Genomic DNA, 57,671 nt, shown 5'->3' on the forward strand with positions numbered 1-57,671 from the left:
GTCAGATAGGTTGGATTTGATAGAAAAAAGACAAAAAGGCAGAGTTTAAGGCATCACCAATTGACCTGAATGACAGGCCTAATGCAAAAGAAAAAGAAATAAGCCACCCATAGTTAATCAATAACATAGCACCATTATTTGCAGATTACTCCTATGCTATCCCCTGATAGGTATCATAAATGATAAAACTCATCGAGATGGCAGATAAAGAAGCATCAAATAGGCTTAAACAGATGAAAAGATGACAGAAAGACGGAGTTTAAGGCATCACAAATTGACCTGAATAACAGGCCTAGTACAAAAGTGGGAAGCGGCTAAAGGCTAGCTGAACTGAAGGTGTAGGCAACTGTTTGCAAAGTGCCTTCGTCGTTTTTCTAAGTGGGTGTAATAGTCATCAAGCTCTTGTATTGAGCCGACAGGACCTCGGAAGAGTTTGCCAAAATCAGTCGTTAATTTGAGCCAGGTTTCTGCTGGAACATTAATTCGTTGCAAGATATTCTCTGCACTTTTTGAGATAGTACCTCGTTTATCTTCTCGGATAACCCGTCCAGTTTCATCCACCAACTCAAGGTAATCTTTAAAGCTGAACGCTATGCCTTTTGGTTGTTGTGCTCGCTCATTACCAATAAACGCCAACAGAGGCTTAGGCTGCTCACCTTTGATTACCGCTTTTATCCGTTGTTGGATACTGGTGTAGTCACTATGCTCTGGGGTACTGGCCTTCTTGGCTCTAACAGGGTTTAACTCTACATACGCCATACAGGCTAATACTGCGACTTCATCTAAAAGCGCCTGAGATTTAAACCTGCCCTCCCAAAATCGACCTGTGCAGTTATCTTCTTGATTGGCTTGTCTAGCGATGGGTTCGTTAAGGCAACGCATAAACCAGGAAATATCACATAAGCGACTGCGGTAAATGGCTATTGTGTGCTTTAACCTTGCAACTTCATGGGGGTCAATCAGCTGACCATTGGCAAACTTATGGGTTAATTCATCGCCTTTAAACAACTTATGCCATTGCTCGATGACATCGCGGTCACTCCAGCGGTTTACCGTTTCAATATCAATATGCAACACCACATGCAGATGATTAGACATCACCGCATAAGCCGCCACATCAATAGCAAAGACTTCGGTAAGTTCAAGAATTAATGATTCAACCCACCCTCGTCTGTGGTCATAGTTGTTACCTGTGTATTTATCGTCACCACATAAGAAAGCGCGGCGAACAACACGGCTACAACAATGATAATAGGGAGTGTCTTCCAAACTAATTTGAGTGCTGCGAGGGCGTGGCATAAAAACCTCCTTGTTCAATGCTAAATCAAAGCATAGTTAGAGGTTTGCTTCTGCGCAATTAATGATGGGTGTCTATGTTTTAATATGTTTTACCTACAACCCTGGGCTTGTTCAACACTCGGGATAAGGACGCGGCTACGCGCGGCCTATCCTTATTTGTTAGCCTTATTTGGCACGGTGAAATACCGCGCCGTTAATAGCTGCCCTTTGACCACAGCTAATTACTTTACAGTGATTGCTTTCGTCGATAAGCACCACTGATTTATCAATAACAATTAAAGAAAGAGAGCAGAATACGTTTTTTTCATTCCCCGACTCAACGAGAGAATATCTATAGGTTTCATTATCTCTAGACGTAGCAACACCCGTCATATGACATTGGTGATAATTTCCACCCATAGTTCGAAACCAAAATTTTAATTCTTTTTGTGTTCTTTCTCCAAGAATCAACTCACCACCGTTTGAATCTGTGTACTTGATTGTTTTTCCCGAAAACTCAGGTATTGGAATTTCATCTGCTTGGGCAGCGTTTATAAAAAAAACCATGAAAATAAGACTAAAACTTTTTGATATCACGAAATTTCCCTATAAGGCTAACGCCCAGCACAGCGGTGAGTTAAAATGGCGCTTGTTTTGCGGCCTTTTGCAAAACAAGTGACAGTTTGACGAGTCCGTTGCTGCTGCTTGTTAAAAGTCATTTTCGCAAGGCCATCAAATTATTGGGTTGATATACATTACAAAATGTTTCAATTCCCATCTTAATTAGCAATGATGTTAAATAAACAGCAATGGCATAGATTCCTATTTTAAGCCCTGATAGTGCACCCACGATTGCTGTAGTTAGATACTTTTTGTCTAAAACTGCTTGAAGTCCATTAGTGAACCAGATCTTGTAAACATCACTATTTTTATCACATAACGATTGCCAAATTACAGTTTGAAAAGCCGCCAAAACACCTTTACCCAATTTTTTCTTTTGTTTAAATGTTGCAGGTGAAGGAAGCATTAGCTTTTCTTCGTAGGTTAGTAAGTTCTTCGACTCAGCATTTACCCGTTCTATAAAATCCAATGCGCCTTCTGGAACATTAGAGCCAAGTAACTCTAGAATCTCGTCTTCATGCTTTGTTTGAATCAATTTGGCTGCATCTTCTTGTATCTTATCTACATTCAGGTCTTCACAAACATTAGTTGCTATTGATGAGAGTAAGGCTTCTTCATCAAATCTTTTTGCTAAGCTAATTTTAAAGTCCGATCTTCGAGATTCTGACTTAATGTTTTTCTCACATTTCAACGCTTCAACCATAAATGGTCTTGCCTTCTCTAAATCACTCTTCCTTAAGTGGCATATTGCCAATAATGAAGTTGCTTCTAGATATAATCTGGTACTGGTAGAAGCTTTTTGACGTACGCCAATAAATCCACGGATTGCATAGTCAATTTTGCCTACTTCCATAGCGGTTTCATACAACCAATTCTTTGATTGCATTAACCTTGTTTCATGGCCAGTAGGACGAAGAAGTCCTTGAATCTGCGCAGTTACATTCTTGCACTCTTCAAAGTCTCTACGAACAGAGGCAAGCCTCAATTTTGGTTCGAGAACTCTTAATTGATTTTTCTGTTCTTCTGTCAAATTTGGAGGTGTGCTCATACTTTCCTTAGACTTTTAACGCCGCAATTACCGGCGGGAACGGAGTTGATTTGTTTGTGGTAGCGTAGCGTTAAACCACAAACGGAGCAACGCAGTGGGAGTCCGGTAGATTGCCTTGTTAGAGTGAAAAAGCACGCTTAACCACGCTTTCATATTCTGTGGCGCTAAACTTGAATGGGCCTATTTCTTTGATCGGATCAGGATCTTCGTACCCATTTTCGTATGCAAAATCATTCCATATATACTCGTCGTCAACCTTGGTGATTTTACACCCGTATGCTCCACAACCTATATCAGCGCACTCTGGACAAACATAAATTAGACTTCTGCCTGATTCAGTTTCAGGAGGCTCTTGCAGTAAAAGCTGTTTTAGACTGTGCTTATTTAGGTTATCCCAATCTCTTGCAAAACAACCGAGGAAATCACCGTGACCACCAGCTTTACTTACTAGCTCAGCTAAAAGCGATTTTCCATCTATCATGAAGTCAGAAGAATAGCTTTCATGCACAACTATTCCGTTATCTTCACTACCTTCCCTGTGTTTAATTTGAAAATCTAGCACTATCCCTCTCTTGCACTCTAACGCCGTTTTAAGCGGCTTGTAATTGTTTGCTAAAATGTGAAGCGAAGCGGAACCGAGCAAACTGTTACGAGTCCGACTTGAAAACCCTTGTTAGATTTCGTTTTAACCTATATGTAAATCTTATCGCAATATAGACAATACTCATATTCCGTAAAGTTAAACTCAAAGTCATTTTTAAAAATTGCATAATTTTGAGGAGTTATGTCAAAACTATGATTTCCAGTATGTTCATCAGAAAGACCTAAACCTTGCTTTATTTTTTCCCGAGTCATAGTTTTAAGGAGTGTTTCTTCTTCAACTAAGCTATCTCCATCTTCGTCGGTACGACAAGTTTGGATATAAAAGTCACAACGTTTCATATCGTAAAGTGGTTCAAGTAGCTCAACAAACAATCCCGTTTCACTAATTTTTTAATCGTGCTCTCATTTAAATTAATACAACAAATATACATGTAGTAGTCCCAACCAAACCTAAGACTAAATTGTTCATTAATCTCTAATCTGCACCACAGAAAACCTCGTAAAATCATCTTGATTACAATTTTAAGATCATCTATTTCGAGTTTCTTGTCTTCAAAGAGATCAATAACCTTAAACTCTTCGCTAACTAACCACTGATTATCCTTATCCGAAAGGTTATCTTGTACAAACCTAGACTCAAGGTCTACTACTCGAAGGTGCTTAATGTGTTTGGACTGGAGGCATTCTATAACAGCATTTATATATTTTTCTTCAACTTCAAAGTATTCCGATGCTTTAAACTCAACACCGTTAAATGATTTTCCGACTTCTGATGGACACGTCCATTCATCAACTTTGTAATGACCATCGGAATTTCTATTTTTAGGATCGTATTTTGTAATTCTGAAATTCAACATTGCAAAGTTTACCGATGGTGGATTTGATGAAAGAAATCTAACATTTTATTAGTGCGCATGCGCATTTACCTCGTTGGACCAGTGAAAACGCGCACAGTTAACTATCTGTATACAATGAACTTATCAGCATTTTGCTAAATATACCATCTGGAAAAACGCGCATGCGCGTTTTCCAAACCTATTATCTACTTAACAAATAGTATAAGTGATTAATTCTAATGCTATTTATTTTAATAAAAATGAGAAAACGCGCACAAATTCAGGATGAAAATCGTTCAAAATCCTGATGATTTGAATATGACTGTATAGTTATCCAGTTTTTGGTTGGGGAGTAGTGAATTACATCTCGCTGGTGTAGCGATGAAAATTGCCAAGCCAGAATGTCCGTTAGGTACTGATCCACCGACAACGTGTTAACTCATTTTGGGGCAAAAGCACGTTAGCTTTTTACTCGCCCCTCACACCAAATGAAGTTAAATCGAAGAGAGTTAATAACCTAGTGTAAGCGCGGTTTTGGCCTTCGAAATCATGGATGATTTCGCAGAGCCCACATGGAAGTGCTCGTGGCGTGCCAAAAGAGCGCTTGCACATAAAGCCTGCGGCAGGCAATTAACAGTCATCAAGGTGCGTTTTCAAAGCCAATCAATAAGTGAAAATTCAGCCAAACGCTACTTAAGCTAAATGAAAAAATGCCAAACCTTCGTTCCAAGGCCAACCCACTTTGGGGCAAAAGCACGTTAGCTTTTAATGCGTTATTAGTCCCAAATGAAGTTAAATCGAAGAGAGTCAATAACCCAGTGATCACGACATTGGTGCTTCAATGCACTGCACCCGCCGGACAGGCGATTAATACCAGTAAAGGTGTGACCTTTAATCCCACCTCAGTATCAATTCGGCCAGGCATAAAGAAAATGCCCAGCCTTCATTGCAAAGCTATTTGTGTCCCCATGGCGTCGGTGGCAACGCCACAGGTTTAGTCAAATCAAACTCTACTTTAAAGTCGCGATTTTCTCGGGTGAGTCGATACAGATAGCTGGTGTCAGAAACCCCTATATGCCACACATTGGTGATCGACTGGCTAAGGCCATTTTGGTTGAAGTTATCAATAGAAAATTGGTCAACCGGAAAGGATTGTAACTGGGCTGTGCCATTATCTATGGTGTCACCACCATACATAGTCACCTTGTCTTCAGTGCCATCTTGATGACGATGATCATGCTTTAATCTAAGCCCTGAATCGGTTTTAGTGATCACCCAGGTACGCGAATGATCATCTCCCACATGAAATGGCACTTTTAACTCTTTGTCACTGCACTCGCGCACATGCATGACTAACTTCTTGCCGCTAAACGCTGAATCGGCGCTATTACCAGCGGTCACAACCCCTTCATAGGCCTTGCCGCAATGCGCTGCAATCTTGTCAAAAAATGCATTTTGCTCAGTGTTGGTCGCCATCACTGGCATCGCACACATGGTCGATAGTACAACCAACAGAGGTAACTGTTTTTTCATTTTATTTTGCTCTCCATTAAGGTAATCAAAAACAGTACCACAAGCAGATAAATTAAAACTGAATAAAAAAAGCCCCCGAAGCCGAAGCAACGAGGGAAAGTTTTACAGGATCACTATGTTAAAAAGATCATGGTTGAGAAAAATGAATCAGTCAGCCGTTAAGCCTTTTCTACCCTCACAGGTATGCCGTGGCGACAATTTGCCCCTGTCCAATAGTCATTGAGCATACTCGCGGGTCCATGGCGAGTAGGGTCTGCAGGGATCATCTGGTTAATTGCTACACCACCTGCGCGTTCAGATAGGGCCGCTAGCATCTTGCCATTAATCAAGCGATCGTCGCCTCCAAAGCCTGCGGTATGACCAAAACCATGCGATACACACACCGCGCCTTTAGCCACCCCTGTATCGGTTTGTAGGGTACCGACACATGGCTTGCCATTGGCCGTCACAATACGCACCGATGTGCCATCCACCAAGCCTTGCTCTTTCGCTGTATCGCTATGCATATAAACAAAGTTAGTGGGACTGATTTCTGCTATTCGCTTATAGGCTACCGCATAGTTAGAGCGCACCGTCGCCTTGTAACTAGAGAACAGTAGTGGGTACTCAGACTTAGGCCAATGGCTTTCCCACGTATCACCGTTCCAGAACTTATGCGCTTGCAGCGTTGGCGTACCAGGATAGTTTTCACCCGAGTATGCATGGCGTAATTGCGCCACCTCTTGATGATAAAGCTGCAGACATTTAGGCTCGGCGCCTTTAACAAATTCGCCGTCGTAACGGGCATCATCAACATAATATCCCCCACGAGACAGTAAGGCCTCAACTTGGCTCGCTTCGGTTGCGGTTAAGCGTGGTTGCAATGGCTTCATTGCATAATCGAGTCCCGCCCACAGTCTATCTTCGTCGGTCACCTTTGGTAGGTGCTCACACTGGGACGCCACATTGGCAAGGTATCTGGCATGCCAATCTTCAAAGGTGAGTAAATCTGCCTTATTCCCGTCGTTGCGACTCAGTGCCCCTTTACCAAAACCTGGTAGGTTGAGTTGTAATGCCAAATCAATGAGCAACTGCTCCATACAGATATGCAGCCCCGCTTCATTCTTTTCTGTTCTTGGCGTCACCAGTGGCGACGCGGCAACTACCCCTTGTTTATGAGACCCCCACATACGATCGGCCGCATACTCCTCTAGCATTGAACGGTCTGGGATCAGATAGTCGGCATATCGGTTTGTCTCATTCATGTGGCAATCAATCCCCACAATCAAAGGTAACCGTTTAGGGTCTGCAATACTTGCCACCACCTCTTGACTAATTGAGGCCGCACTATACAAAAAGTTGTTACGCCAGTTAAATAACACCTTGGCGCGATAAGGGTCGGCATTGGCATGACTGGTCCACTGCTCTGCCGCATTCATGGCTGGAAGCAGTTCATGCCATGGCGTGCTCGCTGGATAGGGATTTTTACCTTGTTCCACTTTGCGGCGATACTCTGTCGATGCCTCATAGGCACCATCGCGACACGCGTTAACAATACCGTCTAACGACACACCGCCCTCAACATTGGCTAAGTCGTAATTACCCTCCATGCCGCCAATAGGACCATTGCCATAGATGGCACCGCCTTTGGCATCGTGAGAACCAACCAATGTATTGAGTACGGCCCAAATCCAACCCATCACAAAACCATCTGATGAGTTAGTACCACCATTACCCGCAACGCAAGCCTTACGGCCGTAGTGGGCTAAGTCTTTAGCTACCTGACGCATATCCGCCACGCTAATACCACTTTGGCTAGCATAGCTTTCCATGCTGTTGCGCTGGGCTTCTGCTCGCAGTAAGTACAAAGAAGAGACTAACTTCACGCGATTGCCATGGCGGTCACGCACTCGCTGGCTGACAAACAGCTCAGCTTTATCACCTGACTCTGCCGACATTAACGCTTTGCTGCCTGATTTAACAATAAGCGCTTCATCGCCTCCCAACGCAAAATCTTTTGCCTGAGCAAACTGTCGATAGCGAGGATGTTTCTCATCCATTATCACTAAATGGCCAGCATTGGTGTAATTGAGTTCACCCGCCGCTTTAGCGGCCACGACACTTGGGTTTTCAAGGTGAGCGCGATTAAACCATTGCTCCTCGAGCATGGTGCGAATGACCCCAAACGAGAAAGCAGCATCTTGCCCAGGTTTTACCGCTAACCAAGTGGCATTGGTGTCTGCCGCCACCGTAGTTCGCAGCAGTGGATCAACACAGACATATTTAAATTTTCGCTCAACACGGCTGTCAGCTAATCCTCGGCCAACGCGGTTTAAACTCACGCCAGATGACCCAGGACTGGTACCCATGAACAGGCCGTATTCCACATTTTCCCAATCGACATCATTGAGCCACTCTTCAAACCCAGCAGCCATCCCCAAACTGTAGCCCGTGGCCTGAGCGGCACCACAATATGCATGCTTGGTGCCAAGGTTAACTGTGCCCCACGCCTGCTGCATAAAGCGCGCATAGAAACTACCGCGTAGGGTATCTTCGGCGCAGAAGGTGGCAAACAATTGATTTGCCTTACTGCCAAACTCAGGATGGCCCGGTTTTACCAACTGATCTAACTGACGCAATGCTCGCAGCCCATCAACATGGCCTTCACCAAATAGGTCGCCACCGTTAATGATCTCTGCCAGTGCTTGCTCATAGCTAATGGTCACCCACTGCCCTTCGCCCCGTTTACTTGCGCGCTTGAGCACCTGTGTCACGCGGCGCTCATCATCGACAGAATCGACACAGCTAGCTCCTTTAGCACAGGTGGTAGCCCGGTTTTGCAAACCCGCCTCGCCAGCCAGTGCCATAAAGCTTTGTTTTACCCCCATGCTTAGAGGCAGGGGTGAGCCCGAATTGTTTTCGCAGTAGGGATTGCCACCAACTTTTAGTACCTTGTCGGTTTTTTCATCGATACGAGCGCGAAGGCCACAGATGTTATAGCAGCTAAAACAGCGTGAATAGGCGGTACGAATGCCAGGGGTTTTCTGCCACACCCCTTGTTCATCTAATCCCCCTTCCGTAGCAACAGGGTGACCAAAACGACTGACCCCCAAGTCAGGCTTTGCTTCATCTGCAGGCGAGCGGGTACATGCCGTCCCGGTCAATGTGGCCGCAGAAACGAGGCCGGCTTGGGTTAAAAATTTACGTCTGTCCATCATTAACTCCTAGCGCTGCCAATCAAGGTAATTGAGATTTAAAATGGCTTGGTCATCCACTGATATGGGCAAACCTATATAGAAAATGTTGGGTAAGGTTTCAGCATCAGCAAGCATGGCGTAGACCTTGTTGTCTCGGACTAACCGTGAAATCTCACTTTCAGGGTCGTTGAGATCACCAAAGGTACGCGCCTTACCAATACAGGTCTCGACACAGGCTGGCAGTAAACCTTGGGTCACACGATGAATACAGAAATTACATTTCTCTGGCGGGCTGTCTAAGGTTTCATCTTTTCGACGCGCACCGTACGGGCATGCATCAACACAAAGCTGGCAATGTATACACTCGTCATGGTCAATCACCACTATGCCATCTTCTTTTCGTTTATAGGTCGCCCCAACCGGACACACCTTAGTGCACACAGGGTTGTCGCAATGGTTGCATTGATTAGGCACAGATAAGGTGGCGATACCCAGTCCGCTGTCGACACTGGCTTGATTGACTCGTGTTCTGCATCTGCCGCTATCCGTTTGATTTTCAACAGAACAAGAGACGGTACAAGATAAGCACCCGGTACACCGCCTGACGTCAAACACCATGGCATATCGTTTTCCCAGTGTTTTCGCTTGCAACATACTAGTAGGCACTAATGAAAGTAACGCACCACCAGCAGCCATTTTTAATATTGATCGCCGATCCAACATAACTAAGCCCTTAACTATGTTTTCCTAAAACAGAAAACACGATATTGGAATTTTATTTTGTTATTTAAAATACACACCTAATGGTTTAATTTGCAACAGAGAATATATTTATAAATTTAAAACAATATTGAGATCACGAATAAATAAAAAAACAAATTTATATGAAATTATTTTTAAGCAAGTCATTTAGATATTTTTAATTAAAGTGCAATGTCTCATATTAAAAATAAAAAAATAATTATTGAAATAAAAAGCAAAAAGAAAGGATCGACACAAACAAAAACTAAAACAGGTAGTTACAGAAAAAACAAGAAGATAGCAGTACGCTTAACACCATCCTAAAACTAGTTATATCGTACCAGTTAGTCACAATTCAATATCATTTAAGTAAATATTAAGATCCGAATTTTGCAAAATGCGAATATTAAAACATGAGAGCTAAAGCATACTTTAAATAATAACCATATTAAAAATGTGACTTCTAACACTGAACATGTGTAGATATATGTAGATTATACGCTCTCAGAATATTTACGCAGTTCACAACCATGAATAAAATTGACCAACTTAATTACAATCAATTAAAAGTATTTATTGCCGTCTATGAACATGGGCAAAGCCACCAGGCTGCAAATGAACTGGGTATCACCCCTTCAGGCGTTAGCCGCACACTAAAAATCCTTAGAGATACATTTAAGGATTCACTATTTATTCGTCGCTGCTCAGGGTTTGTCGCAACAGAAAAAACCCACCAGCTTATACCTATGGCCCGTTCACTTGTCGCGCATTATCAGCAACTAGAGATGCAGCATTCAGTCTTCACCCCCGCTGAATCGGGTGGCCAATATGTTATCCACGCCTACGATGAGTTTGTTTACGCCGTGCTTCAGGTCATTCGCAACGAGATCCTTGTCGAAGCCCCTAATATGAAATTTGACGTTAGGGTACTCACACATGATTGCGCCACCGATCTGGCCAATGGTGATGTGGACTTTGTGGTCGTTTACGAAGGGTTTAACGGCAAAAACCTAAATGCCGAAATGTTTTCAGCCACAGATAGCCTCTACATTCTCGCTCGTACTGGCCACCCGCTATTTCATCAAGAGTTAACATTGGCAAACTTAGCCAAGTACCAATGTTTAGAGCTGGACAATTATGATGATCTCAGCTGTCCACTACTGGTCAACCTTTGCCGAGAAGAGGGGCTGTGCATGGAGGTCGACGGCTATACCGACAGCGTTGCCAGTGCGATGCGCCTTCTACATGGTTCAGATGCCATTACCTTAGTCTGCAATGAGTTTACCCGCCAATTCGTCGACATGATGCCACAAGTTCAATGGGTAAAACTGCCCGATGCGCTCGCAGACCGCTGCCGTATTCGTCGGCGAGAAAATCGAGAAATAGGCAACTACTTACTCTATGGCAACGTCAATCAATCGGCGGCATTCAACTGGGTCAAATCAAAACTCATTTGCGGTTTAGAGCAAGCTTGGCGCAGCGCTGCTGAGCGCTGACAAAAGATTTGGCGATGAGATTTAGCGGTTACCAGAGGCACCCTTGCATACCCCTTTAGTCACCGAATCTCATCGCCTTTTTAAGATCGAAAAACGATAAAAAAATCGGTATGTAACGAGTCTTAGACTCACACATTTGAGCAATGTCTGTAAAAAAGCGTGTAACAGCGCATCAAGATGGGGAACACTTATGAAAATGAACAGACGCACCTTCTTGCAAGGTGTCGGAGCCAGCTCCGTCGTCGGCTCGCTGTCAGGTTTAATGCCTGGCATCGCCTCTGCTGACGAACGAGGTGGCGCGCCCGACAAATTGTTGAAACGCCAAGGAGAGATTAAGTACCACACCTGCCAACGTAACTGCGCTGACCGCTGTCTGCTCAAGTTCACCGTGCAAAATGGCCGTATGACCTATGTCGAGGGTGCTTCAGAGATGAAGAAGATGGGCACCTCTCCTTGCGTCAAAGGCCACGCCTATGTGCAATATACCTATGCGGCTGACCGTATTCTCCACCCTATGGAGCGCGCGGGTAAAAAAGGCGAAGGCAAATGGCGCCGTATCTCTTGGGATGAAGCGTATGCCAAGATTGCGAGCCGATTACAACAGATCATCAAAGACCATGGTGCCGATTCAATTCTGCCTTATAGCTACTCTGGCCATGAAGGGGTTATCGGTAAATACGGCGGACCAAGCCGTTTCTTTAATGCCGTAGGTGCACGTAAACTTGACCGAAAAGTGTGTGTGTTCGCCGCCTATGAGGGGCTGAAGTCGGTCACGGGTACTTACCAAGGACCCGATCCCTACGACAACATTTACACTAACTGCTACATCTCTTGGGGGCAAAATGAAACCGCTACCAACGTGCATGGCATTAAGTTCATTAACCAAGCGCGCGACAAAGGTGCCAAACTGTTAGTGGTTAACCCCATTCGCACACCTATCGCTTCGCAAGCGGACATCTGGCTGCAGCCTCGACCTAGTACAGATACCCATTTGGCCTCGGGCATCATGAAGTATCTGATTGAGCACGACTTAGCCGATCTCAATTTCATCAAGGCGAACACTTTAGGCTATCAGCAACTGCTGACACGCCTCAATGAGATGAGCTATGAAGAGATTGAACGCGTCACAGGTGTGCCAACAGTTAAGATGTTTGAGTTTGCCAAAGCCTATGGCGAGTCAGAGCTTTCAGTATTGCGCTTAGGTTACGGTATGCAACGTAACTACAATGGCGCACGTATGTCACGGGCCATCGCCATGATGCACGCTGTTGCTGGCCAATATGGAAAAATTGGTAATGGCTTTATTTACGACAACACCCAAGCCGATGACAGCTTAAATTACAGTAAAGGTCGTGCCGACCATATTCACCCTAACCCAGATACTGTGGGTCATGTGAACATGACCGAAATTGCTAAAGCGCTCGATCCTGAAAACCCAGTAGCCTACGGCAAGCCGATCAAACCGATTAAAGCCGTGATTAACTACAATGGTAACTTTGTCTCGGTTGCTCCCGACTCAAACGCCTGCCGCCGTGGTGCCATGCGTGATGATCTGTTCTTAGTAGTCCATGACTTCTTAATGACAGATACCGCTGAATTGGCCGACATTATCGTGCCTTCGACGACTCAGTTTGAGTTCCCTGACATGGGTACCGACTACAACTGCTACCACATGCAAACCTCTGAAAAAGTTATTGATCCCTTAGGTGAATCTAAAGATAACTGGATCTTCTTTAAAGAGTTAGGTGCCCATATGGGTCTCGACCGATTCCCTGAGATGCGCGTCGATTACGAGCAGATCCTACGTGACTTCCTTGACACCGAAGAGCCTGCATTTAGACAAAACAACATCACTTACGAGCAGATCATTCGCGATAAATTTGTCACCGTATATGACCAACGCCCCTATTTTGGCGACGGCAAATATAAGACAGATAGCGGCAAGATTGAGTTCTACTCAGAGATGATGAAAGAGGCGGGCTTCCACCCGGTTATCGATTTCGGTCTCCCTGAAGATGAGATGATCCCAGCGGAAAAAACACTGCCTTTCCGTTTATTGTCACCTGCCATTCCGCAACGTGCCAATAGCTCTTTCTATAACGTTAAATATATCCGTAATTTCCCAGCTTACTTCGCCAAGATTAACAGCGAAGATGCTGCAGAGTTAGGGATTAAGAATAACGATAGAGTTAGGCTTAATAACCAACGAGGCGAAGCTTTCTTTATTGCCCAGGTTTCGACTCAAGTGGTACGTGGCACAGTCATGGCCCCTAAAAATAACTGGCGCCGCATGGACCCACAAGGTAAAGCGAGTTGTACCAATAACCTGACCACCGACACCTTAACCGATATGGGCGGCTGCTCTGCATACCACTCTACTCGTGTCGCCATCGCCAAAGCCTAAGGAGTAACTGATGTCATTAAATAAGAAAGTGGGCTTTGTATTCAGACAAGAGAACTGTGTCGGCTGTGGTGCGTGTACTGTCGCCTGCCAGATCCATAATGAATTGCCCGAAAACCACCGTTTTCGCAAAGTTGACCGCTATGAAGTTAAGCGCGATGACGGCGCTATCGATGTGTGGCTGTCTCATGCGTGCATGCACTGTGAAAACCCTGCTTGCCTAATGGTTTGCCCTGCAAAAGCCTATCATGTTCGTGATGACGGCATTGTGGTACTGGATCGTGAAAAGTGCACCGGATGCGGCCTTTGTGCCAGTGCCTGTCCCTATGCTGCCGTCAGTATTCGTGAAGACGATGGCAAAGCCGACAAGTGCAACATGTGTGTCGAGCTGCTCGATCGCGGTATGAAACCAGCGTGTGTTAGTGGCTGCCCTGTGGAGTGTCTTGATGTGGGCGACCTGCAAGAGGTGCTTAAACGTCCATCGGCCAGCAAAGAGGGCATTGGGTATGGCGACTGCATCACCAAGCCTAACTTAGTGATCATTAAGGAACGCGCATAATGACAACCCAATATGGCCCTACGGCAACGGCTTATCATGCCTTTAAATCAATGATGTTTGCCCCTTCTGATCTCAACGCTCTGGCAGGGTTAATTGCCTATCTGCAGCAAGCGCGGCCAGAAAGCCCATTACTGAGTGAGGCGATGAAGTTTAGCAGTGACTCATCGGAATTAGAGTTCGACTTTAACCGCATGTGTATCGGGCCATATAAGTTACTAGTCGCCCCTTACGAGTCAGTGTATCTCAGTGGTAATCATCAAATTTTTACCGAAGAGACGGTAAAGGTTGCACAGTTTTACCAGCAAATTGGTCTCATTATCGATGACAGTTTTAATGAGCCTGCCGATTTCATTGGTAATGAACTTGAATTCCTTTACTGCCTACACGCCATGGCGTCAGAGCAACATGCACTCGATAAACATGAGTATGTGGCTGCCCTGCACGAGCTTGCCAATGAGTTTCTTGAGATGCACCTAGGTCGTTGGATAACCCCATTTTGCGAGGGAATTATCCAACATGCCACTCAAGCATTCTGGCGCGAGTTCGCCAAAGAGTTACTGCACTTTATCAATGAACAACATCAAACCGTTAAGCATTAACGGGTATACCGATGAGTCGTCTAACCATGGTGTCATTGTCAACCGTGGTTAGACCCCATACGCGGCCACTATGTGTCGCAAGGAGTTATTAATGAGTAAAGCAATAAGATGGTTCAGCCTTATTGTACTCAGCCTATTTGCATCCAGTTATGCATTGGCTGACGAGGTCGCTACGCTGCAGCCGCAGCAGTGGCAAACAATTGAAGAACATGCGATTGCCGGTGACATTCCTGAGATCCGTGGCATGCCAACACAACCCGAACTGCTGATGCCCGCATCAGTACCTGAGCAGGCCGATGAGTCAATTCTGGCTTATTTGGGCGCCACCGATAGCATCGCGTTTTTACTCTTTGCGAGCCTATTTGGTGTGACTATTGTCTTCATCGCTTTTGTGATGATTAACGGCGTGTCAAAGCTGGATAATGGGTTTTCAGGCAAGTTAATTAAACGTTGGTCAGGCTTAAGTGTCAGTGTGCACTGGCTAGGAGCCATCCCCTGCATTTTGCTTATGTTAACCGGTTTGGTCTTAGGCGGCGGTCGTCTCTACTTTGAGCCAGGTATGAACGCAGGCGCTTGGTCGGCCTTGGCGGGATTATCGAGTGGCTTGCATGAGCTTATGGCGTGGCCATTTATCCTAGGTTATCTGCTGATGATCATTATGTGGGCACCTAAGCAGTTCCCAGCAAGCTATGATCTTAAATGGTTTGCAGTCTTGGGTGGTTATATCAACATGGGCAAAAAACAGCACCCTGATGCAGGCTTTGCCAATGCGGGCGAAAAGCTGTGGTTCTGGGTGTTTGCCATATTTGGCGGTGTAATGGTTGTCTCAGGGCTAACCATGATGTTCCCCGCTACATTTGAGGTCACTAAAAATACCGCCAACTTGATGCTGCTATTGCACATAGGCTCAACCATCATCATCAGTGCATTCTCTGTGGTACATATCTTTATGGCAACAGTGATGTCAGAGGGCGGCATGTCTAACATGACCTCTGGCTATTGCGATGAAAACTGGGCCAAACAACATCATAACCTTTGGTTTAACGACCTGAAAAAAGCAGGAAAAGTGTAAAACCAAACCTAGGCTGAGTGCGCTGGCGCTCAGCCTCTTCATCTTAAATTACGCGTATGTGAAAGCCATTTGCCGACTCTTTTAAATAGAGATTGGGGGCTATTGGCATGCCAAAAATCGTAAAAGTAAGGTCTACACCAATGAAAACACGTCATATTTCACGTAAAACTGCCTTGATTATTGCCATGGGATTATGCGCCTCACAGGCCTATGCGGCCGAGGCCGATGCGTTGTCAACACAAGTGGAAGCGCTCAATCAACGCATTGCACAATTAGAGCAAAACACGGCACCGTCACAGTTTAAAAACAGCCAAGTCAGCCTATACGGCTCAATTCGCCCAGCCTTAAGCTACCTTGATGAAGGTGATGAACAAACCTGGGACGTTAGGGATGCACTGTCTCGTATCGGCATTAAAGCCAGCACAGAATTTGCCGATGGCTGGCAGGCCATTGCGCAAGGTGAATGGAGTGTCGATATTGCCAATTCAGGTAACTTTGGCAAAGCCCGTCAAGCTTATGCAGCGATTGCTTCACCTTATGGCCAAGTCGGTATAGGTAAACAGCGGCCAGCACAATACACCTTAGTGGCCGAGTACGTGGATATCTTTAACCACGGCAATAGCCCATATGCCTATGATCACGAAAGCCCATTTTTTGTCGATAACTTTGTCACCTACCAATTGGTCAGCAATGGCTTAACCTTTATGGCAGGTGCGCAAGTTGATGGTAACAAAGGCGACAGTAATGCCGATATGATTAACCTAGGTTTGGGCTACGACACCGGCGCCCTGCATTTAGGTTTAGGCTATGTCACCCAAGATACCCTAATTGATGGCAACGTCGGTGGCGATAACCAAACATTGGGCGGTGTAGCGGCCTACACCTTTAGCAACGGCCTCTATGTCGCTGTTAGCTACCAAGACAAGCAATATAACTTCGACCAATCACTCACCAATGCCGACCGCAGTGGCAGTACCTTAGATACGGCTTTGGCCTATCCACTCAACGATGAGTACAAAATCAAACTAGGGTATTTTCAGTTTAAAGACGGCATCAAAGGTAATGACTCTGCAGACTACGATGGCTTTAACACCACGCTAGAGTGGAATCCGCTCAGCAATGTGCGTGTGCACCTTGAGTATCTAGATAAAAGCTTGGAGAACGGCAACGATGACCAAGCGGTAACTATCGGCTTTAGATATGACTTCAACCTGACTTGGCAAGGCTAATTTAGCCCCAAATCGCTAAGCCCTTCCAAAGAGGCTGCATCCCAGCCTCTTGATTTCACACCACGTTGTGGAGAGTTCAAATTGATAGGATTTAGAAAATCGCTCATCGCGTCGATGGTGACTTTGGTCACCCTCTGTTTGCTGGTTTCCAACTGGTTGTCTTATATGGAGATAAAGCAAAACACCATTGACAGCACCAACGAGAAGCTCACCGGTGTGGTGAAATATGAGTCCAGTAATATTGAAAACTGGTTCAAAGAGAAAGCCGATGCCATCGACGCTCTGGCTTTGCACTATCAAGCAGGCACGTATCGGGACAATTATGTCAATGCGGCCAGAATGGCTACCGACGTAGGCGGTGTCGCTCGCATCTACTTTGGCTTTGATGACGGCAGTGCCTACTCAACGGAGACCAATGCCAAGTGGATAAATGGTAAAGCAATACCTGAAAAATACGACCCACGCGTTCGCCCATGGTATCGACAAGGTAAATCTTCTCACAACCTTGATATTACCGACATCTATGTCGATGATGGCACTGGGCACGATGTTATCTCCATCTTAAAGAACCTCGGCAATGGCGTTGTGCTTGGCGATATTGAACTCACCTACCTGAGTGAAACGGTCAAAGCCGTTGACTACCCTGGCGCCGTCACATTAATCACAGACCAAACAGGTAAAGTGCTGGCATCAGAATCAAGTAAGCTAGTGACTGGCACACGATTTTCTGACTTTGGCTTGGCACAAGTAGAACAAAAACTATTGTCCAATGATGAGGTGATGCAGGAATACACCATAGATGGCCAAGATAAATTAGCCTTTTCTAAAGCGATTAATCTCGTCAACGGCAAAAAATGGTATCTGTTTGTTGGGCTCGACAAATCGGTGGCCTATGCCGCTGTAGACAAAGCACTTTATGGTGCTCTATTCTCATCGGGAATAATGCTCGCCTTAGCGATTGCTACCTTGTTGGGCGTGCTCTTTATCCTCTACCGACCGATTCTGTCACTAAAACAGATGGTGAGTGAACTTTCACACGGCAATGGTGATCTCACTCGACGCTTAGAGATTAAAACGGATGATGATTTAGGCCAGATATCTAAGGGGATTAATCTCTTTATTGAGCAGCTGCAACGTATGATGCTAGAAGTGTTGCAATCATCCACTCATATCGCCAATAGTGTTGGGCGTCTTAAAGCTGAAACCGACGCTAACAATGCAATACTGACAGCCCACGCCACCGAAACCGAGCAGATTGTTGCCGCCATTGAGGAGATGAGTGCGACGGCAAACGATGTTGCGCGCAACGGTGCAGAAACCGCCTCGTTCACTCAAATCACCAAGCAGCAAACATTAGCGTCAAAATCGGTTGTGGCCGACGCCACAGATACCGTTGCCAAATTGGTGAGAGAAGTGGAAAACACCTCTGCCAGCATTGCGCAAATAGATAGAGACACGGTCAATATTACTCAAGTGCTAAAAGTCATTGGCGAGATAGCCGATCAAACTAACCTATTGGCACTCAATGCTGCCATCGAGGCTGCCCGAGCAGGTGAACAAGGTCGTGGCTTTGCCGTGGTGGCCGACGAGGTAAGAGCATTAGCGGCACGCACCCAATCCAGTACCGCTGAAATCGAGGTGACGCTCAATACACTCACAGAAACCTCAAAAACCGCCATCTCGTCGATGGATATGACTAAAAACACCTGCCTTAAAACTGCCGACACCACCAAAAAAGTGGCGAGCGATCTTGATACCATTGGCGGCTCTGTCGATCATATTAATGATCTCAATGCGCAGATAGCCACCGCTGCAGAGGAGCAAAGCTCGGTATCCAATGAGATCACTCGCAATATGTCTGCCATATGTGAGATGGCTAATGAGCTATCGGTCAACGGTGAGAGTACCGCTAATGAAACATTAAATTTGGCAGCAGCCAACCAGCAACTTACGCTTATCGTTAATCAGTTTAAATTAACCTAAGCACTGAATAGCCGTAAGATAATTGCAGCGACCTCAGAAAACAGTGTGCACTAAATGACAATTAATCGCATATAATCTGGCTACCTAAAGCCATTATGATCACCAACTGCGTCTATTATGAGTAAATATACTGCACCGACATTTTCTCTTTCGCTGCTGCATCCCAAGTATTGGGGAGTGCTGCTGCTCGTCGGCACGAGCTACCTTTGCAGCCTCCTGCCCTACGTTATCCAAATTCGGATGGGCAAAATGCTTGGGCGTCTTGCGATTGGTTTTATGAAAGGCCGTCGCAAGACCATTGAACGTAACTTAGCGCTATGTTTTCCACAGATGGCTGCTGATGAGCGTGAACGCTTGGTAAAAGAGAATATTGATAACACCGGCTTAGCACTATTTGAAACGGGCATGGCGTGGTTTTGGTCTGATGCTAGGGTTGCAAAACATGTCACCATTAAAGGGACTGAGCACATCGATAAGCTGGCTACCGAGGGACGCGGTGTCTTGTTAGTCGCGGTGCATTCACTCAACCTTGAGTTAGGTGGCCGCGCCTTTGGCTTACATATCCCTGGCATGGGTGTTTACCGCCCTAACAACAACCCCTGTTTTGACTACTTTCAATATCAGGGCCGATCTCGTGGTGGGCATACCTTAATCGATAGAAAAAATATCAAATTCATGCTGGAATCATTAAATAATGGCGAGCGTCTCTGGTATGCACCGGACCATGATTATGGCCGCAGGCGTTCGGCCTTTGCGCCATTGTTTGCGGTTGAGAATGCCTGCACAACCACAGGTACTAGCATTCTGGTCGATGGCTCAGACTGTGCGATTGTGCCGCTCGTGATGGTGCGTAATAACGACAAAGGAGATTACACACTCACCATAAAAGCGCCGCTTATAGACAAGTTTCCCAAGCAGGATCCCGAGGCTGGTGCTCGGTTTATCAACAAAATTGTAGAAACTTCTATCATGGAAGCTCCAGGGCAATATATGTGGCTGCATCGCCGCTTTAAAAATCGCCCTGACGGTGAAGCGTCGCTATATTAAGCACCGCAGAATTAATCAAACCAAGCCGCAGTCTTTTCTGCGGCTTGGTTTTTGACATTGTCATCCACATAGACGCTTACCATAGCTAACGCAGCCGCCAGCGCACCCAAATCATCGGTAAAGCCAACAAAAGGCGTCAGGTCTGGAATCGCATCGATTGGTGCAATAAAGTAAGCCAAAGCGCCAAATATCACGGTTTTCGCCCACTTTGGGGTATCGGGTCGTTGCGCTGCGTAATATAAACATAAAGCGTTATCTATCACCTCACGCCCTGCTTGCTTAGCAAACTGTTTTACCTTATTCCAAAAGCTTTCATCACTGTAGGCATCCGCGCCATTTCCACCCGTTAGATCACTCATAAGCACTCCTAAAAAATAGGGGAATATCACTGATATTCCCCTATTTTGATTCATTTGACTAGCTTATGCTGATCACTATTTTCGCTAGCGTTGATGTTTAGGCGTGGTTCCCCAGGCATTTTTCACAGGGCGTTTACCGCCCTTGCCTGCTGGCCCCGGCTTACCCCCACCTTGCTTATTGGTTGAGGCTTTGCCCGCTGATTTTGGCTTATCAGAAGATGAAGTTTTACCCTTTCTGTCATCAAATTGATTAGCTGAAAAACGGGTCACAGCCTTTTTACCGGCAGGCGTTTTACCCTTTGCGCCTTTGGCTAACAAACCTTGACGCTCTTGACGTGTTTCAGCCGGAACCAAACAATTTAAACCACCACCAATTAAGTGTTCTTTGCCCATCTTAACCAAGGCTTCACGTATGATTGGCCAGCCCGCTGGATCATGATAGCGCAGCAAGGCTTTGTGCAGCTTACGCTGACGCCCGCCTTTGGGCACATCCACCGTTTCACTGGTGTGCTTGACATTTTTAAGTGAATTAAGCTCAGTGTGATAAATGGTCGTGGCGTTAGCCATTGGTGATGGATAGAAGTTTTGCACCTGATCGAGTTTAAACTTCTCACCTTTAAGCCACAGCGCCAAGTTCACCATATCTTCGTCTGTGGTGCCCGGATGCGCCGAGATAAAGTAGGGGATAAGGTACTGTTTTTTACCCGCTTCGGCAGAATACTTATCAAACAGCTCTTTAAATTTGTCGTAGGTGCCCATGCCCGGCTTCATCATCTTGTTGAGCGGCCCCTCTTCGGTGTGCTCTGGGGCAATTTTTAAATAGCCCCCTACATGATGACTCGCCAACTCTTTCACATAACGTGGATCTTCGGTGGCCAAGTCGTAACGCACACCCGAAGCAATCAGTACCTTTTTGATGCCCGGCACATCGCGCGCGGCGCGATACAGATCGATCGTCGCCTGATGATCAGTATCGAGATGGCCACAGATAGCGGGGAAGACACAGGAGAGTCTACGGCAGGTTTTCTCGGCTTTTTCGCTCTTACAGCCTAAGCGATACATGTTTGCTGTGGGTCCACCAAGATCGGAGATAACTCCTGTAAAACCGGGGACTTTGTCTTGAATGTCTTTGATCTCTTTAATAATAGAGTCTTGCGAACGGCTCTGAATAATACGCCCTTCATGCTCAGTAATCGAGCAGAACGAACAGCCACCGAAACAGCCTCGCATAATATTAATCGAGGTCTTAATCATGTCATAGGCAGGGATTTTGTCATTGCCATACACAGGATGCGGCACACGCTTATAGGCTAAGTCGAACACCCCATCCATCTCATCGGTGTTCAGCGGCCAAGCAGGTGGATTAACCCATATTGCGCGCTCGGCATGGGGTTGAAACAACGCACGCGCACAGCCAGGGTTTTGCTCTTGGTGCAATATCCGTGATGCGTGGGCGTAAAGGTATTTGTCACCAGCTACCTTTTCATAACTCGGCAGCAGCACATAGGTTTTTTCCCACGGCTTTGGTCGCGGAGCTTGTACCGAAATGGCTTTTGGCGCGTCATTGTCAAATACCTTAACATCGCTAGGGCCCGACAAATTTTGGCAACCCACATCGTCGGCACCATAAGGATTAGGAATGGGTTCAATTTTATGCAGCTGATCGAGCTTGCGCGAATCCATGCCTTTCCATTCAGGTAATGGTTCCTTGCGGATAACCGTGGTACCACGCACATTATGGATCTCACTGATTGGCTCACCCGACGCAATACGGTGTGACAGCTCCACCAGCGGACGCTCGGCGTTGCCATAGACTAAGATATCGGCCTTGGCGTCAAGAATAACTGAGCGGCGCACTTTATCAGACCAATAATCATAGTGGGCAATACGGCGTAAACTCGCCTCAATACCACCAATAACCACAGGTACCTGCTTAAAGGCTTCTTTACAGCGCTGGGTATACACAGTTACCGCACGATCGGGACGCTTACCACCGATATTACCCGCAGTATAGGCATCATCATGGCGCAAACGACGCTCAGCCGTGTAACGGTTGATCATCGAATCCATGTTGCCAGCGGTAACACCAAAATAGAGGTTTGGCTTGCCTAACTTCATGAAATCGTTTTTGCTCGACCAATCAGGCTGGGAGATGATCCCCACGCGAAACCCTTGGGCTTCAAGCATGCGACCAATCACCGCCATACCAAAACTTGGATGATCCACATAGGCATCGCCTGTGACGATAATAATGTCACAACTGTCCCAGCCCAATTTATCCATCTCTTTTCGAGACATAGGTAAAAATGGCGCTGGTTTTTCAGTGCGATTTAAATATTTGGGATGCGTAAATAACGTGGATTCAACCTGCATGAATATGACTGCCTAACTTCCAAACCAATGTAAATACTATGGCAGATTATAGTCTGCCAAGTAACGGTCGCTGTTATCGACTCAGACATTCACACGTCCAAGTACAGCAACAAAAAGGACGCGGAGTATAACAGTGAAACGCCATTGTAGGCGAACAAAAAAGCAGCAAAACCAGAGAAAATCTAGCTCACGGCAAAATAAACAACATTAACCACAGACAGCGTAAGGATAACCAACCAAGTGGTTAATACCCCCCAGAAACGGCCAAAATGATAACCACCTTTTCCTTGGGTTAACCCCACAGCATGTAACACACGAGCAATAAGCCAGACGATACCAATAATGTGAATATAGAGCGCAGGCAAACCATTCAGCTCTGCCACCAGCAATAATCCCATGGCTATTGGTGCATTCTCTAATAGATTGCCATGCACCCTATCGGCAAGTCGAAGCGGCTCATTACCCGCTACACCTATACCTATACTGAATTTTCGGCGTAATTTTATCACTCTCAGCGTCAGATAAACCGCCATGATTGCGGTTATTGCTATATATAAACCCGATACACTCGCTGACATTCCATTTCCTTATCCATTAAAAGCACACCATACTCTATGCCTTAGTTAAAATTTTTCCAAGCCATTAACCTTTTTGGTACAAGATAGGTTACTATGCGCTCGTTTGGATTCACCTACTTATATCACCATCACGGACTGTAAAATTGGATAACGCTGAGTTCATTGAAAAACGCCGTTTTATCATCAAATTAGGTAAAGCCTTACACAAGTTTGGTACTCCAGCATATCGTCTGGAGGCTCACCTACAAACAATCTCTAATCTGTTAGGGATTGAGGGCTACTTCCTGATTTCGCCCACGGCAATGACCTTTGTTTTACAGCATGACACCGACCAAGAATATAACCATGTTGCGAGGGTAAAACCGGGCGAGCTTGATCTCGGTTCACTGGCCCGTACTGATGAATTAGTCGAAGAGCTTGTATCTGGCAAACGGTCCTTAGCAGAAGCCTTAGATAGGCTAGAAGAGATTGCCAATAAACCAAACCCTTACGGCCCGCTGCTAACCTTACTGGCTTTTGGTAGCTCAGCTGGGGCATTTGCCATGTTAATGGGCACCAGTTGGAACGATGTGTTTTGGTCGGCCATGCTTGGGTTCATGGTATATGGCTTGGTTTATCGCGCCGAACGCTCAAAGCGTATGGCTGAAACATTAGAGCCCCTGGCCGCCATCCTCTGTGCAATAATTACATGTGCAATTTCCCACTTTGATCCTTACATTAATATCCCTGTGGTGATCCTCTCTGGCATTATTATCTTTGTGCCGGGTTTGGCACTGACCTTAGGGTTAGCAGAGCTGGCGGCAAGGGATCTTATTTCTGGTACCGCTCGGATAATGGACGCCTCCATGCTGCTGTTCAAGCTCTATTTTGGGGCAATATTTGGCATGGTGATAGGGAATGCACTGTTCGGTGAAGCGATCAATTTTGAGCCAGCCCCACTACCTCGCTGGGCAATTTGGTCTGCGGTACCGATATTATCCATGGCGCTGGTGATTATCTTTAAGGCACGGCTAAAAGACTCTCCATGGGGAGTGTTAGCCGGTATCGTCGCCTTCTTTTCGGCGATGCTTGCAGGTATCTATCTTGGCGATTCTATCGGGATATTTTTTGGGGCGTTAGCCGTTGGCATCTACTCGAACCTTTATGCTCGCTGGATGAAAGCGCCCGCCTCGATAGCGCTCTTGCAAGGGATCGTTATCTTAGTCCCTGGAAGCAAAACTTACATCGGGTTGAACACCCTGATTTTGGGTGAAACCATGCTTAATCAGTCCCACATTGGTACACAGATTTTTCTGATATTTATGTCGCTCATTGCCGGCTTAATTTTCGCCAACGTCGCCGTCCCACCACGTAGAACACTATAATTATTGGCGCTATGCCGAGGTACAGTCCATTGCTGCCTCGGTATTTTGGCAATTAAAACCATCATTTAAAACTGCTTTATACCTTGACTAATTCACGTCACAGGTGTGTTATTAGAATGTGCTGCAAATGTAAAAATCGGCACATTCCAATAAAAAAATTGATTATGATGGGTTGCCTATGCGAAAGATTTCCCGCTCTGCCATTGCTGTATCTTCTCTACTCATTTGCCAGCCAGCGCTAGCGGAAACCTTGCAACCTACAGAAATCGCCACCAGCAATACGGACAACAAGCACACCCAAAAAACTAAAATCAATAAAATCGTCGTAGTGAGCAACGCCATTTTTGATGAGTCCGATCCCGATGCCTTTTTTATCCACCGCTGGGCCAACTACTTACACATTAACACTCGTGAATCAGCGATTCTTAATAAGCTCAGCTTTAACGATAATGACCAAGTGTCACAGAAAGACTTAGATGAGGCGCAACGAATTTTGCGCTATGAACCCTATATTCGCGATGCCAAAATAAACTTTGCCACTAAAGACCCTGCTGCGGATATTGATGAAGAGGGTGAAACGGTTTTAGTGGAAACCTGGGATAATTGGTCACTATTGCCCACTTTTAGTGCCGGCCGAAGCGGTGGTGAAAGCAAGTTTTCATTCGGCATAAAAGAGGACAACCTGCTCGGTTACGGCATTCGAACCCGACTCAAATATAAGTCCAGCGCCGATAGAACAGGGTACCAATTGGCGTTTCAAGCCCCCATGGACAATTGGGTCAAGCACTCAACTCTGTCGGCAAACTTTTATGATAATAGTGATGGCCAAGCGACCCAGTTAGACTTTACTAAACCTTTTTATACCTTAGACAGTGTCGACATGTACTCCGGCCGCTATGTTGATGACTTACGTGTCGACACCCTGCGCCAGAACGGCAATGACATTAATGAATTTCAGCACCAAATTAACTACGCCAACGCACAATATGGCTGGCGCTTAAACCGCGAAGGTGACTGGCGATCGCGCATCATTGTGGGAGTCACTCAAGATGAGCACACCTTTGACAACATTGAGCTCTATCCAGACAGTGTACTGCCACAAGACAGAGACTACCTCTATCCATGGGCTGCCTATCAATATATTCAAGATGATTTTAAGGTGCTCAATAATGTGCACTTAATCAACTATAACGAAGACTTCAACCTAGGTTGGCAGCACTACGTTAAGTTAGGTATTGAAACCCAAGACCTTAACGACAGCGCCCCCGTAGGCTACCACATTGACTGGCGCAGTTCCCGGGGTTATCAAGATGAGCAGCAGTTGATCTTACTGGCCATGAATGGCGAAGGCGTTTTTGCCACCAGCCAACCAGACTATTTCAAGGTCAATGCTATCGCCGAATACTTTTATCAAATCACTCCTAAGTGGACCGCCTATTCAAAAGTTAGCTTAAGTACATCGCAAAATAACTATTTAGATAAAACCTTTGCCCTTGGCGACAACACTGGCGTTCGCGGCTATCCCAACGATTATCAACACGGCGACAACCAATGGTTAGTAACCGCAGAAATACGTAACTACCCCAACATCAACCTTTATCAATTAGCCGAACTGGGCTGGGCTGTATTTACCGATTATGGTCAAGCCAGCGGTGGGCCTGATGCAAACAATGAGGAGTCCGCCCCCATTGGTAGTGTCGGTATCGGCGCAAGGATCTACTCCTCTCGCTCAAGTTATGGCAATGTGGCACATATCGATTTCTCGGTGCCTTTTACCACAGGCGAAGAGGTCAACAGTTGGGAGTGGCGTTTCCAAGTTAAACGCCATTTCTAACCCTCCACCAGCCAAACTAATCATCTCGGTCTACACTAATAAATAGACCTTTTCCCTGCGGTAGCACCAAGATGAAACACTATCAGATTCTATTAATCTCTCTCTTTTTTTTGGCCCCTACCCTAGCCAACTCAGCCCATGCTGTGCCGCTTAAATTTGTATTTCATGACTTTGCCCCATTTAGCTACCAAGATGAAAATGAAAAACCCGTCGGTATTCTCGTTGAACTTGCTCAGCGCTTCTGTCAAGAGTGGTTAGAACCATGCAGTGTTTCCGTGTTACCTAACCGACGAGCAAAACATCTGTTTGCCGCAGGCGAAGTGCAGGGGATCTTTTTAGGTTGGAATCCTGAGCGCGCCACCAGCATGTGGTTTTCTATCCCCATGGTGGAAACAGAATATGGTTTCTATTCCTTGCATAAACTCTCATTTAGCTCATTAACACAACTATCGGGTAGGACTGTCGGTGTTTACGGCCCCTCTAACACCTATACCTCATTGATGTTACAGCAGCAAAAACTCTCCCAGCTTAACTATGAAAAATTTAAAACAGCTATCTATCCCCAAGGGGATGAATTACCCCTTAAGATGCTCAATAAACGCCGCTTCTCGGCGTATTATGTCAATAAGGAGGTCGGGCGCTATTATGCGGAGAAGCTCGGTCTAAATAACCTTAACTATTTAAGCACTCACAAGCATATCTACTACTGTGTCGCCTTTAACATGGAGCATACCTCTGCTGAAACCGTCAAAACCTTTAACCACGAGTTTCAACGCTTATTAAACCAAGGTAAGTTAGCCGACATCTACCAAAAGTGGCAGATGGAACCCGCCTACTTAGATCCCATTATGTATCCAGAAATGAACATGCCCTATTAATCTAGACGCCAACGCAAGTCATTACGGGGATACCGAATGAAGCGAAACCAGTAACACTAACTGACGACTTTTTGATGTCGAGACTTAATTAAATAACGCAGTGGAACCTGTGATACCAGCATGCCAATTAACATTAGGCTACAGCCAAACAGCGCCCGGTTATCTAAACTCTCTCCCAAGAATAGAATGCCACCCATAACAGCAAACACTGCCTCTAAGGATAAGATAATCGCAGCATGAGCTGGGTGCGCATGCTTCTGCGCCACCACCTGCAAAGTATAAGCAATACCCACAGATACGATGCCAGCATAAGCTAATGATCCCCATGCAGCCGCCACATTTTCCAAAGTCGTGACCTCTATAACCGCCGACACCAATAAGCTCAATACGCCACAGAAAATAAACTGTAGCTGTGCTAACAATAACGGGGAGTGTTTTTTCGCAAAGTGATCAATAGCCAGGATATGCATCGCCCAAAACAGCGCACCAATAAGCTGCAATCCATCACCTAACCCTATGCTCATATTATCTTTAATACTCAGGAAATAGAGACCGATAACGGCGATGGCACATCCCACCCAAGTGTTAAGGCCGGTTTTATGCTTTAGAGCTAAACCTAAAATCGGCACCAGCACAATATAAAGCCCAGTAATAAAACCCGCATTAGCTGCCGTGGTGTGCAGCAATCCTACCTGCTGAAATGAGGCAGCAACAAACAATATGGCCCCCAAACAGAGTGAGCCTATAGCGAGTGAACGCTTACCGCCCACCACCAAACGCTGTTGGCGATAGAACCACACCACTAGCGGTAACAAACTCAATGCACCAATAAAGAATCTCAACCCATTAAACATAAAGGGAGACAAGTGCTCCATGCCGAGCGCTTGGGCGACAAAACCAAATCCCCAAATGGCGGCAGCGAGCAGTAATAGAAAATTTGCAGGCAACAGAAGACCTTTTTAAAACATGAACGAGTTCACCAGACTACTGGTAAGCCCCCCCCCCTTGTCTAAGGGAATAAAACAGGAAAAACAAAAAGCCCGCCTGTCATAAACAAGCGGGCTTTTATTGATAGGTGAGTTGGCCGATAAGCCGGGTCCTGTCGTGGACAGTTATTCATCTAGGCCTGCAATCGCTCACAGGCTCAAGCGACCTACCCGGTCCCAACGCGAGCAGCGCCATACGGGACCCTATTTGGTCTTGCTTCGGGTAGAGTTTACCTTGCAACGGACTATTACTAGCCGCCCGGTGCGCTCTTACCGCACCCTTTCACCCTTACCAACCGAAGTTGGCGGTCTCCTCTCTGCTGCACTTGTCGTCGGTTCACACCGCCCAGGCGTTACCTGGTACCCTGCTCTTTGAAGCCCGGACTTTCCTCCCCGCTCTATTGAGCGCGGCAACTGTCTGGCCAACTCGGCGCGGATTATAGCCTAATGAGGTCTAGCGTACCACCTAATAATAGCCGCGCTGTACCAACGACAACGCGCATACCGAAATAGGGCTATAAACCTAGCTCTAAGCCAAACTTATATAAAGCATTTTTCTTCAAGCCATGTATTTGTGCGGCTATCGCGGCTGCTTTTTTCAACGGCAATTCTTCGCTGAGCAACTTAAGGGTATTGACGGCGACCGTGGGAATATCTTGTGTCTCATCAACGCGGTGTCCATGACACATGAGTACAATTTCACCTTTCTGCTGATTAAGATCCTGTTTAACGGTTGCTAATACCTCTTCAGCCGCGCCTGACAAAAATGTCTCAAAAGTCTTGGTCACTTCTCTGGCCATCACTACCGGCCTATCCGCGCCGAGCGCGGCCACTATCGATTCAAGGCTGTGAACGATGCGATGCGGTGATTCATAGAAGATCAGCGTACGGGGGTCTTCAGCTAGCGCAGTTAACTTATCTAGTCGGCCTTTCTCTTTTGCAGGTAAAAAACCTTCGAATGTGAATCGATCAGACGGCAGACCCGATGCGCTCAAAGCCGTAATGGCTGCACAAGGTCCGGGCAGTGGGATCACATTGTAGCCCGCCTCACGTACTTGAGACACTAGGTGGTAGCCAGGATCTGAAATCAGCGGTGTGCCCGCATCTGAGATCAATGCAACTGCTTCACCATTCGATAGCTTTTGGATAATCCACTGAGCCCTATCTCTTTCATTGTGATCATGCAGTGCGGTTTTTCTGGTCTCAATACCAAAATGGCTCAGCAACTTACCGCTGTGTCGTGTGTCCTCACAAGCGATAAGCGAAACGTTATTTAGTACCTCTATTGCTCGGCTACTGATATCGCCAAGATTACCGATTGGCGTAGGAACAATGTAAAGAGCGACCGACAGGTCCATATCTACCTCTGTAATGATTGTCACAAGACTTTCGTCTGGCGTAAGAGAAGGTTAAACTACAGCCAGCATCTTACCAGAGTGAAGCCCTGTGTTAAAAAGACTGAAAACAACGAAATTTATCTTTATCGCGGTTTTATCAACTGTTTTGTACGGTTGCGCCACATCGCCAACGCCGGTAAAGCAGCCGCAGACTCAAGTTTCTCTGGTGAGCGCGCCTTTAGCACCCTCTCAGTACTTAACCGATGCAGCCCAAGCTAATGACCCTGAACAGCGCGATCGGTTAATGTTGTTAGCCGCTCACGCCTTTATTAATCAAAATGATACGGGTAATGCGGCTAAAACACTCGCTTCAATTAAAAATAACCTAGTGCAAAAGAGCGAGTTATTGGCCGAACATCGCTACTTAACAGCAAGATTATTAGAGCTAACCTCTACCTACGATGATGCCCTGTCTCAACTTAATTATCCCAGCCAATGGCAATTAGCTGACTGGCAATGGGTGGCTTATTATCAATTTAAGGCTCGTCTATACCAGCTCATCAAGCAACCCATTGAACAAACTCGTCAGCTTAGCCTGCTAAGCCGTCACCTTCCGGCAGAACAGGCTTACGAGGTCGGCAATGATATTTGGCGCATATTACAACCTTTGCATGAGCAAACCTTGTTGTCATTTAGCCAAGACCGCAGCAATCCGATTTTCTCAGGTTGGTTGCAACTGGCCTACATTGCTAAGCATTATGCCATAGACCCACAAATTCTGGTGCAGCATTTAGGTAATTGGCAACACGACAACCCTAGCCACCCTGGGGCTGTGAAGTTACCGACCGATCTTGAAAGAGCACTAAATGCTAAGCCATACAAACCAAAAAACATTGCAGTGCTGCTGCCGCTAACAGGCCAAAGAGCAGCGATTGCCAGTACAGTGAAAGAGGGTATTATTTCCAGCTATCTGGCCAATCCAGATGACTCTGTATCGGTCAACTTTTATGACTCTGCCCAAGGCGCTGATATCGCATATAAGCAAGCTGTTGAAGACGGTGCTGACTTTGTTATTGGTCCACTGTTGCAATCAGAGGTGGAGTCATTACTGGCCTTGGAAAAACAACAGCCCAGTGTTGCACCCACAGATGTCACGCCAATTCCACAGCTATTTTTGAATCATGTCGATGGGGTTACACCAAGCAAGGACCGATTCTTCTTTGCGTTGTCGCCTACCGATGAAGCGATTGATGCCGCACAGAAGCTATTTAATGATGGCATTGAGCAGCCGTTAATTCTGGCCAGTGACGACAATATTGGTCGCCGTATGGCGGAAGCGTTCAACGAAAAATGGCTATCACTCACCAAAAAAGCCGCCGAAATCCATTACTATAATCGCGGTGACGAGATGAAAGTTACTGTGCAAAAGTCATTGGGCGTCATTGACAGCAAAGAGCGTATAGCACGCATAAAAGCCTTATTAGGTGATAAAATTGAAGCCGATTTTCGCTCACGCCGGGATATCGATGCCATTTATATGATTGCAAGTAGCCAAGATTTGCCGTTGCTTAAACCGTTTATCGATGTCAATTTTAGCGTTTTTGCTGAGCCAGTGCCGCTTTACACTACCAGTAGAAGCCGAGTAGAAAGTAACTCTCGCAGCGTCGCTCAAGAGCTCAATAACTTAACGATTAGTGATATTCCTTGGTTATTAGAACCTAATCAGGAGACGAGCCAAGTCGCTGCCTTATGGCCCACATGGAATAACAGCCAAAAGCGTCTTTACATCATGGGCTATGATGCACTTGAACTGGTTAGTAAACTGGCACAAATGCGCGCTCTGCCAGGCTATCAATATACGGGGCGCAGTGGCTTATTATCAGTTTCACCTGATGGTACTATTAACCGCCAGTTAAGTTGGGGTCGCTATCAACGTGGAAACTTACGGCCCCTATGAGCCAACCAGCGCATTTAACTCAAGGTGCTAAGGCTGAAGACTCTGCCTTAGCTTACTTGCAGCAGCAGGGGCTCAAATTAGTAGACCGTAACGTGCGCTACCCATTTGGCGAGATAGACCTCATAATGAGAGATGCTCAGAAATGGGTATTTATTGAAGTGAAATTTCGCCAATCCAAGCAATTTGGCGGCGCGATACAAGCCATTAGTCAGGGCAAAATTGAACGGTTACGCCGAGCGGCGAGCCATTATATGCAACGCAATAACATCGATGCTCAATGCCGATTCGATGTGGTTGCAATCGATGCAAATGAAATCAACTGGATCACCAATGCCTTTTAGTGCTCCTAAAGCCTTATTTATTTGAACCAAGGCATATCAGTCACAAATTTTAGTTTTTAAGGAAATTTACATGTTAGAACGTATTAAAGACAGCTTCACTCACTCAATTCAAACCAAAATTGATGCAGCAGAAGCACTGCCAGAATCCATTGAAAAAGCGGCCGAGATGATGGTTCAATGCCTTCTTGGTGGTAATAAAATTTTGGCTTGTGGTAATGGCGGTAGCGCTGGTGATGCACAACACTTTTCTGCAGAACTGCTTAACCGTTATGAAATAGAGCGTCCACCACTACCGGCTATCGCACTGACCACAGATACGTCAACCATTACCGCTATTGGTAACGACTACAGCTATGACGAAATCTTCTCCAAGCAGATTTTGGCTCTGGGACAACCGGGCGATATTTTACTCGCGATCTCCACCAGCGGTAACTCAGGTAACGTGATTAAAGCGATGGAAGCGGCGCTAAGCCGTGATATGACAATTGTAGCTCTGACGGGTAAAGATGGCGGCGCCATGGCTGGCCTCATGGGCGTTAATGATGTTGAAGTTCGCGTACCTTCAAATGTGACAGCACGTATTCAAGAGGTTCACCTGTTGGTGATCCACTGCCTATGCGACAACATTGACCGCACGTTATTCCCGCAGGATGAGCAAGCATGAGAGCTCTGCTCCCAATCCTTGCAATCCTGTTAATGCTACAAGGCTGCGCCGGGGCCGTTATGGTCGGCGCGGTTGGCGGCGCAATGATGGTCAATGACGAGCGCAGTTTCTCGACTCAGCTTGAAGATACCAATGCCGATTTTCAAATCTCTAGCGCATTAGCAGCCCATGACGACTTGAAAAATCAAACCAATATTACTGGTGTCGCCATGAATGGCAATGTACTGATGATTGGTCAAGCCCCCAACTCAATGCTACGCGACAAAGCGATCAATACCATCCAAGCACTCAAACTTGGCGGTAAGATCCACAACCAGATCCGTATTGGTAATCCAACCTCATTTACTACCCGCAGTAACGATACTTGGATAACGACCAAGGTTAAGAGCCGAATGCTTAATGACAATGATCTGGATATCACCCGCATAAAAGTGATCACCGAAAATGGTGAAGTATTTTTATTAGGGATTGTCGACCGAGAACAAGCTGAGTTAGCCACCGAAATCGCCCGCCATACTGCAGGTGTAAGAAAGGTTATTAAAGTCTTTGACACGCCTAGCAGCTAAAAGCCGCTAGGCGCTTTTTAATTTACCGCGAGTTTATGCTTATTGGCTAACTGCATCAGCTTAGGCAGTATCAAAGAAGGTAATATAATCAGCGCCGCACCAAACCAGCTTAATCCATCAAGCCATTCATCAAACCACAACCAGCCAAAAAATACGCAAAATAACAAGCCACTATACTCGGCAATGGCTATCTCTCCTGCAGGCGCACGGCGATAGGCCAAGATACAAAATAGCTGATAGGCCAGTAAAAAACAGTTACTCGCCACAGCAACGGCTAGCATAGTCCAACTCGTTCCAGCGAAGCCCTGAACCGCAGCAAGCACCACCACTAAGGGTAAGCTCAGTAGATTATAGTGAATGACAGTCAGGCACGCAGGTTCACTGGAGGGTAGCTTTCTTAGCATCAGTTGATTGGCTGCAAAAATGAGCGCCGAAATGAGTACGGCAAAGCCGGCAACATTCATTTCACTGGGACGTAAAATGATCAAAATGCCGATAAAACCAAGCAATGTGGCCCCGATTTGAGCAATAGAGATACGTTCCTTTAAATACAACACCCCCATGACAACAATCATTAACGGAGCTGAGTAAAACAGCGCACTAACCGTCGCTAACGGCAGCGACATTAAGCCAATAATCAACATCAACCCACCCAGCGAACCACTATTGGCTCGCAACAGATGCAGCCGAATATGTTGGCTACGCGGGCGGCCCGCATAGAGCCAGAAAGGTAACATGATCACGATGGCCGAAAGCTGCCGTAATAGCAGGAACATCGCCGCATTGGCATCCTCTGGCAACCACTTAATCGATACATCGTAAAGCGCAGTGAATACATTTCCTAACACCAAAAGGCCCAATGCAATGATAAGGTTACGCTGCATAGCTCTATTCTCATTATCTCAATTGCGCGCATGATAAAGCGCATAAAACGCAAATTGAAATGATGATTTCTTATGATAGATGAATTAAATTCATCTATTGACCACACTAATGATGAGGCGTCTACCTGATGCGAAAACTCCCGCCTTTACGAGCTATCCAAGTGTTTGAGGCTGCGGCTCGCCAACGACATTTTTCTCGAGCAGCCGAGGAGCTTTGCATTACTCAAAGCGCTGTTTCACATCAAATCAGGTTACTTGAGGAGCACTTTAATCAACGCCTATTTCAACGTGAAGGCCGCAGGCTAACCCTCACTCCCAAAGGAGAGTTGCTTTATCAAGAGTCTGCTAGAATATTCAATGAGTTAAGCGATCTCAATCAACTAATAGCTGGGAAGAAACATCAAACACTGCGCCTCGCCGTCTACAGCTCTTTCGCGGTGAAATGGCTTATTCCTCGACTTAGCGAATTTCGCCGCCACCAACCTGACATACAGATAAGACTCGATATGATCACTGACGATCCTGTGTTATCTGACAGTGTGGCGGATATGTTTATTACAGGTCAAAACAACCAAACGGGCTACTGGCAACAGCTGCTGCATAGAGAACGTTTGATTCCCGTTTGTAGTCCGAATTTGCTCAACAACACCCAAGCGACCGATCTTAATTGGTTGCTGAAACAAGCGCTATTGGTGGTTGATGAAGGCCCATTAGGATTAGATTGGCAACGTTGGGCAGTCAGCAATGATGTTGCGATCCCTAACGATTCGGAACAACACCTCTTTAGCCATGTGTTATTGGCGATAGAAGCCGCTATCGTGGGCCAAGGTGTTGCATTAGCATCAGACTTTATGGTTGCTAATGATATTGCACAAAAACGTCTTATCGCACTCCCCTTTGCAGGAATTGATACCGGATTTGAATTTAATTTTCTCTGCAAGCAGCGCCGCACTAATGAACCTGCCATCGCGAGCTTTATTAACTGGCTCACCCTTCAGGAATAATGTGTATATAACGACTCACTTTTAGGCAATAAAAAAGCCAGCGTTTAGCTGGCTTCAATAGTTGGACGGCGACTATACAAGCAAGCCTATCTTTTCGTAAACTTTCTTAAGGGTTACTTCTGCACGAGCTTGTGCTTTTTCGGCACCTTCATGCATCACTTGATTCAAGAAAGTTTGATCGGCTCTGAACTCTTGATAACGCGCCTGCAAAGGTTCAAGCATACCGACGACAGCTTCACCTGCGGCCACTTTAAGATGACCGTACATCTTGCCTTCGAAATCTTTCTCAATACTAGCAATGCTTTGACCCGTCACACCTGACATCAAACTCAGCAGGTTAGAGACGCCTGGCTTATTTTCAACGTCAAATCGAACCACGGGTGGCTCATCGCTATCAGTCATCGCTTTCTTGAGCTTTTTCAATACGGCTTTAGGATCTTCAAGCAGACCGATAACATTGTTACGGTTATCATCTGACTTCGACATCTTTTTAAGCGGGTCTTGTAATGACATTACCTTAGCGCCGTGCTCAGGGATAAATGGCTCTGGAATTGTGAATGTGTCGCCATAGGCATTGTTGAAGCGAGTCGCAATATCACGAGTTAGCTCAAGATGCTGCTTTTGATCTTGCCCGACAGGAATTTCATTAGCCTGATACAGCAAAATATCTGCAGCCATTAATACTGGGTAACCAAATAACCCCACATTGATATTATTAGCGTGCTTTTGCGACTTATCCTTAAACTGCGTCATGCGGTTTAATTCACCCATTTGAGTGTAACAGTTCAGCGCCCACCCAAGTTGAGTATGCTGTGGTACTTGAGACTGAATAAAGACAGTGCTCTTTTTAGGGTCAACACCACAGGCCAAATACAATGCTAACGTATCTAAACAGGCTTCACGCAGTTTGGCAGGATCTTGGCGAACCGTGATGGCATGTAGATCAACCACACAGTAAAGGCAATCATGACTATCTTGCATCGCAACCCACTGACGTAACGCGCCCATATAGTTACCAATGGTTAATTCACCTGACGGCTGGGCACCGCTAAGAACGATAGGTTTAGTCATACGTTTTATTGCTCCATTACTTTTTGGCTGTCATTGATATGCGCCAATACTTCACTAAAGGTGTCACAAACGGCTGTTGGACCGCTGAGGCCAATATCTTCACCGTAGTTGTACCCATAGGTCAAGCCGATTGAAGAAATACCCGCTGCTTTCGCCGCTAAAATGTCATTTTTAGAATCGCCAACCATTAAAAGCTCGGTTTTATCCAACTGCCACTGTTGCAGCAGGTGATTCAGCGGCAATGGATCCGGCTTCATTTTATCAAGCGAGTCGCCACCCAGTACTTGCGTAAATAGATGACCAATCCCAAATGCGTCAAGTAACGGAATGGTAAAACGGTAAGGTTTGTTGGTCACAACCGCTAGTTGATAACCCATGCTATGTAACTGCTCTAATACATTAATCACACCATCATAGAGCTTACTATGACGTTGCAGATGCGCTTCATAATGCTTCATAAAGATTGGCATCGCTGCCTCTAGTCGCTGCGCTTCAACCGCTTCGCCTAAAGCAAAACTCAAGGCTCGCTCAATCAACACATGTGCGCCATTGCCCACCCAGCTGCGCACTTGTTCTTCACTACAACCGGTCAAGTTGAGTTCAGCAAGTGTTGCGTTGGTTGCCGCGGCAAGATCGGGTACGCTATCAATCAGCGTACCATCCAGATCAAAAGCGATCGCTTTAAAAGGTTTGCACTGTGCCATTACTTAGCATCTACCTTAGCGAGTTCGGCACGCATCTCGTCCACCACAACCTTGTAATCAGGCTGGTTGAAAATAGCAGAGCCAGCCACAAACATATCTGCGCCAGCAGCTGCGATGTCAGCAATGTTGTCAACCTTCACACCACCATCAACTTCTAGGCGAATATCATAACCACTGGCATCGATACGCTCACGCACCTGACGTAGCTTATCTAATGTCGCTGGGATAAATGATTGACCACCAAAGCCTGGGTTTACCGACATCAATAAAATCACATCGAGCTTGTCCATAACATGGTCAAGATAATGAAGTGGCGTTGCTGGATTAAACACTAAACCCGCCTTACAGCCGCCTTCTTTGATAAGCTGCAGGGTGCGATCGACGTGTTCTGATGCTTCTGGGTGAAACGTAATAATAGAAGCCCCAGCATCAATAAAATCTGGGATGATACGGTCTACAGGTTTCACCATTAGGTGAACATCAATCTCCGCAGTAATGCCGTAGTTACGCAAGGCTTGGCACACCATAGGGCCTATTGTAAGGTTCGGCACATAGTGATTATCCATCACATCGAAGTGAACAACATCTGCACCTGCTTTTAGTACAGCATCAACATCTTCCCCTAAACGGGCAAAATCGGCAGATAAGATAGAGGGAGCAATTAGAAATGGGCGCATGGTGAACTCGCTAATTTGAGTAAGAAATACGCTATTCTACCTTATAGGCTTTGCCACGCTCTAGGGCTTATCGAGCATTAAACGTGCTTTAGCTCAGAAATGAGCTAAATTCATTATCAAATATTAAATTGAGGTCAAATAAATGTTCAAAATATGAACTCATTTGCTATAATGTGGCGACCTATGATGTTTGTAAAATCCACAGGATGTAGAGATGAAAGCGAAAAATAAACTTTCAGCCAGCATTAAATCAGCTTCTATTTTAGCTGTGTCTGCTGTTGTAGTCGGGATGACTGCCGTAGGTGTACAAAACCTTACCGACACTGCGTCGAACTCAGCCTGCGTCTGTGATGGCAATAATAGTTACAACTCTTCACTACCCGCTAGCCACCCAAGCAACCGCTGCGCACAAGAATCTGACAATGTGAGTTGGACAAATTGGTTTGCCGGAAAGAGTCGTTCTAATCAATTTCATTTTGTCGATTTGTTAGAGTTACTTCATGGGCATCAAGATAGCCCATTGAGTGATGCGAAACCAACGAGCCAACAGAATCGCCTCTAGCAATCAGCGCTTCTATCAGCTGCTATTAAGTACACTAGCAGCTTTTTTCGGTGTCCAAACCGAACAAAACCGCAGCAGAGACTTCCAATCTCAATCACCAATCCCATTCATTTTAATGGGGATATTGTTAGCTTTCATCTTAGTTATTGGGCTGATTTTTATCGTAAAGCTAGTATTACATTAATCGTTTTCGCTATGATACCTGTCATCATATAATGCCATTAATTCATCAACCTTCTTACGACCACTGCCATTTTGGCTGATGTTACGCTGCACTTGAATCGTATCAAAGCGCGCGCCATGATAGAGCTCACGCGTCAAGGCAATATCATGATTACTAATTAATACAGGAATGCCGCGTTCAATGGCGGTATGACGAGACTTTCTCGCTAATAAAGCCTGATCATCTAAACTGAATCCCGACCCGACATAGGTCGTAAAACTCGATGTCGTCGACAGTGGTGCATAAGGGGGATCGCAATAGACCACATCGCCCTGCTTGGTCAAATCAAAAGCTTGCTCGTATCCCACACAGCGAAACTCCGCTACCTGTGACTTCTCCGCAAAGGCTTTTATCTCCTCCTCCGGAAAATAGGGTCTTTTATATGAACCAAAGGGGACATTAAACCCTCCTTTCTTGTTGTAACGACATAAGCCGTTAAAACCATGACGGTTCATATAAAGAAAATATACCGAACGAAGAAAAGGATCACTAGTTAGATTGAACTCTGTACGAACTTGATAATAGGTTTCTTTATCGTTTTTGGCATCAGTAAACATCGCTTTTGCCGCGGTGATATATTTCTCAGGCGTGGTTTGCACAATCTTATACAGATTGATGAGGTCCTGATTGATATCACACAACAAATAACGCTTATACTGAGTGTTAAGAAATACCGAGCCTGCGCCAACAAAAGGTTCAACGAGTCTGTCGCCTTGAGGAAGGTGTTGGGTGAGCGCATCAACCAGTTTAAATTTTCCACCAGCCCACTTAAGAAAGGCTCTCTGTTTTTTAATCATCTAAATCGATTGAATGCGAAATGAAAACAAGTTTCCGATTGTACTCTGTTTATCAATGAATTTCACGAGTCGGGAGACTTTGTTGTAACTCATATTGAGATAAATCTGCCCAAGCTCTTAACCAAGGTTGAGCAATCCCCTTAGTGTTCACCAATTGCTTTGCCTGCTGGCGCGCAAGTTCGACTGATGCAAACTCACCATAGAGCACAACCCAACGGCGTTTATAACGAGCCACTTTCACCAACTTAGGGGCATCAATCTGTGCCAATACCTGATTAAGAGATTTGAGCTGCTTTACACTTGCAAGTTGCAGTGTATAGCCAATAGGCTCATGGGATTGTTGACTCAAATCAATCGTATTTCCAGCCTTTGAAATTACCTCTACCTCCGCCTGGATAATCGGTACAGGTTCCGTTGCGGCAAAAACTTCCACCGCATCCGCCTGCACATCAGTTTGAGTAACAGGCTCGGGTGCACTCTCTTCTATAGTCGTGATGTTAGCGCTCTTGGCCACCTTGGTAGCGACATCAATATCGATCTCTATTGGCTCTATGTTATCTGTTACGCTTGCCGAATCTTGATTTTTATTGCCAGCAAGTGCCGCGGTATAAGCATTCTGGCGCTCTGCAAAATAGCGATGTAAAAGCTCCTCTCCATAAGCATAGTTTTCTCGACTCGCTTGGATTTCAGCCACCGTATTCTCTCGCCCCAGAGTGACAAACTCATCCTCTTCAAGCAATGCATAAACAATTGCCAACGCAACCAAGATACCCAATCCGATAGCGATTGGTAGCCGCCAACGGTTTACAGCTTTTGCTTGCGGGGTGTCATTTAGCGCTAGATATAACAGATTAACAACCTCAACAGGCAAGCCCGATTGCAGCTGTAACTGTTGACGTACAATATCCCTTGGTGTGAAAGGTGTTTGCTCACTGCGACTTAACAAAGTGTAATACAGCGCTTCACGTTCTTTTTCTGGCAAGGCTTCGACATTCATCGGCAGGACTAACTCATGCTGACTCTCTGGAAGTTGCGCCAATAACTGTGACAAAAAGGCTTGGTTAGTCGTCAATGTTAAATTTATCTGTTTACCACTCACAACGATCTGACTTAACACCATGCACTCAGCCCACAACGCTAAAGGCATAAGGTGAGCATCATCAAGGACAATATGACAGGCATGAGGCAGAACATCTGCAAACTGAAGCAGAGTTTCGGGCAGCGGGATTTCGTCATCAAAGACAGGCTCTGATAACAATTGTACTAAAATTTTTCGGCGAATCTCATTACTGTCAGCATGCATCGGACAGGTGACTAATGCGGAGCTCACATGCTCCAACTCATCGACCAAGGCGGTGACTAGGGTAGTTTTACCAGCACCATCATCACCAACTAATACGGTTAATTGCTGGCCGTAAAGCGCCACATGCTGCAACCGGTGCAGCAAGGCTTCTTGACTAGGTAGTAATACTGATGTTTGAAAAGTCACTTATTCACCACACAATTTAGGCGCGGCCAATAACCTCTTCAAGAAGGGACTCTGAAACCTCGCTAAAAATACCTGCTTGGCCCAGGGCTTCAGGCAAAACTAAACGGAGTTTTCCTTGCAGTACTTTCTTGTCTCGCCGCATATGTTTCATGAACTGCTCAAAATTCATAGTATCTGGCGCTTCGGTTGGTAGATCGAACGCGTTAAATATCGCTTCAATGCGACAAACGATTGACTCATCAATGAGCGCCATCTTACATGATGTTTTAGCAGCAAGTACTGTGCCAGCGGCGACAGCCTCTCCATGCAACCAATTGCCATAGCCCATCTCAGCTTCGATAGCATGGCCAAAGGTATGGCCGAGATTTAATAGTGCCCGAACACCTTGTTCGGTCTCATCTTGAGTGACCACCTCAGCCTTAATCTCACAGCAACGGGCAATTGCATACTTCAATGCATCCTCATCTAATGACTTTAGCGATTCCACATTATCTTCTAGCCAGGTAAAGAAATCTTTATCCCAAATAATGCCGTACTTAATCACTTCCGCCATACCTGCTGCAAACTCACGAGCAGGGAGAGTACTTAAACATCTTGTGTCGATCACCACCACTTTGGGTTGGTAAAAGGCCCCGATCATATTTTTACCCAACTGATGATTCACTGCGGTTTTACCACCAACAGATGAGTCAACTTGGGACAGCAATGTTGTCGGTACCTGAATAAAATCGATACCACGTTGATAACAAGCTGCGGCAAATCCGGTCATGTCACCAATCACCCCGCCACCTAATGCGACAAGCACAGTATCTCTGCCCAAATTCTGCGAGAGCAGTGAGCTAAAAATGGTGTCCATCTGTGTCAGGGTTTTATACTGTTCACCATCAGGAAGAATAACTGGTGCAGCACATTTAAAAGGTGACAATAGCGCCTGTAGCTTATTCAGATACAGGGGCGCTACTGTGTCATTAGTGACGATAAGAACGTTTTTATTCTGAAGGTATGGTTCGAATAATTCGAGCTTCTCCAGTAGATTCGGGCCAATATAAATAGGGTAACTACGTACACCAAGTTCAACCTGAATCCTTTCCATTCTACCGCCTAATGATTAAAAGCCTAACTGTTCAATAATTTGATTTGCAACGACTTTTGCACTCTGTTCATCGGTTTTAACGATCACATCAGCAATCTCCTCGTAAAGAGGATTACGCGTTGCCGCAAGGTTTTCTAACACCTCACGAGGATCATCAACTTGCAGTAGAGGACGACGCTTATCACGCTGCGTACGAGCCACTTGCTTGTCGATAGTTGTTTCTAAATAAACCACAATTCCACGAGCAGAAAGGTTATTACGAATATCCTTGCTCTGAATTGATCCGCCGCCAGTTGCTAAAACAATACCTTGTTTTTCAGTTAAATCAGCGACAACTTGTGTTTCGCGACGACGAAAGCCTTCTTCGCCTTCAACGTCAAATACCCACGCGATATCCGCACCAGTGCGGCTTTCAATTTCTTGATCGGAATCGTGGAACTCTAAATGGAGCATCTGCGCCAGATGACGACCTATAGTGCTTTTACCAGCCCCCATAGGACCTACTAGGAAAATATTACGTTTTTCAGCCATTGCTTTTACGTCTGAATCTTATATGAAGTTTGCCTACGCCAACCGAAAAATCAGGCCGACCTTAAATGTTACCTTGCTCTAATGAGACTTGACCACGGATTATCTCAGTTAACCCCCCTTAAACGCAAGGGCAGTGAGTAAATTCTGTGAAATTAGACTAAAGCATAAAAAAGCCAGCGATTCCTCGCTGGCTTCAATGCGTCTAAAATTGGTGAATTAGATATCTTCTGAAATAATCTTAGGTGTAACAAAAATTAGCAACTCTTGGCGCTCATTTTTGTCCGTTGTATTTCTGAATAAGTAACCCACAAACGGGATATCACCTAAAACAGGAACCTTGCTGACTCTATTTATCAACTGCTGCTGGTAAATACCACCTAATACAATGGTTTCTCCGTGATCGACCAATACCTGGGTACCGATACGCTGCGTATCAATAGAAACCGCTTGACCTAGAGGCGTATCAACCGTTTTACCTTGTGAGTCCTGGGTGATTTCAAGGTCTAAAATTACTCGATTATCAGGGGTGATCTGAGGCGTTACCCTTAGCGACAATACCGCCTTTTTAAACTGCACCGTTGCCGCACCACTTGATGCCGACTCAACATAAGGGATCTCTACACCCTGCTCAATATAGGCAGCTTTTTGGTTAGACGTGGTAATACGCGGACTCGCAATAATCTCACCCTTACTTTCCTGCTCTAGGGCACTCAGCTCAAGGTCTAATAAGGTACCGTCAGCCAACTTAGCAACATGAAACGCTATGCTTGTCGGGTTAGCAACCGCTGCGGGTAAATTAACGTTAAGTCGATCGCCTAAACTCGGAACAATACCGTTAGCGATATCATTGGCACCCTCTAGGCTACCTGACGTCCCTTTACTTCCTTGCTGATCTGTCACACCCCATCGAATACCTAGATCTTCAGAAACATCATCTTTAACCGTCACCATACGAGCTTCAATTAACACTTGCTTGATGGGTATATCGAGTACTTCTATCAGGCGATGGATATTCTCTAAGCTTTCTTCGGTATCTTTTACTAACAATGTATTAGTGCGGTCATCAACGGCTACTGTACCTCGAGCAGACAACAAACTAGAGTCATCCCCTTTGAGTAACTCGGCAATATCGGTAGCTTTAGCGTAGTTGATCTGCAAATACTCAGAGTACAAGGGCGCAAGCTCTTTCACCTCTTGTTGATTTTTAAGCTCTTGGCTCTCACGAATGGCCATCTCTTCAGCTGGTGCAACCATTAAGATATTGCCTTCAACACGCTTATCTAAACCTTTGGTTTGCAGAATCAAATCAAGCGCCTGATCCCAAGGTACATCATCAAGTCTTAGGGTGATATCCCCCTCAACGGTGTCACTGGTAACCAAGTTAAAGTTATTATAATCGGCAATAATCTGCAGTACGGTTCTTACAGAGATACTCTGAAAGTTCAAAGATAAAGAACGGCCGTCATATTTCTTCTCCTCTTTTACAACTGTCGCTCTTTCTGCCTTATTGATGCTCAACCTAAAGAGGTTACCCTCTTGCTTGTAGTTATAATCATATTGACCGCTAACATCGATTAGTAATCGAGTCGTCAACTCCTCTTTGAAGGTTTCAAAACTCTTGACTGGTGTGGCAAAGTCTTGGACGTCCATCACATACAAGAGATCCGATGCGATATCAGTGTTGTACAGTTTCAGTTCTAATTTGGCACCAACTTGCTCGACATTTGCGGCAACTGAAGAGTTATTAAGCTTCACAAGAAGCTCTCCACCACCATTTGCTAAACGTCTAAAGTCGATATTTTTAATGCCATTTACAAATGGATTTGATGCAGTCTCATTTCGGTTAGCCACCTCATCATTTATCGTTAAGCGATAAGTATTGCCCATCGCTTTACCTTGATAGGCCTTAACCTTACTCAAATCGACAAGCACCTTGAGTTGCTCACTTTCTTGCGTCATCGACACAGAGGTGACACCCACATTGTTAATCGGCAATTTATCTTTCTCTAAGCCCGATACACTGTCATCAAACCCCAATATGATCTGAGCTGGTGATGCGTTGAGATTAACTTCAGGCTCAGTAACACTCTCTTCAAAAACCAATTGCAATTCGAGTTGATGATCAACAACCGAGTGATATTTAACATCCACTAAGCGGTTCGCTGCTGAAGAATACGGCGCCATACCCATAATTAATGCCAACCCTAAGGCAGCCTTAATAACAGGAGACATATTTAATAATGCGTTTTTCGCGGCAGAAGATTCCATTATTCCCTCATCCTTCGCTTGTTTATTCACCAGTAAGTTCCATATTGCTTGTTCTTTCAGCCCAGCAACCTGATCCATCTGGAATTAATTCAATTATTTCGACCGTTTGCGGTGTTACTTTAGCAATGCGACCATGATAAAGACCTAAATATTCACCAAGACCTAAACGGTAAACACTTCCATCATTTGTTTCTATCAACGCCCAAATATCTTGGCTTTCACTCAAGGTACCACGCATTTTCAAATTATCTAACGCGTAAGTTTCTAAACGGCTTTTACGTCGTTTTAAATCGGGCTGCAAACAGTCTTTGGTTGTATCGATCACTTCTTCTGTTAATTCTCGTGAAGGCGGTACAAAAGGACTACGCATTAATTCCGCTTGATAGGCGAAATGCTCAAATTCAGGTGTTTCTTTTAATGGTGGAACATGAGCAACATGCTGTGCTTTGGTCGTGGTCACAAATAGCTCTAAGTCACTTTTGTCACCCATACAACCCACTAAAAGTATGCTAAGGATTAACAACGGTAGCTTTTTCATTTTTTAGCCCCCTTTGCACCCTTCTCTGGAGGCAACTCAGCTCCCTCCTTAAATCGATAAGTCTTTGCGAGAATCTGCATGTTCAGCATTCCTTGGTCATTTCTTTGAATAACAAAGTCATGCAAACTCACAATTCGCGGCAATTTAGCAACACCACTAACCAGTTGACCCATTTCATGATAATCACCACTGACGGCCATGCTAATTGGAAACTCAATATAAAAATCTCGTTGAATCTCCTCTTGCCACTCTAAGCTCTGAATACCAAGTCCCGAGTCTGTTGCCACAAACGTGAGGTCATCGAGCAACCCTGGCATCTCATTTTTAGACGGCAACATTTTAAGCAGTTCAGCAAACTGAATTTCCATCACTGCAAGCTGCTCACGGTATAATTTAAGGTTAGCCGCTAATTGGTATTTTGCTTTAAAATCATCTCGTAAAGTAATTTCTTTATCTTGTTCTACGGTCAAGACATCAATTGCATCGGCAATAAACAAAAAATAGCTTGCTATAAAAATTAGAATTGCCAGAAATGATGCAAAAACAACCTTAACCTGAGTAGGCCAGCCACCTATGTTCTCAAAATCAATATCATTAAATTGGCTCAGATCGAGTTTCATTTGCTCGCTCCTTGAACCGGCTTCATATCGCCAGTACTGTCATCACCGATCGTCACTTTTAAGCTAAATCGCTGTAACTGACGCATCTCTTCATTTTGAGAAACTATCGACTGCATATTGGGATCGTGCAACCACATTGAGGTAGTCACTTTACGCATCATATTAGCGACGTTATTATTCGATTCACTGCGACCTTCTATCCACAATAAGCTGCCTTTTTTCTCAATGCTGGATAAATATATTCCAGGAGGCACTATGCGAACCAATTCATCTAAAACGTGAGTCGGCAAATTTCGGGCTTGTTGTAGATTTAAAATAATCTCTGTACGACGCTCAATGTCTTTCTTGCGTTCACGTATTTTCTTAATCTCTGCAATCTGTTTTTCTAACAGTTGAATTTCAGACTGCAAGTAGGCATTTCTGTCACGCTGATTATCGGTCATCATATCAACAACCATTAACGCCATATACACAACTAAAGACGCGCCAATAAAGACCGCAGCTAAAATTCCTAAATAGTCACGCTTTTGCTTTTCACGTGCTTCTTCACGCCAAGGTAAAAGGTTTATGTTCGCCATTGAGAGTAACTCCTCAGCGCTAAACCACACGCAACCATGTATTTATTTATATTAGGCTGCAAACGATTTTTCACATCTTCATCCGCGTGTAAACAACCTAAGAAAGGATCTGCGATAATAGCGTGAACGCCGAGCTCATTCGTTAATAAGTTGGCCATCCCTTCTAACTTTGATGTGCCACCACATAATACAATGTGATCCACTTTATCTTTGCCGCTAGATGTACAATAAATTTGCAGTGTTCTTTTTATCTGCTGCAACAACTGAGTCTGAAACGGTGAAAGAACTTCGAACATATAATTACGTGGTAAGTCGCCCTCAAGCTTTGCTTTCTCAGCTTGCTCATGTGACATACCATAGAAGGAGAGTATTGACTGGGTGAACTGTTCGCCACCAAATGCTTGTTCACGGATAAAGGAAGTTTCACCATTTTCAACGACCGAAAATGTTGTCATGTTGGCACCAATATCCACCAGCGCCACCACTTTGCCTTCAGCAGCATTGGGTAATTGTGCCGCAATAAGCTCAAATGAACGCCCTAGAGCATACCCCTCAATATCAACAACTTTGGCCTCAAGGTTGATATCATCAAGGCTATCAACTCGAGCATCGATATTCTCAGTGCGACATGCACTCAACAGCACGTCGACTTTACTCGGGTCGGTGGTGTTTACGTTGAGCGTTTCAAAATCGATGCTGACTTCATCAAGCGAGTATGGAATAAGATTGTCGGCTTCGATTTCAATCTGAGTTTCCATCTCCTCTTCGCTTAATGCAGCATCCATATAAATAACTTTAGTCATCACTGCCGATCCAGAAACAGCAACGGCTGCGTATTTTGTCGCCTTTGGAAGTGATCGCTTGATCAACCTCAACGACTCTAACACCGCATCTGCATCTCTTATTTCATGATCATTAACGGCGCCTTTTTTTACCGGCACCGCAGCGTGACTCACAATTTTATAACCATCAGCAGTCTTACTCAGCAGTATTGCCTTGACCTCGTGAGAACCGATATCGATACCCACCATCTGCGGAGCCTGACGCTTCCATAAATTTGAAAGCATAGTCCATCGTCACTTTTGTTATTGTTTCAGGAATTAGATTAGCACAAAATCAACTCGTTATAGATATTTGTACAAAATGTTTATAACTTTTACAATTGCCATTTTTTTGACGACTGTTTTTACTTCACCATTAGCTGCTCGCCTTATATACTATTGTGCCTGCTATATTTATTGGAATAATCTGGTGAAGTGGTTTAAACGAATTACCATCGCTCTATTTAGCCTCGTCCTTTTGGGTATCGGCGCAGTCGCTGCTGCCTATTTTTATGTGCTGCCCGAGCTTCCTGATGTTACCACTCTCAAAACAGTAAAATTGCAAACTCCGTTACGAATTTTCAGTGCGGATGGCGAATTAATTTCACAATTTGGAGAAAAACGCCGCATCCCTGTCGAATATGAGCAAGTGCCGCAACAATTGATCAATGCAGTGCTCGATACAGAAGATGCACGTTTCTTTGAGCACAAAGGCATCGACCCTATTGGTATTGTGCGTGCCGCAGTTATTTTGGCCACTACAGGTAAAAAGAGCCAAGGCGCAAGTACAATCACGCAGCAGGTGGCTCGAGGTTTTTTTCTTTCTCGCGAAAAAACATATATTCGTAAGATAAAAGAGATCTTCTTAGCGCTTAAAATTGAAAAAGCGCTTTCAAAAACCGAAATTTTAACCCTCTACCTTAACCGCTCTTTTTTAGGTAACCGAGCCTACGGTGTTGGGGCTGCTGCGCAAGTTTATTACGGCAAAGAGCTCGAACAGCTGTCACTGCCAGAGATGGCGATGATTGCAGGCCTGCCTCAAGCGCCATCGGCTGCCAATCCCATTCGTAATCCTGAGCGCGCGATGAATCGTCGCAACTGGGTACTTAGCCGTATGCTTGAAAAACAGAATATTACTCAAGCCCAATATGACGAGGCCATTATGGCCCCTATCACTGCTCGCTATCATGGGGCGGAGGTAGAGCTATACGCACCTTATATTTCGGAGATGGCGCGTGATTACCTTGTTGCACAATACGGCGAAGAGGAAGCCTACACTGGCGGCTATAACGTTTACACCACCGTTGACTCAACCTTGCAGCAACAGGCACAACAAGCCCTCAGAGACAACGTATATGCGTATGACGAACGTCATGGCTATCGCGGTGCAACTCAGCAAATATGGTCAGATCAAATACCTAGCAATCAGTCGATTATCGACACCCTTAAAAAGACAAGAGGATTCCAAGGACTTCAGCCTGCAGCGGTCGTGAGCGTGGCAGAACAGAGTGCACAAGTGCTCATTAGTTCAGGAGAGTTAATCAATCTTGAATGGCAGGGTTTAAAATGGGCACGTAAGTTTATCTCGAATAAACGTCAGGGCAGTGCTCCAAAATTGGCCAGTGATGTGGTGACTGTTGGTGAACAGGTCTGGATTAGAAACAATGGCGATGCTTGGCAATTATCACAAATACCCGAGGTAGCAAGTGCTATCGTTTCTTTAGATCCGCACGATGGTGCCATTAAAACATTAGTCGGTGGCTATAGTTTTCACACCAGTCAGTATAACCGAGTGACTCAAGCAAAACGGCAATTAGGCTCTAATATCAAGCCATTTATCTACACAGCTGCGATTGAAAAAGGTTACACGCTCTCGACACTTATCAATAATGCACCGATTAATAATGCCGACACTCGTCAAGGGACTGCTTGGCGCCCTAAAAACTCGCCAGACAAGTACACAGGGCCAACGCGTCTTCGTGTTGGACTCGCGCAGTCGATTAACGTGATGTCTGTAAGAACAATGCGCTACACAGGCTTAGAAACCGCTATCGATACCCTAGTCAAATTCGGCTTTAGCCGAGAAGATATGCCTAGAAATGAATCTTTAGCCTTAGGCTCTCCGTCAGTAACTCCCCTACAGGTAGTCACTGCATTTTCGGTTTTTGCTAATGGCGGATACCGTGTTGAGCCCTACTTTATTAAGCGTATCGACAATGCCTATGATCAAACTATTGAACAGGCAAAGCCAACCTTAGCGTGCACACCACCAGCACCGATTGAAAATGTTCCAGCAGCCAGCGACGATCCTTTTGCGGCTATGGCTGGTGAATTTGAGCAATCCTATTTAGCTAACGAACAGGCAAACGCCAGCGCTAATGAGCAATGTCCTGTGGACGCTCGTCACGCGGAGCAGATTATTTCAGAACAGACGGCCTTCCTCATCACTGAAGCATTAAAAAGCGTGATTTGGGGCGGTGGTGATTGGAGTAAAGGAACCGGTTGGAACGGGACCGCTTGGCGAGCGGCCAGAGTCGTTAATCGTCGAGATATTGCAGGTAAAACTGGTACAACTAACGAATCTCGTGACACATGGTTTAGTGGCTTCAACCCTAAATTGGCGACAACCGTTTGGGTCGGCTTTGATGACCATAGTCGAGAACTGGGTAGAACAAGTTGGAATGCAAATGGTGCTAAAGACCAGATATCTGGCGCTGAAGCGGGGGCAAAAACAGCGGGGCCTGGCTGGAATGAGTTTATGAAAATGGCACTAGCCAATACACCCGTTGTCCAGATGCAGCCGCCAGAGGGTATAGTCTCTGCACGTATCGATTTAGCAACAGGCAAACTCAGCCGTAAGAGTGATCACACTACTGCATTTGAGTATTTTGTCGCAGGTACAGAACCGACAGAATTTGCAACCGAAGCACCCACCCAAGGTGATATCTTTATCGACAATTCGGTCGAAGATCTCTTTCAATAATCAAGCTGCCAGAGCGAAGCAATCGTTTTGCTTTGGCATGATCAACTGATTTAAGAGATTTTAATAGTCATTTCATTGCGCCAAAATTTTGATGCCACAAGAAATTACAGCATAAAAAAACCTGCAACTGCAGGTTTTTTAATCACTAAAAGTTAGCAATAAGCTATTTTTGTTGTAATTTGACCGCTAGTGCAGACTTGACCTGCGGTAATGCTGTGCCGCCTAGCGCTTCTCTTTTAGCCAAACATGAGTCAATGGTCAAACATTGATAAACATCTGAACCAATAACCTTGGCAAATGTTTGCAACTGCTCAAGCGCAAAGTCTTCGATCGGTTTTTTATCAGCAATGGCAGCAACAACCACCTCACCGACAACATGATGCGCCTCTCTAAACGGCATCCCTTTCGCCACAAGATAATCCGCAAGTTCAGTAGAATTAGCATAGCCTTGCTGTGCGGCTCGCAATGTATTCTCCCGATTAACTTTTAGACCCGATAACACTAAGGCTGCCATTTCCAAGCAGATAGCCCAGCTATCCATGACATCAAACAACCCCTCTTTATCTTCTTGCATATCCTTGTTGTAGGCCAGAGGCAACGCCTTCATTGTGGTTAAAATACCCACTAAGCTACCGTAGACACGTCCCGTTTTGCCGCGTATAAGCTCCAGTGCATCAGGATTTTTTTTCTGTGGCATCAACGAAGAACCCGATGTAACTTGATCATCTAGCTCAATAAATCCTGCCTCACCGCTATTAAAGAAAATAAGATCTTCAGCCATACGGCTCAAATGCATCATACTAATAGAGGCATCACTGCATAATTCAATAACATGATCCCTGTCAGATACCGTATCTAAACTGTTCAGCGTCGGAGCAGAGAAACCTAATGACTGCGCTAATGCATGCCTGTCCATCGGATAGGCGGTCCCCGCTAGAGCACCAGTACCCAAGGGACAAGTATCCGCGCGCTTTAAGGCATCTTCCAAGCGGCTAATGTCTCGCTCAAACATTTCAACATAGGCCAAACACCAGTGGCCAAAGGCAACAGGTTGTGCACGCTGAAGATGGGTATAACCAGGCATCACTGCATCGAGTTCGCGCTCAGTTAATGCCAGTAATGCAGCCTTTAATCCACCCAACAGTTGTAGCAGTTGCTCACCCTCCTTTTTGCACCATAGCTTAAGATCTGTCGCCACTTGGTCATTACGAGAGCGTCCAGTGTGCAGCTTTTTGCCTAAATCACCGACTTTTGCAATAAGCGACTGCTCGACAAAACTATGAATATCTTCGGCACCTGAAGCCAAAATCAATTCAGGCTGATCTTTAACTTCTAGCAGCAGGTCATTCAAAGCCTGTTGCAAGGCATCACATTCAGTTTGCGTAAGAATGCCGACTTGGGTTATTGCACCCGCCCAAGCGATAGAACCGACAATATCTTCTTCAATAAGGCGATAGTCGACTGGTAGTGAATCATTAAAAAGTTTAAATAGAGCGCTGCTCTCCTGACTGAACCTTCCACCCCATAACGCCATTTTGATACCCTCTTATAAAATGAAGGGGCGTTAACCGCCCCTTTTAAAGCTTATTCAACTAAGATGACTACTTTGTATTCAACGCTCTAATACGGCTCGCAAGCGAATACAAACGAATAAACCCTTCCGCATCTTTTTGATTATAAACATCATCTTCGCCAAAAGTCGCAAATGCTTCTGAGTACAAGCTATTCGGTGAGCGTTTTTTAACAGCCTGTGCTTGCCCTTTGTAAAGCTTAATCACCACCTCACCATTGACCAACTTAGCTAATGGTTCAGAAGCACCAAGTAACGACTCGCACAACGGCGTAAACCAACGGCCATCGTAGACCAAATGAGCCATTTGAGCGCCAATTTGCTCGCGCCACTCGCGGCTACTCTTATCTAATACTAACTCTTCGACGGCGCGCAATGCAGCAAACATCACTGTGCCACCGGGTGTTTCATAGCAGCCACGAGATTTCATGCCAACAAGACGGTTTTCAGTAATATCGATTCGACCGACACCATGAGCCCCAGCAATGCTATTAAGCTCCATCAATGCATTGTATGGTGACAAAGCTTCACCATTCACCTTAGTGATGCGGCCAGCCTCAACTTCAACGGCAACATACTCTGGTTCATTCGGGGCTTCTTCTGGCGCAACAGTCATGGTCCACACGCCCTTACTTGGCTCGTTCCATGGATCTTCTAGTTCGCCCCCTTCATGGGATATATGCCATGCGTTAGCGTCACGGCTATATATTTTGGTGGCTGAAGCTGTGGTTTGAATATTACGTTCGGCAAGATAGTCGAGTAGATCTTCCCGGCTCACCATCTCCCATTCGCGCCACGGCGCAATCACTTTTAAGTCAGGAGCTAGCGCAGCAAAGCAACCCTCAAAACGCACCTGATCATTGCCTTTGCCTGTACAACCATGGCATACCGCATCGGCACCAACTTTGCGAGCAACTTCCACCTGTGCTTTAGCAATAATGGGCCGTGCCATTGAGGTTCCTAATAGATAAGTTCCCTCGTAAATAGCGCCTGTAGCGATCGTTGGATAGATATAGTCAGTTACCAACTCCTCTTTCAGGTCAACGATGTAGCACTCTGATGCCCCCGATGCGATGGCTTTGTCATATAGCCCTTCAAGTTCCGCATCGCCTTGGCCGACATCGGCACAGAAAGCAACAATTTCGCAATCATCATAGGTTTCTTTTAACCAAGGGATAATTGCCGAGGTGTCGAGTCCGCCTGAATACGCGAGTACCACTTTTTTAACTGAAGACTTACTTGTATCAATCGCCATCTTTTGTTTCCTAATTTCGATATCTTATCTCGTCAATAACCTTAGACGAGATATTGAATATAAAGTGTTTATTAACCTAACAGTTTTACCAATACCGCATTTTGTGCATGCATGCGGTTTTCAGCTTGTTGCAAAATTAAAGAGCCAGTGCCATCGACAACCTCAGCAGTCGCTTCAACTTCTCGGTATGCGGGCAGACAGTGCATGAAAAACTTAGCACCAACTTTATCCATCAATGCTTGGTTTACTTGATACGGTGCAAATTTTGCTTTTATCTCATCTAAACTTGCGTTGTCGCCCATTGAGATCCAGGTGTCAGTGTAGATCGCATCTTGGCCTGATATCTGCTCAATGTCTGATGTCAGTATTAAGCTACCACCATTTTCAGCAGCAATAGCTTGCACCTCAACAACAACCTGCCCATCAGGGAAGTGTCCTTGCGGACAGACAACGGTGATGGTGGCCCCTAACAGCGCAGCACCATACATCAGCGAGTGAGTCACATTATTGCCGTCACCCACATAAGCTAACTTCACCTTGCTAAGATCATCAAACTGTTCAGATAGGGTTAGGAAGTCGGCAAGCCCTTGGCACGGATGATACATATCCGATAACGCGTTAATTACTGGTACCGTGCCATGTTCAGCTAACTGCTCAATCGTCGAGTGAGCAAAAGTCCGCGCCACAATGGCGTCAGCCCAACACGAAATATTTGCAGCAAAATCAGACACTGGTTCGCGCTTACCTAGTGCGCCATTTTGCTGATCCAGATAGAGGCAGTGCCCACCCAACTTATTAATTCCAATATCAAAACTCACCCTAGTTCTCAACGATGGCTTTTCAAATAACATCACCACACTTTTACCATCTAACGCCTTGCGATATTGAGCCGGATTCGTCTTGATCTCTTTGGCGAGTGAAAGGATCTCTAGCAGTTGTTGCTTACTCAACGCTTTAATTGATAATAGATGGTTCATGTTCTAGCTCCTGCAAAATACTCTGAATTCAATCAATGGGCTTAGTCTGGCAATACCTGCGTGCCAATAGCCTCACCTTTCACTAAGGCGTTAAGTTGCTCTGCATCACGCCAAGAGGCAACCTGAACAGGCTGCCCCATCCACTGCGCAACTTCTAGTGCGGCCTCAACCTTTACCTTCATCCCTTTATCGATCACTCCCAATTTGGTGAGTTCATCGGAATGGGGCTTACTTAGAGATTGAATTAACTGGCCTTTACCGTCGAGGACACCGCTCACATCTGACAACAAAACTAACTGACCATTGACCAGTTTCGCGATAACCGCCGCAGCTTGATCAGCATTAACATTAAGCAGTTGCCCCAATTCATCAATCGCGATTGAGCTCACTATCGGCATCCAACCTTTTGCCAAGATAAAGTTTAAATAGGCCGCATCGTTAGGCATAACCTCACCCACAAAACCTAGCTGTTCATTTTTAATTTTGGCAGTAACAATGCCGCCATCCCCTAAGCTCATGCCAACACAGGTGATTCCCGCCTTAACTGCTGCACCCTGCAACAACTTATTAGAGGTCCCCGCCAACGCGCCCACCACGACAGGGATCTGTTCCGCAGGTGTCACTCTTAAACCATCTAGCTTCTGGGTCACCATGCCATTAGCAGTTAACTGCTCATCGACAAAGCATCCTCCGCCATGGACCATTATCACTGACTGCCCCTTGTTTATCATCGCAGCCGCAGCGCTCATCAACCTCGCCATGCCCATTTCACACTGGAGCAATGCACCACCAACTTTAAGTACTAAGGGCTTTTTCTCTAATGACATTATGCTGTTCTCTTTTACTATAAACATTACAAACAAAAATGAATCTTTATGCACTGATGAGCTTGACTTGCTGCGCCCTTCATCAGATTATCGATAGCACTTGCCACCACCAAATAGCCTGTGCTCGCGTCAAACTTCCATCCAACAAGGCAATTAGGGGTATTGACCACATCATCTATCTTAGGAAATTTATTTTGGCTAACGTGGACGAGTGGAGAGTCATTATAAATCGCATAAGCTTGAGCGATATCCGCCTCTGTGACACCCGGCTTTAACTGCACCGTGATAGTTGCTAATATCCCACGCTTAAAATTACCTAGATGTGGGGTGAAAATAACCTCTTGGCCCAATTGAGTCGCAATTTCTGGCTGATGACGATGCCCGAGCACTCCGTAAGGCGTCAGACTCACCTCACAAAAGCTGGTATGCAGCTGCGCTTTTCTACCAGCGCCAGTCACACCGCTCACCGCATTAATAACTGGCAAGTTTTCTGTCATCAATGACTTCAAAGGCTTAAGCGCAGTTAAAGAGGCGGTCGGATAACAACCTGGTACCGCAATCATCTTACTATTGGCGATATCTTTAGCGTTCCATTCGGCCAAACCATATACAGCATTAGCCAGAGTGTCAGGGTATTGATGCTCAAAACCATACCACTTCGGGTATTGCTCAATATCAGTAAAACGGTAAGCACCACTGAGATCAAAGACCGCCAAACCTTGCTCATAAAACCAAGCAGCTAAATGTAAGCTTACGCCGTGATCTGTAGCCAAAACCACTGCGTCCGCTTGCGCCACTATTTGTAACTTGGCGGCATCAGTCAGAGGTGAAAGACAGGTATTGATATGGCAGTACATTGGGTATAGCTCCGCAAGGCTTTTGCCTTTATCCAAGCTATTTTCAGACACATATAAACCTTGAATGGCAAGGTTTTCATCCGCTTTAATCAATGCTGTGATCTGTGCGCCGGTGTAACCACTGGCACCGATGATGGCGATGTTTTTCATACTTAATGACTTCTATTAATTAACAACAAAAAGAAAAAGAGAGGGGGCACTACTTAAGCCCTGGTAAAAAATACCAATAATGACAAGTTTATCGTCGCAGGAAGTTGTTACATCTAGCCTTATAGTTAGTTTTTAAGTGTGAAATATTCATTTTTAATCTCAGTGTCAAACCACGAATCAAGGCGTTTGCCTCAGTTGCGTTCAAGATTACCACGATAAATTAATTATGCAAATATTTTGAATTAGTATTTATAGCTTTTTTATTATAAATAGCCAGTACGACCAACGTGACGGCAAATATAATCACATTCGTTCATCATCATTTAGCCTGCATACTGAGGTAGCCATTCAGACCAAAAACAGTTTGCTATACACCCTGTTGTCTCCAGCATTACAGATATACAATGCGCAAAATCACAACGAATGGTAGGCAGCGAGTGATGTGGAACACATAAGCTTATAATATCGAGAAGAAGGATATTGACCTAGCACCGACAGGCTAGGTATTGTGGTTGATTAAACTTTAGGTATGGAGCAATTATGGCTGATATGTACGCCTCGTTACGATCAAATGTGGGTACCCTTGGGCAGATCCTTGGAGACACAATTCGCACGCATTTGGATGAGCCATTTTTAGACAAGATTGAGCAAATTCGCCATTTAGCTAAGAGTTCCCGCCAGGGTAACGATGACGCTCGCGAACAGATGCTAACACTCCTTGCTGCACTGCCTGATGATGAACTGGTTCCTTTTGCTAAAGCATTTAACCAATTTCTCAATCTGGCTAATATCGCGGAGCAGTTTCATACCATTAGTCGTAATTGCGACGAACTCGTCTGTGTGCCAGACCCTGTAGAGCAGTTGCTGGGACGAATGCTAAGTGGTCCGGTTAATCAAGAGAAGATGCTTGAGTGTTTAGAATCACTCGATATCGACTTAGTGTTGACCGCGCACCCGACCGAAATATCAAGACGTACCTTGATTCAGAAATACTCTGCAGTAGTCGACAGCCTGCAAACACTAGAGAACCCTCAACTCACTGAACGGGAAAAAAAGCAGCATCATTTGCGGCTACGACAACTTATCGCACAGATTTGGCATACCAATGAAATTCGACATGAGCGCCCAACGCCAGTGGACGAAGCAAGATGGGGCTTAAGCACCATCGAAGCCTCTTTATGGCAAGCGGTACCCGACTTTCTACGCCAGCTAAATGAACAAGTCGAGGAGCGTACAGGAAAGCAGATCCCAACCGATATTGCGCCCGTTCGCTTTTCAAGTTGGATGGGGGGAGACAGGGACGGTAACCCATTTGTTACCGCAACAGTGACCCAAGAGGTGCTGGACAGAAATCGCCATACAGCGGCACGCCTGTACCTCAAAGATGTTGTTCTGCTCGTCAATGAACTCTCGATGGAAGAAGCTAACGATGAACTATTGGCATTGACCAACAATAGTCACGAACCCTATCGAGATGTACTACGCAGCCTTAGACACAAGTTAAGAGATACCATCGACTATCTCAATGAGCGCCTAGAAGGGCACAACCCAGAGACAGACGTAAAAGAGCTTATCTGGCATAAAGATGATTTAGAAGTGCCTTTAACACTGCTGTATAAGAGTTTGACTGAATCTCGGATGAGCCTGATTGCCAACGGCCTGCTCCTCGACATGTTGCGTCGTCTGGCCTGTTTTGGTATCCACATGTTGCGTCTGGATATCAGACAAGACGC

The 57,671-nt window shown here is 45.4% G+C and carries 51 protein-coding genes and 1 other RNA gene (1 of these 52 running past the window's edge); 20 read left to right on the forward strand and 32 right to left on the reverse strand.

What is annotated here, in order from left to right; translation table 11 throughout:
* Window positions 1-321: 321 nt before the first annotated feature.
* The 8 genes from BEL05_RS09765 to BEL05_RS09805 all read right to left on the reverse strand — a co-directional run bounded on the left by BEL05_RS09765 (window position 322) and on the right by BEL05_RS09805 (window position 9,818).
* Window positions 322-1,299, reverse strand: coding sequence for a transposase (locus BEL05_RS09765; protein ID WP_069671056.1), 978 nt, complete (start codon window positions 1,297-1,299; stop codon window positions 322-324).
* Between the two features lie 165 nt (window positions 1,300-1,464).
* On the reverse strand, window positions 1,465-1,875 hold the full coding sequence (locus BEL05_RS09770) for a hypothetical protein (RefSeq protein ID WP_069671057.1): 411 nt from the start codon (window positions 1,873-1,875) through the stop codon (window positions 1,465-1,467).
* Between the two features lie 118 nt (window positions 1,876-1,993).
* Window positions 1,994-2,947, reverse strand: coding sequence for a hypothetical protein (locus BEL05_RS09775; RefSeq protein ID WP_069671058.1), 954 nt, complete (start codon window positions 2,945-2,947; stop codon window positions 1,994-1,996).
* Window positions 2,948-3,065: 118 nt separating this feature from the next.
* On the reverse strand, window positions 3,066-3,509 hold the full coding sequence (locus BEL05_RS09780; RefSeq protein ID WP_217629862.1) for a hypothetical protein: 444 nt from the start codon (window positions 3,507-3,509) through the stop codon (window positions 3,066-3,068).
* A 128-nt stretch (window positions 3,510-3,637) separates the two neighbouring features.
* Window positions 3,638-3,922, reverse strand: coding sequence for a hypothetical protein (locus tag BEL05_RS09785; protein WP_139151863.1), 285 nt, complete (start codon window positions 3,920-3,922; stop codon window positions 3,638-3,640).
* Between the two features lie 1,418 nt (window positions 3,923-5,340).
* Entirely contained in the window at window positions 5,341-5,880 is a 540-nt protein-coding gene (locus BEL05_RS09795; protein WP_427719508.1) for a hypothetical protein, read from the reverse strand.
* Window positions 5,881-6,077: 197 nt separating this feature from the next.
* A complete protein-coding gene (locus tag BEL05_RS09800) occupies window positions 6,078-9,113 on the reverse strand; it encodes a molybdopterin dinucleotide binding domain-containing protein (protein ID WP_069671062.1) in 3,036 nt (1,011 codons plus the stop codon).
* Between the two features lie 9 nt (window positions 9,114-9,122).
* Window positions 9,123-9,818, reverse strand: coding sequence for a 4Fe-4S dicluster domain-containing protein (locus BEL05_RS09805; RefSeq protein ID WP_069671063.1), 696 nt, complete (start codon window positions 9,816-9,818; stop codon window positions 9,123-9,125).
* A 548-nt stretch (window positions 9,819-10,366) separates the two neighbouring features.
* Here BEL05_RS09805 and BEL05_RS09810 point away from each other — a divergent pair.
* The 8 genes from BEL05_RS09810 (at window position 10,367) to BEL05_RS09845 (ending at window position 20,222) form a co-directional block, all read left to right on the forward strand.
* On the forward strand, window positions 10,367-11,332 hold the full coding sequence (locus tag BEL05_RS09810) for a LysR family transcriptional regulator (protein WP_069671064.1): 966 nt from the start codon (window positions 10,367-10,369) through the stop codon (window positions 11,330-11,332).
* A 190-nt stretch (window positions 11,333-11,522) separates the two neighbouring features.
* Entirely contained in the window at window positions 11,523-13,736 is a 2,214-nt protein-coding gene (locus BEL05_RS09815; protein ID WP_069671065.1) for a molybdopterin-dependent oxidoreductase, read from the forward strand.
* A 10-nt stretch (window positions 13,737-13,746) separates the two neighbouring features.
* Window positions 13,747-14,292 carry a 4Fe-4S dicluster domain-containing protein gene (locus BEL05_RS09820; RefSeq protein ID WP_028764602.1) on the forward strand — a complete coding sequence of 182 codons (546 nt, stop codon included), beginning with the start codon at window positions 13,747-13,749 and terminating at the stop codon, window positions 14,290-14,292.
* Complete coding sequence (locus tag BEL05_RS09825; protein WP_051413156.1) at window positions 14,292-14,891, forward strand: TorD/DmsD family molecular chaperone; 600 nt, start codon at window positions 14,292-14,294, stop codon at window positions 14,889-14,891. The genes BEL05_RS09820 and BEL05_RS09825 overlap by 1 nt, the downstream gene beginning before the upstream one ends.
* A gap of 91 nt (window positions 14,892-14,982) precedes the next feature.
* Entirely contained in the window at window positions 14,983-15,963 is a 981-nt protein-coding gene (locus BEL05_RS09830; protein WP_069671066.1) for a formate dehydrogenase subunit gamma, read from the forward strand.
* Between the two features lie 140 nt (window positions 15,964-16,103).
* Entirely contained in the window at window positions 16,104-17,192 is a 1,089-nt protein-coding gene (locus BEL05_RS09835) for a porin (RefSeq protein WP_028764605.1), read from the forward strand.
* A gap of 114 nt (window positions 17,193-17,306) precedes the next feature.
* The gene (locus BEL05_RS09840; protein ID WP_051413157.1) at window positions 17,307-19,175 is read left to right on the forward strand and encodes a methyl-accepting chemotaxis protein; all 1,869 of its coding nucleotides are present in this window, start codon (window positions 17,307-17,309) and stop codon (window positions 19,173-19,175) included.
* A gap of 117 nt (window positions 19,176-19,292) precedes the next feature.
* Window positions 19,293-20,222 carry an LpxL/LpxP family Kdo(2)-lipid IV(A) lauroyl/palmitoleoyl acyltransferase gene (locus BEL05_RS09845; protein ID WP_069671067.1) on the forward strand — a complete coding sequence of 310 codons (930 nt, stop codon included), beginning with the start codon at window positions 19,293-19,295 and terminating at the stop codon, window positions 20,220-20,222.
* Between the two features lie 11 nt (window positions 20,223-20,233).
* On the opposite strand, the gene BEL05_RS09850 is transcribed toward BEL05_RS09845, so the two are convergent.
* From BEL05_RS09850 to BEL05_RS09860, 3 genes are all read right to left on the reverse strand, one after another.
* Window positions 20,234-20,581, reverse strand: a complete 348-nt coding sequence (locus BEL05_RS09850) for a YkvA family protein (RefSeq protein WP_028764610.1) — start codon at window positions 20,579-20,581, stop codon at window positions 20,234-20,236.
* Window positions 20,582-20,665: 84 nt separating this feature from the next.
* On the reverse strand, window positions 20,666-22,954 hold the full coding sequence (locus tag BEL05_RS09855) for a YgiQ family radical SAM protein (RefSeq protein ID WP_069671068.1): 2,289 nt from the start codon (window positions 22,952-22,954) through the stop codon (window positions 20,666-20,668).
* Between the two features lie 182 nt (window positions 22,955-23,136).
* Window positions 23,137-23,532 carry an MAPEG family protein gene (locus BEL05_RS09860; protein WP_028764612.1) on the reverse strand — a complete coding sequence of 132 codons (396 nt, stop codon included), beginning with the start codon at window positions 23,530-23,532 and terminating at the stop codon, window positions 23,137-23,139.
* Window positions 23,533-23,675: 143 nt separating this feature from the next.
* Here BEL05_RS09860 and BEL05_RS09865 point away from each other — a divergent pair, with 143 nt between their 5' ends.
* The 3 genes from BEL05_RS09865 (at window position 23,676) to BEL05_RS09875 (ending at window position 27,608) form a co-directional block, all read left to right on the forward strand.
* A complete protein-coding gene (locus tag BEL05_RS09865; protein WP_069671069.1) occupies window positions 23,676-24,896 on the forward strand; it encodes a threonine/serine exporter family protein in 1,221 nt (406 codons plus the stop codon).
* Between the two features lie 178 nt (window positions 24,897-25,074).
* Complete coding sequence (locus tag BEL05_RS09870) at window positions 25,075-26,730, forward strand: BamA/TamA family outer membrane protein (RefSeq protein ID WP_069671070.1); 1,656 nt, start codon at window positions 25,075-25,077, stop codon at window positions 26,728-26,730.
* A gap of 71 nt (window positions 26,731-26,801) precedes the next feature.
* Window positions 26,802-27,608, forward strand: coding sequence for a substrate-binding periplasmic protein (locus BEL05_RS09875; RefSeq protein ID WP_069671071.1), 807 nt, complete (start codon window positions 26,802-26,804; stop codon window positions 27,606-27,608).
* 56 nt (window positions 27,609-27,664) lie between these two features.
* Here BEL05_RS09875 and BEL05_RS09880 read toward each other — a convergent pair whose 3' ends face one another.
* The 3 genes from BEL05_RS09880 to rsmI all read right to left on the reverse strand — a co-directional run bounded on the left by BEL05_RS09880 (window position 27,665) and on the right by rsmI (window position 29,952).
* Window positions 27,665-28,555 (reverse strand): DMT family transporter, encoded by an 891-nt coding sequence (locus BEL05_RS09880; protein WP_069671072.1) that lies wholly within the window; start codon window positions 28,553-28,555, stop codon window positions 27,665-27,667.
* Between the two features lie 125 nt (window positions 28,556-28,680).
* Window positions 28,681-29,024: RNase P RNA component class A (gene rnpB, locus BEL05_RS09885), an RNA gene on the reverse strand.
* Between the two features lie 85 nt (window positions 29,025-29,109).
* On the reverse strand, window positions 29,110-29,952 hold the full coding sequence (gene rsmI, locus BEL05_RS09890) for a 16S rRNA (cytidine(1402)-2'-O)-methyltransferase (protein WP_028764622.1): 843 nt from the start codon (window positions 29,950-29,952) through the stop codon (window positions 29,110-29,112).
* Window positions 29,953-30,040: 88 nt separating this feature from the next.
* On the opposite strand from rsmI, the gene BEL05_RS09895 reads away from it, so the two are divergent.
* The 4 genes from BEL05_RS09895 to BEL05_RS09910 all read left to right on the forward strand — a co-directional run bounded on the left by BEL05_RS09895 (window position 30,041) and on the right by BEL05_RS09910 (window position 33,459).
* Window positions 30,041-31,888, forward strand: coding sequence for a penicillin-binding protein activator (locus tag BEL05_RS09895; RefSeq protein WP_069671073.1), 1,848 nt, complete (start codon window positions 30,041-30,043; stop codon window positions 31,886-31,888).
* Entirely contained in the window at window positions 31,885-32,229 is a 345-nt protein-coding gene (locus BEL05_RS09900) for a YraN family protein (protein ID WP_028764624.1), read from the forward strand. Before BEL05_RS09895 ends, BEL05_RS09900 begins: the two co-directional genes overlap by 4 nt.
* A gap of 70 nt (window positions 32,230-32,299) precedes the next feature.
* Complete coding sequence (locus BEL05_RS09905; RefSeq protein ID WP_028764625.1) at window positions 32,300-32,893, forward strand: phosphoheptose isomerase; 594 nt, start codon at window positions 32,300-32,302, stop codon at window positions 32,891-32,893.
* Window positions 32,890-33,459: a BON domain-containing protein gene (locus tag BEL05_RS09910; protein ID WP_028764626.1), complete on the forward strand. Its 570-nt coding sequence runs from the start codon at window positions 32,890-32,892 to the stop codon at window positions 33,457-33,459. Before BEL05_RS09905 ends, BEL05_RS09910 begins: the two co-directional genes overlap by 4 nt.
* A gap of 17 nt (window positions 33,460-33,476) precedes the next feature.
* On the opposite strand, the gene BEL05_RS09915 is transcribed toward BEL05_RS09910, so the two are convergent.
* Entirely contained in the window at window positions 33,477-34,343 is an 867-nt protein-coding gene (locus BEL05_RS09915) for a DMT family transporter (RefSeq protein ID WP_028764627.1), read from the reverse strand.
* 128 nt (window positions 34,344-34,471) lie between these two features.
* On the opposite strand from BEL05_RS09915, the gene BEL05_RS09920 reads away from it, so the two are divergent.
* A complete protein-coding gene (locus tag BEL05_RS09920; protein WP_069671074.1) occupies window positions 34,472-35,347 on the forward strand; it encodes a LysR substrate-binding domain-containing protein in 876 nt (291 codons plus the stop codon).
* 72 nt (window positions 35,348-35,419) lie between these two features.
* Here the strand turns inward: BEL05_RS09920 and trpS are convergent, their stop codons facing one another.
* The 3 genes from trpS to rpe are packed head-to-tail and all read right to left on the reverse strand — an operon-like array spanning window position 35,420 to window position 37,799.
* Entirely contained in the window at window positions 35,420-36,418 is a 999-nt protein-coding gene (gene trpS / locus BEL05_RS09925) for a tryptophan--tRNA ligase (protein WP_028764629.1), read from the reverse strand.
* 5 nt (window positions 36,419-36,423) lie between these two features.
* The gene (locus BEL05_RS09930; RefSeq protein WP_069671075.1) at window positions 36,424-37,122 is read right to left on the reverse strand and encodes a phosphoglycolate phosphatase; all 699 of its coding nucleotides are present in this window, start codon (window positions 37,120-37,122) and stop codon (window positions 36,424-36,426) included.
* Window positions 37,122-37,799 (reverse strand): ribulose-phosphate 3-epimerase, encoded by a 678-nt coding sequence (rpe, locus tag BEL05_RS09935; protein ID WP_028764631.1) that lies wholly within the window; start codon window positions 37,797-37,799, stop codon window positions 37,122-37,124. Before rpe ends, BEL05_RS09930 begins: the two co-directional genes overlap by 1 nt.
* A 214-nt stretch (window positions 37,800-38,013) precedes the next feature.
* Here rpe and BEL05_RS09940 point away from each other — a divergent pair, with 214 nt between their 5' ends.
* Window positions 38,014-38,361 (forward strand): hypothetical protein, encoded by a 348-nt coding sequence (locus BEL05_RS09940; RefSeq protein WP_028764632.1) that lies wholly within the window; start codon window positions 38,014-38,016, stop codon window positions 38,359-38,361.
* Complete coding sequence (locus BEL05_RS20755) at window positions 38,327-38,545, forward strand: DUF2970 domain-containing protein (RefSeq protein WP_083250337.1); 219 nt, start codon at window positions 38,327-38,329, stop codon at window positions 38,543-38,545. The genes BEL05_RS09940 and BEL05_RS20755 overlap by 35 nt, the downstream gene beginning before the upstream one ends.
* Here the strand turns inward: BEL05_RS20755 and BEL05_RS09945 are convergent.
* The 9 genes from BEL05_RS09945 to BEL05_RS09985 all read right to left on the reverse strand — a co-directional run bounded on the left by BEL05_RS09945 (window position 38,542) and on the right by BEL05_RS09985 (window position 47,565).
* Window positions 38,542-39,381, reverse strand: a complete 840-nt coding sequence (locus BEL05_RS09945; protein WP_028764633.1) for a Dam family site-specific DNA-(adenine-N6)-methyltransferase — start codon at window positions 39,379-39,381, stop codon at window positions 38,542-38,544. The two genes, BEL05_RS20755 and BEL05_RS09945, sit on opposite strands and share 4 nt — an antisense overlap.
* A 52-nt stretch (window positions 39,382-39,433) precedes the next feature.
* Complete coding sequence (locus tag BEL05_RS09950; protein ID WP_069671076.1) at window positions 39,434-40,870, reverse strand: AAA family ATPase; 1,437 nt, start codon at window positions 40,868-40,870, stop codon at window positions 39,434-39,436.
* A 16-nt stretch (window positions 40,871-40,886) separates the two neighbouring features.
* The gene (gene aroB / locus BEL05_RS09955; protein ID WP_069671077.1) at window positions 40,887-41,963 is read right to left on the reverse strand and encodes a 3-dehydroquinate synthase; all 1,077 of its coding nucleotides are present in this window, start codon (window positions 41,961-41,963) and stop codon (window positions 40,887-40,889) included.
* A gap of 15 nt (window positions 41,964-41,978) precedes the next feature.
* Window positions 41,979-42,494 carry a shikimate kinase AroK gene (aroK, locus tag BEL05_RS09960; protein ID WP_028764636.1) on the reverse strand — a complete coding sequence of 172 codons (516 nt, stop codon included), beginning with the start codon at window positions 42,492-42,494 and terminating at the stop codon, window positions 41,979-41,981.
* A 216-nt stretch (window positions 42,495-42,710) separates the two neighbouring features.
* Window positions 42,711-44,762, reverse strand: a complete 2,052-nt coding sequence (locus BEL05_RS09965) for a type IV pilus secretin PilQ (protein WP_069671078.1) — start codon at window positions 44,760-44,762, stop codon at window positions 42,711-42,713.
* A gap of 22 nt (window positions 44,763-44,784) precedes the next feature.
* Entirely contained in the window at window positions 44,785-45,300 is a 516-nt protein-coding gene (locus BEL05_RS09970) for a pilus assembly protein PilP (protein WP_028764638.1), read from the reverse strand.
* A complete protein-coding gene (locus BEL05_RS09975) occupies window positions 45,297-45,920 on the reverse strand; it encodes a type IV pilus inner membrane component PilO (RefSeq protein ID WP_028764639.1) in 624 nt (207 codons plus the stop codon). The genes BEL05_RS09970 and BEL05_RS09975 overlap by 4 nt, the downstream gene beginning before the upstream one ends.
* A complete protein-coding gene (locus BEL05_RS09980; RefSeq protein ID WP_028764640.1) occupies window positions 45,917-46,498 on the reverse strand; it encodes a PilN domain-containing protein in 582 nt (193 codons plus the stop codon). The genes BEL05_RS09975 and BEL05_RS09980 overlap by 4 nt, the downstream gene beginning before the upstream one ends.
* Complete coding sequence (locus tag BEL05_RS09985; RefSeq protein ID WP_028764641.1) at window positions 46,486-47,565, reverse strand: pilus assembly protein PilM; 1,080 nt, start codon at window positions 47,563-47,565, stop codon at window positions 46,486-46,488. Before BEL05_RS09985 ends, BEL05_RS09980 begins: the two co-directional genes overlap by 13 nt.
* Window positions 47,566-47,749: 184 nt before the next feature.
* On the opposite strand from BEL05_RS09985, the gene BEL05_RS09990 reads away from it, so the two are divergent.
* A complete protein-coding gene (locus BEL05_RS09990; RefSeq protein WP_069671079.1) occupies window positions 47,750-50,302 on the forward strand; it encodes a penicillin-binding protein 1A in 2,553 nt (850 codons plus the stop codon).
* 163 nt (window positions 50,303-50,465) lie between these two features.
* Here BEL05_RS09990 and argH read toward each other — a convergent pair whose 3' ends face one another.
* The 5 genes from argH to argC all read right to left on the reverse strand — a co-directional run bounded on the left by argH (window position 50,466) and on the right by argC (window position 55,938).
* Window positions 50,466-51,836: an argininosuccinate lyase gene (gene argH / locus BEL05_RS09995; RefSeq protein ID WP_028764643.1), complete on the reverse strand. Its 1,371-nt coding sequence runs from the start codon at window positions 51,834-51,836 to the stop codon at window positions 50,466-50,468.
* Window positions 51,837-51,903: 67 nt separating this feature from the next.
* A complete protein-coding gene (locus BEL05_RS10000) occupies window positions 51,904-53,127 on the reverse strand; it encodes an argininosuccinate synthase (protein ID WP_069671080.1) in 1,224 nt (407 codons plus the stop codon).
* Window positions 53,128-53,198: 71 nt separating this feature from the next.
* A complete protein-coding gene (locus BEL05_RS10005; protein WP_069671081.1) occupies window positions 53,199-54,104 on the reverse strand; it encodes an ornithine carbamoyltransferase in 906 nt (301 codons plus the stop codon).
* A gap of 41 nt (window positions 54,105-54,145) precedes the next feature.
* Complete coding sequence (argB, locus tag BEL05_RS10010) at window positions 54,146-54,931, reverse strand: acetylglutamate kinase (RefSeq protein ID WP_069671082.1); 786 nt, start codon at window positions 54,929-54,931, stop codon at window positions 54,146-54,148.
* A gap of 26 nt (window positions 54,932-54,957) precedes the next feature.
* The gene (argC, locus tag BEL05_RS10015) at window positions 54,958-55,938 is read right to left on the reverse strand and encodes an N-acetyl-gamma-glutamyl-phosphate reductase (RefSeq protein ID WP_069671083.1); all 981 of its coding nucleotides are present in this window, start codon (window positions 55,936-55,938) and stop codon (window positions 54,958-54,960) included.
* A 540-nt stretch (window positions 55,939-56,478) separates the two neighbouring features.
* Here argC and ppc point away from each other — a divergent pair.
* Window positions 56,479-57,671, forward strand: the beginning of a protein-coding gene (gene ppc, locus BEL05_RS10020; RefSeq protein WP_069671084.1) for a phosphoenolpyruvate carboxylase. It continues 1,444 nt past the right edge of the window; 1,193 of the gene's 2,637 nt are visible here — the first part of the coding sequence; the start codon lies at window positions 56,479-56,481; its stop codon lies off the right edge, out of view.

Source organism: Shewanella colwelliana (assembly GCF_001735525.1).
Classification (GTDB): Bacteria; Pseudomonadota; Gammaproteobacteria; order Enterobacterales; family Shewanellaceae; genus Shewanella; species Shewanella colwelliana.

Excerpts from the sequence above, each read along its gene's own strand:
- BEL05_RS09765 (WP_069671056.1), bottom strand. The coding sequence starts at position 1,299 with ATGCCACGCCCTCGCAGCACTCAAATTAGTTTGGAAGACACTCCCTAT.
- BEL05_RS09775 (WP_069671058.1), bottom strand. The coding sequence starts at position 2,947 with ATGAGCACACCTCCAAATTTGACAGAAGAACAGAAAAATCAATTAAGA.
- BEL05_RS09795 (WP_427719508.1), bottom strand. The coding sequence starts at position 5,880 with ATGTGTGCGATGCCAGTGATGGCGACCAACACTGAGCAAAATGCATTT.
- BEL05_RS09800 (WP_069671062.1), bottom strand. The coding sequence starts at position 9,113 with ATGGACAGACGTAAATTTTTAACCCAAGCCGGCCTCGTTTCTGCGGCC.
- BEL05_RS09805 (WP_069671063.1), bottom strand. The coding sequence starts at position 9,818 with ATGTTGGATCGGCGATCAATATTAAAAATGGCTGCTGGTGGTGCGTTA.
- BEL05_RS09810 (WP_069671064.1), top strand. The coding sequence starts at position 10,367 with ATGAATAAAATTGACCAACTTAATTACAATCAATTAAAAGTATTTATT.
- BEL05_RS09815 (WP_069671065.1), top strand. The coding sequence starts at position 11,523 with ATGAAAATGAACAGACGCACCTTCTTGCAAGGTGTCGGAGCCAGCTCC.
- BEL05_RS09820 (WP_028764602.1), top strand. The coding sequence starts at position 13,747 with ATGTCATTAAATAAGAAAGTGGGCTTTGTATTCAGACAAGAGAACTGT.
- BEL05_RS09825 (WP_051413156.1), top strand. The coding sequence starts at position 14,292 with ATGACAACCCAATATGGCCCTACGGCAACGGCTTATCATGCCTTTAAA.
- BEL05_RS09830 (WP_069671066.1), top strand. The coding sequence starts at position 14,983 with ATGAGTAAAGCAATAAGATGGTTCAGCCTTATTGTACTCAGCCTATTT.
- BEL05_RS09835 (WP_028764605.1), top strand. The coding sequence starts at position 16,104 with ATGAAAACACGTCATATTTCACGTAAAACTGCCTTGATTATTGCCATG.
- BEL05_RS09840 (WP_051413157.1), top strand. The coding sequence starts at position 17,307 with ATGGTGACTTTGGTCACCCTCTGTTTGCTGGTTTCCAACTGGTTGTCT.
- BEL05_RS09845 (WP_069671067.1), top strand. The coding sequence starts at position 19,293 with ATGAGTAAATATACTGCACCGACATTTTCTCTTTCGCTGCTGCATCCC.
- BEL05_RS09850 (WP_028764610.1), bottom strand. The coding sequence starts at position 20,581 with ATGAGTGATCTAACGGGTGGAAATGGCGCGGATGCCTACAGTGATGAA.
- BEL05_RS09855 (WP_069671068.1), bottom strand. The coding sequence starts at position 22,954 with ATGCAGGTTGAATCCACGTTATTTACGCATCCCAAATATTTAAATCGC.
- BEL05_RS09860 (WP_028764612.1), bottom strand. The coding sequence starts at position 23,532 with ATGTCAGCGAGTGTATCGGGTTTATATATAGCAATAACCGCAATCATG.
- BEL05_RS09870 (WP_069671070.1), top strand. The coding sequence starts at position 25,075 with ATGCGAAAGATTTCCCGCTCTGCCATTGCTGTATCTTCTCTACTCATT.
- BEL05_RS09875 (WP_069671071.1), top strand. The coding sequence starts at position 26,802 with ATGAAACACTATCAGATTCTATTAATCTCTCTCTTTTTTTTGGCCCCT.
- rsmI (WP_028764622.1), bottom strand. The coding sequence starts at position 29,952 with ATGGACCTGTCGGTCGCTCTTTACATTGTTCCTACGCCAATCGGTAAT.
- BEL05_RS09900 (WP_028764624.1), top strand. The coding sequence starts at position 31,885 with ATGAGCCAACCAGCGCATTTAACTCAAGGTGCTAAGGCTGAAGACTCT.
- BEL05_RS09905 (WP_028764625.1), top strand. The coding sequence starts at position 32,300 with ATGTTAGAACGTATTAAAGACAGCTTCACTCACTCAATTCAAACCAAA.
- BEL05_RS09910 (WP_028764626.1), top strand. The coding sequence starts at position 32,890 with ATGAGAGCTCTGCTCCCAATCCTTGCAATCCTGTTAATGCTACAAGGC.
- BEL05_RS09915 (WP_028764627.1), bottom strand. The coding sequence starts at position 34,343 with ATGCAGCGTAACCTTATCATTGCATTGGGCCTTTTGGTGTTAGGAAAT.
- BEL05_RS09920 (WP_069671074.1), top strand. The coding sequence starts at position 34,472 with ATGCGAAAACTCCCGCCTTTACGAGCTATCCAAGTGTTTGAGGCTGCG.
- trpS (WP_028764629.1), bottom strand. The coding sequence starts at position 36,418 with ATGACTAAACCTATCGTTCTTAGCGGTGCCCAGCCGTCAGGTGAATTA.
- BEL05_RS09930 (WP_069671075.1), bottom strand. The coding sequence starts at position 37,122 with ATGGCACAGTGCAAACCTTTTAAAGCGATCGCTTTTGATCTGGATGGT.
- rpe (WP_028764631.1), bottom strand. The coding sequence starts at position 37,799 with ATGCGCCCATTTCTAATTGCTCCCTCTATCTTATCTGCCGATTTTGCC.
- BEL05_RS09940 (WP_028764632.1), top strand. The coding sequence starts at position 38,014 with ATGAAAGCGAAAAATAAACTTTCAGCCAGCATTAAATCAGCTTCTATT.
- BEL05_RS20755 (WP_083250337.1), top strand. The coding sequence starts at position 38,327 with ATGCGAAACCAACGAGCCAACAGAATCGCCTCTAGCAATCAGCGCTTC.
- BEL05_RS09945 (WP_028764633.1), bottom strand. The coding sequence starts at position 39,381 with ATGATTAAAAAACAGAGAGCCTTTCTTAAGTGGGCTGGTGGAAAATTT.
- aroB (WP_069671077.1), bottom strand. The coding sequence starts at position 41,963 with ATGGAAAGGATTCAGGTTGAACTTGGTGTACGTAGTTACCCTATTTAT.
- aroK (WP_028764636.1), bottom strand. The coding sequence starts at position 42,494 with ATGGCTGAAAAACGTAATATTTTCCTAGTAGGTCCTATGGGGGCTGGT.
- BEL05_RS09965 (WP_069671078.1), bottom strand. The coding sequence starts at position 44,762 with ATGGAATCTTCTGCCGCGAAAAACGCATTATTAAATATGTCTCCTGTT.
- BEL05_RS09970 (WP_028764638.1), bottom strand. The coding sequence starts at position 45,300 with ATGAAAAAGCTACCGTTGTTAATCCTTAGCATACTTTTAGTGGGTTGT.
- BEL05_RS09975 (WP_028764639.1), bottom strand. The coding sequence starts at position 45,920 with ATGAAACTCGATCTGAGCCAATTTAATGATATTGATTTTGAGAACATA.
- BEL05_RS09980 (WP_028764640.1), bottom strand. The coding sequence starts at position 46,498 with ATGGCGAACATAAACCTTTTACCTTGGCGTGAAGAAGCACGTGAAAAG.
- BEL05_RS09985 (WP_028764641.1), bottom strand. The coding sequence starts at position 47,565 with ATGCTTTCAAATTTATGGAAGCGTCAGGCTCCGCAGATGGTGGGTATC.
- argH (WP_028764643.1), bottom strand. The coding sequence starts at position 51,836 with ATGGCGTTATGGGGTGGAAGGTTCAGTCAGGAGAGCAGCGCTCTATTT.
- BEL05_RS10000 (WP_069671080.1), bottom strand. The coding sequence starts at position 53,127 with ATGGCGATTGATACAAGTAAGTCTTCAGTTAAAAAAGTGGTACTCGCG.
- BEL05_RS10005 (WP_069671081.1), bottom strand. The coding sequence starts at position 54,104 with ATGAACCATCTATTATCAATTAAAGCGTTGAGTAAGCAACAACTGCTA.
- argB (WP_069671082.1), bottom strand. The coding sequence starts at position 54,931 with ATGTCATTAGAGAAAAAGCCCTTAGTACTTAAAGTTGGTGGTGCATTG.
- argC (WP_069671083.1), bottom strand. The coding sequence starts at position 55,938 with ATGAAAAACATCGCCATCATCGGTGCCAGTGGTTACACCGGCGCACAG.